At 64.4% G+C, this 56400-nt stretch carries 52 protein-coding genes (1 of these 52 only partly in view); 28 read left to right on the top strand and 24 right to left on the bottom strand.

Annotation, left to right across the window (positions count from 1 at the left end):
* The 8 genes from QUV25_RS15725 to QUV25_RS15690 all read right to left on the bottom strand — a co-directional run.
* On the bottom strand, positions 1-1427 hold the 5' portion of the coding sequence (locus QUV25_RS15725; RefSeq protein ID WP_300865340.1) for an aldehyde dehydrogenase. It extends 64 nt beyond the left edge of the window; 1427 of the gene's 1491 nt are visible here — the first part of the coding sequence; it begins with the start codon at positions 1425-1427; its stop codon lies off the left edge, out of view.
* A gap of 129 nt (positions 1428-1556) precedes the next feature.
* Positions 1557-2417, bottom strand: a complete 861-nt coding sequence (locus QUV25_RS15720; protein ID WP_300865338.1) for an ABC transporter permease — start codon at positions 2415-2417, stop codon at positions 1557-1559.
* A 129-nt stretch (positions 2418-2546) separates the two neighbouring features.
* Positions 2547-3461, bottom strand: coding sequence for an ABC transporter permease (locus QUV25_RS15715; protein WP_300865336.1), 915 nt, complete (start codon positions 3459-3461; stop codon positions 2547-2549).
* A gap of 131 nt (positions 3462-3592) precedes the next feature.
* Positions 3593-4690 (bottom strand): ABC transporter ATP-binding protein, encoded by a 1098-nt coding sequence (locus QUV25_RS15710; RefSeq protein ID WP_300865334.1) that lies wholly within the window; start codon positions 4688-4690, stop codon positions 3593-3595.
* A 113-nt stretch (positions 4691-4803) separates the two neighbouring features.
* The gene (locus QUV25_RS15705; RefSeq protein ID WP_300865332.1) at positions 4804-5976 is read right to left on the bottom strand and encodes an extracellular solute-binding protein; all 1173 of its coding nucleotides are present in this window, start codon (positions 5974-5976) and stop codon (positions 4804-4806) included.
* Between the two features lie 165 nt (positions 5977-6141).
* A complete protein-coding gene (locus tag QUV25_RS15700) occupies positions 6142-7581 on the bottom strand; it encodes an aspartate aminotransferase family protein (RefSeq protein ID WP_300865331.1) in 1440 nt (479 codons plus the stop codon).
* A gap of 22 nt (positions 7582-7603) precedes the next feature.
* Positions 7604-8971, bottom strand: a complete 1368-nt coding sequence (locus QUV25_RS15695; RefSeq protein WP_300865330.1) for a glutamine synthetase family protein — start codon at positions 8969-8971, stop codon at positions 7604-7606.
* A gap of 58 nt (positions 8972-9029) precedes the next feature.
* Positions 9030-9839, bottom strand: a complete 810-nt coding sequence (locus QUV25_RS15690; RefSeq protein ID WP_300865328.1) for a gamma-glutamyl-gamma-aminobutyrate hydrolase family protein — start codon at positions 9837-9839, stop codon at positions 9030-9032.
* A 198-nt stretch (positions 9840-10037) separates the two neighbouring features.
* On the opposite strand from QUV25_RS15690, the gene QUV25_RS15685 reads away from it, so the two are divergent.
* A complete protein-coding gene (locus QUV25_RS15685; RefSeq protein WP_300865326.1) occupies positions 10038-11522 on the top strand; it encodes a PLP-dependent aminotransferase family protein in 1485 nt (494 codons plus the stop codon).
* A gap of 208 nt (positions 11523-11730) precedes the next feature.
* Here the strand turns inward: QUV25_RS15685 and QUV25_RS15680 are convergent, their stop codons facing one another.
* From QUV25_RS15680 to QUV25_RS15650, 7 genes are all read right to left on the bottom strand, one after another.
* The gene (locus QUV25_RS15680) at positions 11731-13122 is read right to left on the bottom strand and encodes a sigma-54 dependent transcriptional regulator (protein WP_300865324.1); all 1392 of its coding nucleotides are present in this window, start codon (positions 13120-13122) and stop codon (positions 11731-11733) included.
* The gene (locus tag QUV25_RS15675; protein WP_300865322.1) at positions 13119-14501 is read right to left on the bottom strand and encodes an ATP-binding protein; all 1383 of its coding nucleotides are present in this window, start codon (positions 14499-14501) and stop codon (positions 13119-13121) included. Before QUV25_RS15675 ends, QUV25_RS15680 begins: the two co-directional genes overlap by 4 nt.
* A 148-nt stretch (positions 14502-14649) precedes the next feature.
* The gene (locus QUV25_RS15670) at positions 14650-15966 is read right to left on the bottom strand and encodes an FAD-binding oxidoreductase (protein ID WP_300865320.1); all 1317 of its coding nucleotides are present in this window, start codon (positions 15964-15966) and stop codon (positions 14650-14652) included.
* Between the two features lie 2 nt (positions 15967-15968).
* Positions 15969-16913, bottom strand: a complete 945-nt coding sequence (speB, locus tag QUV25_RS15665; protein WP_300865318.1) for an agmatinase — start codon at positions 16911-16913, stop codon at positions 15969-15971.
* Between the two features lie 121 nt (positions 16914-17034).
* A complete protein-coding gene (locus QUV25_RS15660; protein ID WP_300865317.1) occupies positions 17035-18273 on the bottom strand; it encodes a YbfB/YjiJ family MFS transporter in 1239 nt (412 codons plus the stop codon).
* Between the two features lie 92 nt (positions 18274-18365).
* Complete coding sequence (locus QUV25_RS15655; protein WP_300865316.1) at positions 18366-18959, bottom strand: hemerythrin domain-containing protein; 594 nt, start codon at positions 18957-18959, stop codon at positions 18366-18368.
* A gap of 100 nt (positions 18960-19059) precedes the next feature.
* Complete coding sequence (locus tag QUV25_RS15650; protein WP_300865518.1) at positions 19060-21393, bottom strand: cation-translocating P-type ATPase; 2334 nt, start codon at positions 21391-21393, stop codon at positions 19060-19062.
* A gap of 190 nt (positions 21394-21583) precedes the next feature.
* Here QUV25_RS15650 and QUV25_RS15645 point away from each other — a divergent pair, with 190 nt between their 5' ends.
* From QUV25_RS15645 to QUV25_RS15625, 5 genes are all read left to right on the top strand, one after another.
* On the top strand, positions 21584-21781 hold the full coding sequence (locus QUV25_RS15645) for a cation transporter (RefSeq protein WP_300865315.1): 198 nt from the start codon (positions 21584-21586) through the stop codon (positions 21779-21781).
* Positions 21782-21943: 162 nt separating this feature from the next.
* The gene (gene cueR / locus QUV25_RS15640) at positions 21944-22384 is read left to right on the top strand and encodes a Cu(I)-responsive transcriptional regulator (RefSeq protein WP_300865313.1); all 441 of its coding nucleotides are present in this window, start codon (positions 21944-21946) and stop codon (positions 22382-22384) included.
* A gap of 140 nt (positions 22385-22524) precedes the next feature.
* Positions 22525-23112: a Spy/CpxP family protein refolding chaperone gene (locus QUV25_RS15635; protein ID WP_300865312.1), complete on the top strand. Its 588-nt coding sequence runs from the start codon at positions 22525-22527 to the stop codon at positions 23110-23112.
* Positions 23113-23309: 197 nt separating this feature from the next.
* Complete coding sequence (locus QUV25_RS15630; protein ID WP_300865310.1) at positions 23310-24236, top strand: histone deacetylase family protein; 927 nt, start codon at positions 23310-23312, stop codon at positions 24234-24236.
* A 116-nt stretch (positions 24237-24352) separates the two neighbouring features.
* Positions 24353-27031, top strand: a complete 2679-nt coding sequence (locus tag QUV25_RS15625; protein WP_300865309.1) for a bifunctional acetate--CoA ligase family protein/GNAT family N-acetyltransferase — start codon at positions 24353-24355, stop codon at positions 27029-27031.
* Positions 27032-27300: 269 nt separating this feature from the next.
* Here the strand turns inward: QUV25_RS15625 and QUV25_RS15620 are convergent, their stop codons facing one another.
* Positions 27301-28260: a prenyltransferase gene (locus QUV25_RS15620; RefSeq protein ID WP_300865307.1), complete on the bottom strand. Its 960-nt coding sequence runs from the start codon at positions 28258-28260 to the stop codon at positions 27301-27303.
* A 94-nt stretch (positions 28261-28354) separates the two neighbouring features.
* Between QUV25_RS15620 and QUV25_RS15615 the strand changes: the two genes are divergently transcribed.
* From QUV25_RS15615 to infA, 3 genes are all read left to right on the top strand, one after another.
* Positions 28355-30058: an AarF/UbiB family protein gene (locus QUV25_RS15615; protein WP_300865305.1), complete on the top strand. Its 1704-nt coding sequence runs from the start codon at positions 28355-28357 to the stop codon at positions 30056-30058.
* Positions 30059-30617: 559 nt separating this feature from the next.
* Positions 30618-30893: a hypothetical protein gene (locus tag QUV25_RS15610; RefSeq protein ID WP_300865303.1), complete on the top strand. Its 276-nt coding sequence runs from the start codon at positions 30618-30620 to the stop codon at positions 30891-30893.
* A gap of 17 nt (positions 30894-30910) precedes the next feature.
* Positions 30911-31165: a translation initiation factor IF-1 gene (gene infA, locus QUV25_RS15605; protein WP_056265133.1), complete on the top strand. Its 255-nt coding sequence runs from the start codon at positions 30911-30913 to the stop codon at positions 31163-31165.
* Between the two features lie 23 nt (positions 31166-31188).
* Here the strand turns inward: infA and QUV25_RS15600 are convergent, their stop codons facing one another.
* The gene (locus tag QUV25_RS15600) at positions 31189-31992 is read right to left on the bottom strand and encodes an SDR family oxidoreductase (RefSeq protein WP_300865301.1); all 804 of its coding nucleotides are present in this window, start codon (positions 31990-31992) and stop codon (positions 31189-31191) included.
* Positions 31993-32101: 109 nt separating this feature from the next.
* Positions 32102-33199 carry a 3-deoxy-7-phosphoheptulonate synthase gene (locus QUV25_RS15595; protein ID WP_300865299.1) on the bottom strand — a complete coding sequence of 366 codons (1098 nt, stop codon included), beginning with the start codon at positions 33197-33199 and terminating at the stop codon, positions 32102-32104.
* 144 nt (positions 33200-33343) lie between these two features.
* Here QUV25_RS15595 and QUV25_RS15590 point away from each other — a divergent pair, with 144 nt between their 5' ends.
* A complete protein-coding gene (locus tag QUV25_RS15590; protein WP_300865298.1) occupies positions 33344-33859 on the top strand; it encodes a hypothetical protein in 516 nt (171 codons plus the stop codon).
* On the opposite strand, the gene QUV25_RS15585 is transcribed toward QUV25_RS15590, so the two are convergent.
* Positions 33840-34475, bottom strand: a complete 636-nt coding sequence (locus QUV25_RS15585; protein WP_300865297.1) for a 3'-5' exonuclease — start codon at positions 34473-34475, stop codon at positions 33840-33842. The two genes, QUV25_RS15590 and QUV25_RS15585, sit on opposite strands and share 20 nt — an antisense overlap.
* Before the next feature lie 53 nt (positions 34476-34528).
* Between QUV25_RS15585 and QUV25_RS15580 the strand changes: the two genes are divergently transcribed.
* On the top strand, positions 34529-35101 hold the full coding sequence (locus QUV25_RS15580; RefSeq protein WP_300865295.1) for an MOSC domain-containing protein: 573 nt from the start codon (positions 34529-34531) through the stop codon (positions 35099-35101).
* Positions 35102-35111: 10 nt separating this feature from the next.
* Complete coding sequence (locus tag QUV25_RS15575) at positions 35112-36620, top strand: YdiU family protein (protein WP_300865293.1); 1509 nt, start codon at positions 35112-35114, stop codon at positions 36618-36620.
* On the opposite strand, the gene QUV25_RS15570 is transcribed toward QUV25_RS15575, so the two are convergent.
* Positions 36596-38059, bottom strand: a complete 1464-nt coding sequence (locus QUV25_RS15570) for a DUF3179 domain-containing (seleno)protein (protein WP_300865291.1) — start codon at positions 38057-38059, stop codon at positions 36596-36598. The genes QUV25_RS15575 and QUV25_RS15570 overlap by 25 nt on opposite strands.
* A gap of 223 nt (positions 38060-38282) precedes the next feature.
* Between QUV25_RS15570 and QUV25_RS15565 the strand changes: the two genes are divergently transcribed.
* Complete coding sequence (locus tag QUV25_RS15565) at positions 38283-38594, top strand: hypothetical protein (protein WP_300865290.1); 312 nt, start codon at positions 38283-38285, stop codon at positions 38592-38594.
* Positions 38595-38618: 24 nt separating this feature from the next.
* On the opposite strand, the gene QUV25_RS15560 is transcribed toward QUV25_RS15565, so the two are convergent.
* Entirely contained in the window at positions 38619-38870 is a 252-nt protein-coding gene (locus QUV25_RS15560; protein ID WP_300865289.1) for a DUF3297 family protein, read from the bottom strand.
* Between the two features lie 191 nt (positions 38871-39061).
* Between QUV25_RS15560 and QUV25_RS15555 the strand changes: the two genes are divergently transcribed.
* From QUV25_RS15555 to QUV25_RS15525, 7 genes are all read left to right on the top strand, one after another.
* A complete protein-coding gene (locus QUV25_RS15555; protein WP_300865287.1) occupies positions 39062-39910 on the top strand; it encodes a DUF6502 family protein in 849 nt (282 codons plus the stop codon).
* On the top strand, positions 39907-41088 hold the full coding sequence (locus tag QUV25_RS15550; RefSeq protein WP_300865285.1) for a DUF4382 domain-containing protein: 1182 nt from the start codon (positions 39907-39909) through the stop codon (positions 41086-41088). The genes QUV25_RS15555 and QUV25_RS15550 overlap by 4 nt, the downstream gene beginning before the upstream one ends.
* A gap of 12 nt (positions 41089-41100) precedes the next feature.
* Positions 41101-41418, top strand: a complete 318-nt coding sequence (locus QUV25_RS15545) for an acylphosphatase (RefSeq protein ID WP_300865284.1) — start codon at positions 41101-41103, stop codon at positions 41416-41418.
* A gap of 215 nt (positions 41419-41633) precedes the next feature.
* Entirely contained in the window at positions 41634-42059 is a 426-nt protein-coding gene (locus QUV25_RS15540; RefSeq protein ID WP_300865283.1) for an FKBP-type peptidyl-prolyl cis-trans isomerase, read from the top strand.
* Between the two features lie 28 nt (positions 42060-42087).
* Positions 42088-42297, top strand: a complete 210-nt coding sequence (locus QUV25_RS15535) for a heavy metal-associated domain-containing protein (RefSeq protein ID WP_291014789.1) — start codon at positions 42088-42090, stop codon at positions 42295-42297.
* A complete protein-coding gene (locus tag QUV25_RS15530) occupies positions 42294-42593 on the top strand; it encodes an acylphosphatase (RefSeq protein WP_300865282.1) in 300 nt (99 codons plus the stop codon). The genes QUV25_RS15535 and QUV25_RS15530 overlap by 4 nt, the downstream gene beginning before the upstream one ends.
* 234 nt (positions 42594-42827) lie before the next feature.
* A complete protein-coding gene (locus QUV25_RS15525; protein WP_300865280.1) occupies positions 42828-43574 on the top strand; it encodes a hypothetical protein in 747 nt (248 codons plus the stop codon).
* A 475-nt stretch (positions 43575-44049) separates the two neighbouring features.
* On the opposite strand, the gene QUV25_RS15520 is transcribed toward QUV25_RS15525, so the two are convergent.
* The 3 genes from QUV25_RS15520 to QUV25_RS15510 form a co-directional block, all read right to left on the bottom strand.
* On the bottom strand, positions 44050-45015 hold the full coding sequence (locus QUV25_RS15520; protein WP_300865278.1) for an SEC-C metal-binding domain-containing protein: 966 nt from the start codon (positions 45013-45015) through the stop codon (positions 44050-44052).
* A gap of 315 nt (positions 45016-45330) precedes the next feature.
* Complete coding sequence (locus tag QUV25_RS15515; protein ID WP_300865277.1) at positions 45331-45822, bottom strand: hypothetical protein; 492 nt, start codon at positions 45820-45822, stop codon at positions 45331-45333.
* Between the two features lie 849 nt (positions 45823-46671).
* Positions 46672-47064, bottom strand: a complete 393-nt coding sequence (locus QUV25_RS15510; RefSeq protein ID WP_300865276.1) for a VOC family protein — start codon at positions 47062-47064, stop codon at positions 46672-46674.
* Positions 47065-47121: 57 nt separating this feature from the next.
* Here QUV25_RS15510 and QUV25_RS15505 point away from each other — a divergent pair, with 57 nt between their 5' ends.
* The 8 genes from QUV25_RS15505 to QUV25_RS15470 all read left to right on the top strand — a co-directional run bounded on the left by QUV25_RS15505 (position 47122) and on the right by QUV25_RS15470 (position 56039).
* A complete protein-coding gene (locus QUV25_RS15505; RefSeq protein ID WP_300865275.1) occupies positions 47122-47676 on the top strand; it encodes a winged helix-turn-helix transcriptional regulator in 555 nt (184 codons plus the stop codon).
* A gap of 199 nt (positions 47677-47875) precedes the next feature.
* Positions 47876-48481, top strand: coding sequence for a TetR/AcrR family transcriptional regulator (locus QUV25_RS15500; RefSeq protein ID WP_300865274.1), 606 nt, complete (start codon positions 47876-47878; stop codon positions 48479-48481).
* A 4-nt stretch (positions 48482-48485) separates the two neighbouring features.
* Entirely contained in the window at positions 48486-49391 is a 906-nt protein-coding gene (locus tag QUV25_RS15495) for an alpha/beta fold hydrolase (protein WP_300865272.1), read from the top strand.
* Positions 49378-49788 (top strand): PaaI family thioesterase, encoded by a 411-nt coding sequence (locus QUV25_RS15490; RefSeq protein ID WP_300865270.1) that lies wholly within the window; start codon positions 49378-49380, stop codon positions 49786-49788. The genes QUV25_RS15495 and QUV25_RS15490 overlap by 14 nt, the downstream gene beginning before the upstream one ends.
* A gap of 754 nt (positions 49789-50542) precedes the next feature.
* Positions 50543-50794 (top strand): hypothetical protein, encoded by a 252-nt coding sequence (locus QUV25_RS15485; RefSeq protein WP_300865268.1) that lies wholly within the window; start codon positions 50543-50545, stop codon positions 50792-50794.
* Positions 50795-51182: 388 nt separating this feature from the next.
* Entirely contained in the window at positions 51183-55094 is a 3912-nt protein-coding gene (locus QUV25_RS15480; RefSeq protein WP_300865266.1) for an RHS repeat-associated core domain-containing protein, read from the top strand.
* Between the two features lie 3 nt (positions 55095-55097).
* Complete coding sequence (locus QUV25_RS15475; protein ID WP_300865264.1) at positions 55098-55295, top strand: hypothetical protein; 198 nt, start codon at positions 55098-55100, stop codon at positions 55293-55295.
* Positions 55296-55517: 222 nt separating this feature from the next.
* The gene (locus tag QUV25_RS15470) at positions 55518-56039 is read left to right on the top strand and encodes a hypothetical protein (protein ID WP_300865262.1); all 522 of its coding nucleotides are present in this window, start codon (positions 55518-55520) and stop codon (positions 56037-56039) included.
* Positions 56040-56400 lie beyond the last annotated feature (361 nt).

The following is a 56400-nucleotide window of genomic DNA, read 5'->3' as shown; positions in this document are numbered from 1 at the left end:
ATCGATTTGTCTCGGCCCACGCCGCTCTGGCGGAAGCCGCCAAACGGCACGGTGATGTCGTCTTCGTCGTACGAATTCACATGCACCGTGCCGGCACGCAGGGCGCGCGCCACACCGTGCGCCTTGTTGATGTCGCTGGTCCAGACAGCGGCCTGCAGGCCGTAGACGCTGGCGTTGGCCTGTTTCACCACCTCGGCAGCGTCGGTGAAACTCAGCACAGAGAGCACCGGGCCAAAGATCTCTTCGCGCGCAATCGTCATTTCAGGCGTGACGCCGTCGAAGATCGTGGGCTGCACATAACAACCGCCCTGCACCGGCGTGGCCAGCGCACCGCCCGCGAGCAGCTTGGCTCCTTCGCTGGTGCCCAGACCGATGTAGCGCATCACGTTGTCGAGCTGCACCTGGTCAACGATGGCGCCCATCACCGTGCTCTTGTCCAGCGGGTTGCCCGGCTGATAGTTGGGCACGAGCTTGAGCGCTTTTTCCAGAAAGGCGTCCTTGATCGAGGCTTCGACAAACAGGCGCGAGGGCGCGTTGCAACTTTCGCCCTGGTTGAAGAAGATGCTGCCCACGGCGGCTTCCACCGCGCGGTCGAGGTTGGGGCAATCGGCGAACACGATGTTGGGCGACTTGCCACCCAGCTCGGTCCAGGCGCGCTTGAGGTTGCTCTGCCCAGCCATCACGTGGATCTGCTTGCCCACGCGGGTGGAGCCGGTGAAGGCGATGCAGTCCACGTCCATGTGCAGCGCCAGCGGGCTGCCCGCTTCCGGGCCATAACCCGGCACCACGTTGAACACGCCGGGCGGGATGCCGGCGGCCAGCGCCAGCTCGGCCAGCCGCAACGCGGTCAGCGGGCTTTTCTCGCTGGGTTTGAGCACCACCGAATTGCCCGCGGCCAGGGCCGGCGCGATCTTCCACGCGGCCATGATCATGGGGTAGTTCCAGGGCACGATCACGCCCACCACGCCCACGGCTTCGCGGGTGATCAGGGCCAGGGCGTTGGCTCCGGTGGGCGCGATCTCGTCGTACACCTTGTCCACTGCCTCGCCGTACCAGCGGATGCAGTTGGCCGCGCTGTTCACGTCCACCCCTTTCGCGTACTTCACCGGCTTGCCCATGTCCAGGGTTTCCATCAGCGCCAGTTCGTCGCCGTGGGCCGAGATGGCCTCTGCGAACTTGATCATGATGCGCTTGCGCTGCGCCGGCGCCATGCCGCTCCAGCGACGGCTCTCGAAGGCCGCGCGCGCTGCACGCACCGCAGCATCAATATCGGCCTCGCCACAGCGGGCCACCGCGGTCAGCAACCGGCCGTCCACTGGCGAGGTGCAATCGAAGGTCTGGCCGTCGAGCGCAGCGACTCGCTCGCCGTTGATCAGGGCGCGGCCGTCGTAGGTCTGGGTGGCGGTGGCGGGAGCAGCAGCGTTCATGGTCGCGGGTTTCCTCAGATGTGAATTGGCACCATGCTACGCGGAAACCTCCGCGATGGAAGCGTCCACTTTGGGTCGCCGCCAGCCGTCCAGTGGACCCCGTACGCCCCTGTGTCGGGCGTTCGCCGCTCAGGTCCCGGCCAGCGCTGCCGTCTCGGCCCGCGTCGCTGCCTGGATCTCTCGCTCACGTCTGCGCGTCGAGCGCGCCACCCAGACCGCGTAGCCGATGATGACGATGGTCACCGTCACGATCAGCAGCGTGGCGGCGGCGTAGATGGTCGGGTTGATGCCGCGGCGCGCGTAGCCGAAGATCACCTGCGGCAAGGTGCTCACGCCCGGGCCTGACAGGAACTCGGCGATCACCACATCGTCGAACGAGAGCGTGAACGCCAGCAGGAAGGCCGCCAGGATGGCCTGGAAGATGTTCGGCAGGGTGATCAGGAAAAACACCTGGTGTGGCCGCGCACCCAGGTCCATGGCCGCTTCCTCAATGCTGCGATTCATCTCCAGCAAGCGGCTCTGGATCACCACCATACCGTAGGCCATGCCCAGCAAGGTATGGCCCAGGATGATGGTCAGCAGGCCGCGCTCGGGCCAGCCAAACGCGTTTTGCGCGCCCACCGCCAGCAGCAGCAGCGACAGACCGATGATCACCTCGGGCATCACCAGCGGAGCGTTGACCATGCCCGAGAAGATGGTGCGACCGAGAAAGCGCCGGTAGCGCACAAGCACGAAGGCCGCGAACGTGGCCAGCACCGCCGACAGCGTACCGGTGATCGCCGCCACCTTCAGCGAAGTGAAGAAGCCCTCGACGATGCGGCTGTCGTTGGCCAGGGCCTCGTACCAGCGCAGGGAAAATCCAGTGAAACGCGCGTCCTGGCGTGTGCTGTTGAAGCTGAACACGATCATGAACATCAGCGGCAGGTACAGAAACGCAAACACGATCGCGAGCCAGAACTTGCCAAAGTGTTTTTCGAGCAGTTGTTTCATGGAAAGTCCTTCAAACAAACTCAACGCAGCCCAAGGGGCCATCACCCCGGAACGCCGCCGATCCGGCTTTGCCGGTCGGCCAGCGTTGCCCCCTGGGGGGTGACGACGCAAAGCGCCGGCGCGGGGGGGTTATTTCTTCTCCGCAGGGTCGCCGGTGTAGTGGTAGTAGATCGCCAGCGGCACGATGATGAGCGCGATCATGACCACCGCCAGGGCGGTGGCCTTGGGCCAGTCGTTGGCGGTGAACATCTCGTCCCACACCACACGACCGATCATCATGTTCTCCGGCCCACCCAGCAGCGAGGGAATCACGAACTCGCCGACGCAGGGGATGAACACCAGCATGAAGCCCGCCACCACGCCAGCCTTGGAGAGCGGCACCGTGATCAGCCAGAACGCCTTGAAAGGTGTGGTACCGAGATCGTAGGCGGCTTCCAGCAGACGAAAATCCATCTTCACCAGGGTGGCGTACAGCGGCAGGATCATGAACGGCAGGTACACATAGGTCATGCCCACCAGCATCGACACATTGGTGTAGAGCATGGCAATGGGCTCGCTGGTCAGACCCACCGACATCATGAAGCGGTTGATCACACCTTGATCGGCGAGCAGCCCCTTCCAGGCGTATACGCGCAGCAGGAACGAGGTCCAGAACGGCAGCATCACCATCAGCAACAAGGCCGGGCGCACCGCAGCCGGAGAGCGGGCAATGAAATAGGCAAACGGATAGCCGATCACCAAACACAGGATCGCGGTGAGCAGCGCGTACCAGATGGAACGCAGGTAGGCTTCGACATACAGCGTCTGGAAGAGTGGGGCCCCCTCTTCGGTGCGGAAGATGGACAGGTAGTTTTCGTACTTCAGTGACAAGACTCCGGTCTCAGGATCCCAGATCGGCTTGAACGGACTGATGTCACCGCCCATGTCCACGAAGCTGATGTAGAGCAGGATCAGGAACGGCAAAAAGAAGAATACGAACAGCCAGACGTAGGGCACGCCGATCACAAAGCGCTTGCCCGGAATGGGGAGGGAGGAGGCTGCCATCAAGAATCTCCTAGTCCAGAGAAAAGGCAAAAAACCAAGAAAGCGGTTTAGCCGGCTTTGCCGAGCCACTCGCATCGCCCCCAGCTGGGGAATGGTGCAAAGCGGCGAGAGAGGCGTTGTGTCGAGAGACGTCAGTCCCGGAGCACAACGCCAGCTGCATCCGACCACCAGAAAAACACCTCGTCTTCCCAGGTGATTCCCTGCAAGTCGTCGCGTGTGCTGTTGGCTTCGGTGATGCGCACCCGAGAACCATCGCTGGTGGTCAGGATGTAGTTGTTGTAGGAGCCGAGATAGCCGATTTCCTTGACGCGGCCCTGGAACAGATTGAGGTTCACATGAGCCGGCCGCGTCTTGCTGATGTTGATCTTCTCCGGCCGCACCGCGATCGACACCGGCATATTGAGCGTGCCGCTCACACCATGCCCCACCTGCACCTCGCCGATGGCGGTCGATACCGCGCAGCGATCGGCCTCATCTACGCTGAGCTTGCCGGGAAACAGGTTGACATTGCCAATGAAGTCCGCCACGAACTTGTTGCGCGGGTGTTCGTAAATCTCTTCGGGCGTGCCCACCTGCAGCACACGCCCTTTGCTCATGATGGCAATCCGGCTGGCCATGGTCATGGCCTCCTCCTGATCGTGCGTGACCATCACCACCGTCACACCCACCGTCTCGATGATGTTCACCAGCTCGAACTGCGTCTGCTCGCGCAGCTTCTTGTCCAGCGCGCCCAGCGGCTCGTCCAGCAACAGCAGCTTGGGTTTTTTGGCCAGGCTGCGAGCCAGCGCCACGCGCTGCTGCTGGCCGCCCGAGAGCTGGTGCGGCTTGCGCTGGGCGTAGGGCGTGAGCTGCACCAGGTTGAGCATTTCGTCGGTGCGCTGCTTCACTTCGGCAGAGGGCAGGCCTTCGCGCTTCAAGCCGAACGCCACGTTTTCCCACATGGTCAGGTGCGGAAACAGCGCATAGCTCTGGAACATCATGTTCACCGGGCGTTCGTAGGGCGGCATGCTGGCCACGTCCTGCCCGCCAAGCAGGATGCGCCCGGAGGTCGGCTTCTCGAAACCCGCCAGCATGCGCAGCAGGGTGGACTTGCCGCAACCCGAGCTGCCGAGCAGCGCAAAAATCTCGCCCTTGCCAATGGACAGCGACACCTCGTCCACCGCCACCGCTTCGTCAAAGCGCTTGACCAGTTTTTCGGTCACCAGGTACCCGCCAGTTTCAGTCGTCATGTGCCGCCTCTTGTTGTCTGCTGGTTGATCATCGACACAAAAAAGGCTGTTCGACCCGGTTGGGAAGAACAGCCTTTTGCTGGCTTTGAAGGCCTGCCGGGTCTCGTGTGGGTTTACTTGCCGCGCTTGAACGCGTTGTAGGTGTCGTTGAGCGTGCTGGCAATCTCGTTGGAGAAGCCGCCGGTGGGAATCAGGCGGGCGGTGTCCTCTGGACTGAGGAAGATGGTCGCATTGCCTTTGATCTCGTCCTTGATGTCGGCCAGCGCGGCTTTGTTTCCGGTGGGGTAGTTCATCTCGTTGGCCATCAGGGCGCCGTTGGAACCGCGCAGGTAGAAGTCGATGAAGGCATGGGCGTTGAGCACGTGCTTGGCATCCTTGGGAATGGCCATGGTGTCGATGAACACCAGACCACCGCCGGTGGGCAGCAGCGGCACGATCTCATCCTTGCCTCCCATCTCCTTCACCCGGTCGGCAGCGATGTTGATGTCACCCGACCAGCCAACGAAGGCGCAAGCCTTGCCGCTGGCGATGTCGTCGATCATGGTGCTGGAGAACAGACGCACGTCTTTGCGCACCTTGGCCAGCATCTCGCCTGCCAGCTTGAAGTCGGCCGGATCTTCGCTGTAGGCCGGCTTGCCGACGTAGTGCAGCGCCACCGGCAGGATTTCGCTCGGCGAATCCAGGTAGGCGATGCCGCAGGACCGGAGCTTGCTGGAGTACTCGGGTTTGAATACCAGATCCCAGGCGTTTTCCGGCATCGGCATGCCACCCAGCGCTTTCTCAACCTTTTGCTTGTTGATACCGACTGTGGTGAAGCCCCAGGCCCAGGGCACAAGGTGCTTGTTTTCCGGGTCCACGCCAGCGATCTTGGCCATGAAATCGGGGTCGAGATTGCCGTAATTGGCGATTTTGCTCTTGTCGATCGGCTGATAGAGCCCACCATCGATTTGCTTCTTGGCGAAGCCAGCCGTGGGGATCACGATGTCGTAACCCGAGTTGCCAGCCACCAGCTTGGCGTGCAAGGCCTCGTTGTTCTCGAAGGTGTTGTAGTTCACCTTGATGCCGAATTCCTGCTCGAAGGCCGCGATCATGCCCTCGGGTATGTAATCGGGCCAGTTGTAGATATTGAGCGTTTTCTCGTCATCGAGCATCGGACCAGCCGGTGCTGCAGGTGCCGCAGGCGCTGCTGCCACCGGCGTGGCCGGTGCCGGCGCGGGCTCTTCCTTCTTGCCACAGGCCGCAAGGAAAACTGCGGCGATGGCCAGGGCCAGTACTTGTTTCTTCATGATGAGGCGTTCTCCAGAATGGTGGGACAAAACCCGACGATGCACAGAAATAGTGCGACGAACTCGGAGGTACATCGCACTAGCAATTTACAGACCCAACTGATCCCCCAAAGGGATGACGGAAATACTTTAACAAATAATTGGCACGCAACCGGTCGATTTCCCTCAGGCCAACGCCCCCTGGGCGCGCAGATCGGCAAGTGTGGCGTCGAGGCAGCGGCGGATCAGCGCCATCATTTCGTCGATCTGGGCACGCGTCATGACCAGCGGCGGCGAGATGATCATGCGATCGCCCACGGCGCGCATGATCAACCCGTTGTTGAAGCAGTGGGCGCGGCAGATCATGCCAACGCCCAGGTCGGGGTCGAAAGCGGCCTGGGTCGGCTTGTGCCTGACCAGGGACATCCCGGCCACGAAGCCACAGCTCTGGGCCTCACCCACCAGCGGGTGGGCGTTAAGCGATTCGAAGCACTCGGCCAGGTAGGGACCGGTGTCGGTGCGCACCCGCTGCACCAGGCCTTCGCGCTCGATCAGCTCGATATTGGCCAGCGCCACGGCACAAGCCACCGGGTGGCCGCTGTAGGTGTAGCCGTGGTTGAACTCACCGCCTTTGTCGATCAGCACCTCGGCCACGCGGTTGCCCACCATCACGCCGCCGAGCGGGATGTAGCCGCTGGTCACGCCCTTGGCGAAGGTGACCAGATCGGGCTTGTAGCCGAACTTCTCGTAGGCAAACCAGTGCCCGAGCCGGCCAAAGGCGCAGATCACTTCGTCAGAGATCAGCAAGATGCCGTACTTGTCGACGATGCGCTGGATCTCGGGCCAATAGGTCTCAGGCGGGATGATCACGCCACCGGCGCCCTGCACTGGCTCGGCGATGAAGGCCGCGACCTTCTCGGCGCCGATGGCCAGGATCTTCTCTTCCAGCCAGCGCGCGGCGCGCACTCCGAAGTCGGCCCGGCTCTCACCCGCCTTGCCGTTCTCGGCGAAATAGGGCTGATGGATGTGGGTGATGTTGGGAATCGGCAGGTCGCCCTGGGCATGCATGCCGCTCATGCCGCCCAGCGAAGCGCCGGCCATGGTGGAGCCATGGTAAGCGTTCTCGCGGCTGATGATGACCTTGCGCGCGGGCTGGCCCAGCAGGTCCCAGTAGCGGCGCACCATGCGCACATTGGTGTCGTTGCTCTCGCTGCCGCTGCTGGAGAAGAACACGTGCTTGAAGCTGCGCTCACCCACCTTCGGCGCCAGCGTCGCCAGCTTGGCCGCCAGTTGCACTGCAGGCACGTTGGTGGTGTTGAAGAAGCTGTTGTAGAACGGCAGCGTCATCATCTGCTGGTAGGCCGCGTCGGCCAGTTCCTTGCGACCGTAGCCCGCGTTCACACACCACAGACCGCTCATGGCGTCCAGGATCTTCTTGCCCTCGGAATCCCACACATAGATGTTGTCCGCGTGCGTGATCACGCGCGCGCCACGCGAGGCCAGGCCAGCGTGGTCGGTGAACGGGTGGATGTAGTGCGCGCTGTCCAGCGCCTGGATGGCTTGCGTGTCTTGCTGCTCGGCGCGGCGGACCAGGGCGGGCGGGGCGATGAGGGTAGAAGTGTTCATGGTCGGTCCTTGAATGGCGTGTTCAGACGTGAAGCAGCAGGTGCTCGCGCTCCCACGGGGAAATGACCTTCATGAACTCGTCGAACTCCAGTTCCTTGATCTCGGTGTAGATGGTGATGAATTCCTTGCCCAGGATGTCGTGCAGGTCGGTTTCGCGGCGCAACCAGTCCAGCGCCTCACCCAGGCTTCGCGGCAGCGAGTACGGCGCCAGATAAGCATCGCCCTTCATCTCAGCCTTGGGGGCAATCTTGTTCTTCATGCCCAGATAACCGCAGGCCAGCGTCATTGCCATGGCAATGTAGGGGTTGGCGTCGGCGCCGATCACGCGGTTTTCCACCCGGCGCGCGGCGGGGCTGGAGATTGGCGATCGGATACCCACGGTGCGGTTGTCATGGCCCCACTCGATGTTGATGGGCGCAGCGGTGTTTCGCGACAGGCGACGGTAGCTGTTCACGTACGGCGCCACCAGCACCATGGCCGCCGGGATGTAGCGCTGCAGACCGCCGATGTAGTGGTGGAACGCATCGGTCGGGCCGCCGTCTTTGTTGCTGAAGATGTTCTGCCCAGTCTGCTTGTCCACGATGCTCTGGTGCACGTGCATGGCGCTGCCGGGCTCACCGGCGATCGGCTTGGCCATGAAGGTGGCGTACATGTCGTGGCGCATCGCGGCCTCGCGCACGGTGCGCTTGAAGAAGAAAACCTCGTCGGCCAGGCCGAGCGGATGAGCGTGGAAGAAGTTGATCTCCATCTGGCCAGCACCCACTTCGTGGATCAGCGTGTCCACGTTCAGATGCATCTGTTCGCAGTAGGCGTAGATGTCCTCGAACAGCGGGTCAAATTCGTTGACCGCGTCGATGCTGTACGCCTGGCGCGAGGTCTCGGCGCGGCCGCTGCGACCGATGGGCGACTTCAGCGGCGTGTTGGGGTCGGTGTTGCGCGCGGTCAGGTAAAACTCCAGCTCCGGCGCCACCACCGGTTCCCAGCCTTCGGCTTCGTACAGGTTGCAGATCTTGCGCAGCACGCTGCGCGGTGCGAAGGGAACGAGGTTGCCCTCATGGTCGAAACAGTCGTGGATCACCTGCGCTGTCGGATCGGTGGCCCAGGGCACGATGCGCACCGAGTTCGGATCGGGGCGCAGCTGCATGTCTTTGTCGGTCGGATCGACCACGTCGTAGTACGGGCCGCTCTCGGGAAACTCACCCGTCACGCCCATGCCCACGATGGCTTGCGGCAGCCGCATGCCGCGGTCTTCGGTGAACTTCTCTCGCGGCAGAATCTTGCCGCGCGCCACACCGGTCAGGTCAGGCACCAGGCACTCGACCTCGGTCACTCGGCGCTCGTTGAGCCAGTTTTCGAGATCGTTGAAGGTCATTTTCTTGGGGGCTGTCATGGGCCGGTTCCTCGGGGTGGTCTGTCGGGAGAGATCAAAAAAACTGAAAAAGATGGGGTCAGGCTATGGTGGCACGGCTGCGAGCCAGGTCCTGAGCCTGCAGGCGAAGGCTTCTTCGCTGCCGGCAGGCCACACCGAAGGCCTCGAAAATGGCGCTGTAAAACGGGTTCTCCCAGCAACGCCACTCGGGGTGGAACTGCACCGCATAGGCAAAGTTGCGCGCGCCCTTGACCGCCACCGCTTCGACGACGCCGTCGGGAGCACGGCCCATGACTTCCAGACCATCGGCCAGGCGGTTGATGCCCTGGCCGTGCAGCGAATTGACCATCACCTCAGGCCCGCCGGCCCAGGTCTCGAAGACGCTGCCTGGCACCAGCGCAATCGGGTGGCTGGGCGCGTATTGTTCGTCAAACGGCGCGCTCTTGGCTTCGCGGTGGTCCATCAGGCCGGGTACGTCGTGCACCCGCTGGTGCAAGGTTCCACCCAGGGCCACATTGATTTCCTGGAAGCCGCGGCACACGCCGAGCAGCGGCACGCCTTCGCGCACACAGGCCTTGACCAGCGCCAGCGTGAGCTCGTCGCGCACCGGGTCCAGCGGCAGGGCCGGGTCCGCCACGTCTTCGTTGAAATGCGTGGGGTGCACGTTGGACGGCGAACCGGTCAGCATCACCCCGTCGACCAGTGCCAGCAATTCACCAATGTGCTCGGCATCGGCCAGCGGAAACATGATGGGCTGCGCCTGCGCGCCGACCTTGACGGCCCGGGCGTACTTGTCGCCGAGCATCAGAAAGGGCATCTGGTGGCCGTGGTCACCGAGAAGGCGGTGGTCGGCAGGCAGCCAGACCATGCAGGGTGGCGACGGGTTCATGGTGTCTCCAGAGAGTGCTTGATTGTGGTGCCGCAATTGGATCACAATCAGAGCCATTTGGCGGCCAGCAAAGGGGCCAATTCCTGCGCGCCCTCTGCACTTCCTGGGTTCTTCGCGCCCGAGGGGAGCACGCTCCTTTGGCCTGACAAGGCCAGATCCAAGGTGCATGCTGAACCAGACACCTCTTCCAAATCACCCATGTTGTCCGAATTCCTGCAAGCCGAGATGCACCGGCTGGGCTCGCAAGACCCGCTGCCACTGCACCGCCAGCTTTACGAGGCGCTGCGTCGCGCCATGCTGGACGGCAAACTGGCAACCAGCGATCGCCTGCCTTCCAGCCGCGATCTGGCGCAAGACCTGAACCTGTCGCGCAACACCGTGGTGGCCGCCATCAACCAGCTCAGCGTCGAGGGCTACCTGACCAGCCGGGTCGGCAGCGGCACCTATGTGAGCGACAGTGTGCCCCGGGCGCGCAACCGCGGCGCCGCCCCGCTGCGCCAGACCGGTCTGGCGCCGGTGCCAGCGGGCCGGCTGTCGGCACGAGGCGAAGTGCTGGCCACGCAGTTTTCGGCCAGCGCGCTGGAGGTGCAGCCCTTCACGCCGGGCATTGCCGACTTCAGCGCCTTTCCGCTCTCGTTGTGGCAGCGGCTGCAAAACAAGCACTGGCGCATGACCTACCCGGACATGCTGGACTACAACGCCTCGGGCGGCTATGCGCCGCTGCGCCGCGCCATCGCCGACTACCTGCGGGTCTCGCGCAGCGTGCAGCTCGATGCCGACCAGGTCATCGTGACCACCAGCACGCAGCAGTCGCTCGAACTGTGCGCACGCCTGCTGGCGGATCACGGCGACACCGTCTGGATCGAAGACCCGGCCTACTGGGGCGCGGCCAAGGCCTTCATGGCCACCGGCCTCATCGCCTCGCCGGTACCGGTGGACCAGGCAGGCATTCGCCCCGAAGACGCCAACCCGGCGCAGCCGCCCCGGCTGATCTACGTCACACCCTCGCACCAGTACCCGACGGGTGCGGTGATGTCGCTGCCGCGCCGCCAGCAACTGCTCAACGCCGCGCGCCGCCACAGCGCCTGGGTACTGGAGGACGACTACGACAGCGAATACCGCTTCAGCGGCCCGCCCCTGTCCTCGCTCGAAGGCCTGGACACCGATGGCCGGGTGCTCTACATGGGCACCTTCTCCAAGGTGCTCTACCCCGGCATCAAGCTCGCCTACCTGGTGGTCCCCAAGCCGCTGGTGGAGTCCTTCAGGCAGGCGCACTACGACCTCAACCGACCGGGCAATATGCCCATGCAGGCGGCACTGGCCGAGTTCATCGACATGGGGCACTTCAGCAGCGCACTGCGCAGCGCCCGAAAAAGCTATGCAGAACGGCGCGCCGCTTTGCTGGAAGCCCTCAGGCCGGTGCTGGGCAAAGACACCTACATCAGCGGCGCAGAACAAGGCCTGCACCTGTGCCTGCGACTGCCCACGGGCACCGACGACCGCGCCCTGGCGCACCGCCTAGCGCAACAGGGTCTCACCGTGCGGCCGCTGTCGGCCTATTGCCTGACACGCCAGGATCTGCGCGGCCTGATCATTGGGTACGGCTACGCACCTCTGAGCGAAATCGAGCGCTGCGGGCCGATGCTGGCCGCGGCGGTGCGCGGCCAGCCCTCCCGGCGCTAAAACCCGGGCACGCGCGGATCAGGTGCGTTTGGCGCCATCGTCCTTGCCACGTCCGCGGCCTCCACGGTCATCACCGGTCGCGTCATCGGCACCCCGCTTGGCGAGATCGACAGAGACGCCGACCGCAGCAGAGGACGGCGTCGGGGAGATGGCGGCCTGGGCGGTTCGGCCCAGCTTCAGCGGGAAGCGCGGCACCCGGCGGCCGCGCTCACCTCAGCCCGAACTTGTCAATCCGGTAGCGCAAGGTGTCGCGCGAGATTCCGAGGGCACGCGCGGCCTGGGTCACGTTCCAGCGGTTTCGCTCCAGCGCACTGAGCAACCAGCGCCGCTCAGCCTCGGGCAGGCTGCTGGGCGCAGCCTGCAGGTTGACCGCATCCAGGGCAGGAATGTCCGGGTCCAGCGGCACCGGCAGGGACAGATCGTCCAACTCGATCACATCATCGGTGGCGAGCATCACGCACTGCTCCACCACATTGGAGAGCTCGCGCACGTTGCCCGGCCAGGCATGGTCCATCAGGCGTTGCAGGGCTTCCGGTGAAAAACGAAGACCCGCCTTGCCATAGCGCCTGACCGATCTGGCCAGAAACGCCTCGGCCAGCACCACCGCGTCGCCAGCGCGCTCGCGCAAGACGGGCAAGTCCACACGCAAGGCGCCCAGCCTGAAAAACAGGTCCCTGCGAAACCGCCCTTCTTTCACCATGTCCTCCAACGGACGGTTGGTGGCCGCCAGCACGCGCACATCCACCGACTGCATGCGCACACTTCCCAGCCGGCGGACCTCGTGGTCCTCCAGCAACTTCAACAGCTTGGCCTGGGTGGGCAGCTCCAGTTCACCCACCTCGTCCAGAAACAGCGTACCGCCGTGCGCAGCTTCCACCAGCCCGAGGCGCCGTTCACGCGCATCGGTGAAAGCGCCACGTTCATGGCCAAACAGTTCGCTCTCCACCAGGTGGGCCGGCAGACTCGCGCAATTGATTTCCACAAAAGGCCCGGCCCGGCGAGGACCTTCAAAATGCAGCGCCCTGGCCACCAACTCCTTGCCGGTACCCGTCTCGCCACAGATCAGCACGGCCGGCGAGTGCCCCTCCGTGAGACGTGCGTCAGCGTCCACGATCTGCTTCAGACGAGCCACCAGCTTTTGCATCGGGGCCGACTGCCCCACCAGCGCCGCCAGACCCTGCGCCGCCGGCAAAGCCCCGGAACCCTCGCGCAAGTGACGCAATTCCTGACTCTGCCGCTGTTGCTGCACCGAGCGGTCCAGCACCTGCTTGAGCTGATGCAGCGACACAGGCTTGATCAAATAATCAAACGCGCCTGCGTGCATCGCATCCACCGCCAGCTGCTCGCTGCCGTGGCCAGTGACCATCACAACGCTGAGCTTGGGCTCGCGGGTCAGCATGATGCCCAGCACCTCCAGACCCGTCTTGCCCGGCAGGTTGTGATCCAGCACCACCACGTCGGGCCTGACCGCCTCCAGCAAAGACAGGCCCTCCTCCCCGCTGTCTGCCAGCTGGCAGGACACACCATGGCGCTCCAGGTAAGCCTGCATGTTGCGCGCAAGCACCGGCTCGTCTTCAACAATCAGAACGCTGTAGCTCATGAGGGGTTATCCATCAACTTGGCCCTGCGTTCGTCCAGCAAAGGCAATTGCACAATGGCCAGCGTTCCCACACCCTGTGCGCTCTCCAGGTGCAGCGTGCCGCCCACGCGCTCCACGCTGCGCCGAGCCAACGGCAGGCCAACGCCCAGGCCTTTGCGCTTGGTGGTGTGAAAGGGTGTGAAAACGCTGCCCAGATCCTGCGGCGCGATACCCACGCCGGTGTCGGCCACGGTCACGGTCAGGCCTTTGGCGTCAGCACGAATGGTCAGCCGCAGCGAGCCGCCGTTGGGCATGGCATCCAGCGCATTGCTCACCAGGTTCTCCAGCGCCTGCTCCAACGCTGGCGCATCGGCCCAGATGGTGGGCAGATCCTCAGGCCAGTCCCGCAGCAGCTGGACCTGCTGACGCTCCATGCGCGGAAGATGATCGCGCGCGAGCTGTTCCACCAGGCGCTCCACCCTCACCTCGCCGAGCGAGCGCCCTCCCTGCTGGGCATAGGCCAGCAACTTGGCGATCCAGGTCTGCAGCCGGTCCACCTCCGACATGATGTCGTTCGCCTGCGACCGTTCCGGGCCCATGGCAATCAGCTCGGCGCTGGAGCGGATGGACGCCAGCGGATTGCGCAAGCCGTGCGCCACCGCCGAAGCCATGTCACCCACCGCCACCAGCGACTCGTTGGCCACGATGGTGCGCTGCTGCCGCGCGATCTGCCGATCGGCCTGCATCACCAGCCAGACCAGTGCCAGGTAAATCACCAGCCCACTGATCACACAGGCGGTCCAGACGAAGCGCGTCATTTCATGAACGGAGTCGATCAGGTGATCGGGCAGCATGTACAGCTCCACCACCCCGACCACCCTCTGGTCCGGACCCTTGACCGGGATGTACACCTCAATCGCATCGCGCGCATCGCTGCGCAGAAAGGCATGCTCGGGCTTGATGAAGCTGGCGGTATCCAACAGCTCACTCTCCACTTCGAGCCGCCCCGACAAGGCGCCGTCGAGCTCCTCGTTGGCGCCAACCTCCTGCCCGATTGCCGCCGGGTTCGTGGACCAGAACACCTGGCGGTTCGGCCCAAACACATTGGCATGCCCCAGCCCCGGCATGCGCGCCAATTCGTCAAAAATCAGCACCATGCTGCGGGTGTCCGTGCTGTTGAGGAAAAAATCCTCGCCACGGTGCATGCGCATGAGACTGCCCACAAAGTCCTGAGCCAGCTCTGCGTTGTGCCGAATCATGCGTTCGGCCACCGACTTGGACAGCAAGGTCGCACTGACCAGGGCGGTCAGCACCACGCACAGCGCACTCAACACCGCAAAGCGCCGTGTCCAGATGGACGCGGTCCCGGTCAGCAGGGTTCGTACTTTGCGCAATGCCATCGCATCAATGGGATGGGAAGATGAGCACCATGGCTGTGCATTCTAGGGAAGCTCTGCGCGAGTTGCGCCGTGCGCGGTTTGGCTTTCGCGGACTGAGGTGCGAGGCACGAATGCCAAGGTGCGCCCGGCCGGCTCACCCTGGCAAGCCCTACTTGCCCAATGCGTCCTTCACCTGATGCCAAAGCATGCCAAGCGCCAGACTGGGCGTGCGCAGCATCGGCCCGCCCGGAAACCGGCGGTGCTGGAGCGCGGCAAACAGATCAAAACGCTCGGCCTGACCGGCCACCGCCTCGGCCACCAGCTGTCCGGCCAGCCCGGTGAGCGCAACGCCGTGGCCACTGAAGCCCTGCAGGTAGTACAGGTTGCTGCCCAGCCGGCCAAAGTCAGGCGCGCGATTCATGCTGATGTCGACAAAGCCGCCCCAGACAAACTCCACCGGGGTGGTCTTGAGCTCGGGAAACACCTCGGCCATGCGCCGGGCCATCACATCTTTCAGATTGCGCGGCGTGCGCGTCGTGTAGCTCACCCGGCCACCAAACAGCAGGCGGTGGTCGGCGCTGCAGCGGAAGTAGTCGAGCACGAAGTTGTTGTCGCAAACGGCCGCATGGTGCGGAATCAGGCGCACGCACAGATCTGGGTCCAGCGGCGCTGTGCCCACGATGTAGGTGCCCACCGGCATGATGCGCGGCGCGATGTCGGGCGCCACCTGCGCGCCATACTCGGGCAGCATGCAGTTGCCCGCGAGCACGCCAAACTTCGCCGTCACCTGGCCGCCGGCCGTCACGGCTACCAGCGGATCGCCCCGGCGCAGCCCGAGCACCGGCGAGCCTTCAAATATACGCACCCCCGCTGCCTGCGCCGCTTTCGCCAGCCCCAGCGCGTACTTCAGCGGGTGCAGGTGGCCCGATCGCTTTTCGTGGAATGCCGCCGCGTAGCGCTCGCTGCCGATGTGGCGCGACACGTCGGCGCCCTCGGCCCAGTCGCAGTCGATACCGCGTCTGCTGTGGTCGTCAAACTCCTCGCGCAGCACGTCCGCCTTGTGGCGCGAATCGGCCACGTAGGTGTAGCCGCGCTGCCAGTCGCATGCGATGCCGTGCTCGGCGATGCGCTGCTCAATCAGGTCCACTGCCTGCACCGACATGTCCCACGCTTGCTGCGAACGTTCTGCGCCCAGCTGGGCTTCAAATGGGCCCTGACCGCTGGCGTAGCCCACGATGGCCTGGCCGCCATTGCGTCCACTGGCGCCGCTGCCGATGCGGTCGGCCTCCAGCAGCACCACGCTCATGCCGCGCCGGGCCAGCTCCAGCGCCGCCGAGAGACCGGCAAAACCGCCACCGATCACGACCGCGTCGGCCTGCACAGCGCCCTGCACCGAAGGCTGGGGAGCGGGCCGGCTCACGCTGGCCTCGTAGTAGCTCTTCTGATTGAGCTGGGTGTCCGATCCGATGAGTGAAGTCCCCCACATGCTCAGGCTCCCTTCAGGCGGTCGAGTCGTTTGGCGACCTGACCGCTGAGGTAGGTCCAGACAAAGGCAGAAGCCGCGTTGGTGGTGAGCTCGGCGTGGTCGTAAGCGGGCGCCACCTCCACGCAGTCCATGCCGATCCAATTCAGGTCGGCCAGCTCTTCGATGAAGGTCAGCACCTGCGAACTCGTCATGCCGCCGGGCTCTGGCGTGCCGGTGCCAGGCGCAAAGGCCGGATCCAGGCAGTCGATGTCCAGCGTGAGGTAACAAGGCCGCTGGCCGATGCGCGCGCGAATGGCCTCGATCGCCGGTCGCAGCCCCGCACCGTCAAGGCCGCGCAGCGAGCGAGCGGTGAAAATCTGTCCGCCCTGGTCGGCCACGTACTCGCGCGCGGCGCGCTCGCCACTGGAGCGGATGCCGATCTGTACCGTGTGCGCCGCGCTCACCAGCCCTTCCTGCAAGGCCTCGTAGGTCCAGGTGCCGTGGCCCGAGGGCTCGCCGAAGTGATCGCTCCAGGTGTCGCAGTGCGCATCAAAATGCACCAGCGCCAGCGGCTCGCCACCGCCATGCTGCGCCTGCGCAGCGCGCAGCAGCGACAGCGTGACCGAATGGTCACCGCCAAGAAACACCGCGTGGTGTTTCGCCATCAGCGCTGCCGCCTGGGCCTCGATGTGCCGGCGCACCTCGGGCAGAGGCGAGGCGTTGGGCAAGCGCATGTCCAGCGCATCGCCCAGCTGGTCCAGCGGCGAGACGTCGAACACCGGGTGAATGCCGTCGCACAGCATCAGGCTGGCGGCACGGATCGCCGCCGGACCAAAGCGCGCGCCGGGCCGATTGGTCACCACCCCGTCGAACGGGATGCCGCAGACCGCGAACGGCTGATCGGCCAGCGGCTCGCAGGCGAGAAACCGGTTGCTGTTGTTGGCGTAGGCGAACTGTCCGAGGGCCATGGCTGTTGCTGTTTGGATGTTGAAAGCGCAGGCCCTCGACGATACCGGGTTTGCGCGCGTCGCCTGAGTCCAATCTCAGTGGCCAGCACGCGTCCAGATCGATCCGAATGTCCTCGAATCCCTAGAGCGCTCTTTGCCGCCACGCCAGCGCCGCCCCCACCCATAGCGCCAGCGCCGAGTAGACCAGCCCACGCGCCAGACCACCGGGTCCGTCGGCGATGAGGCCCACCACGGTGGGGCCGACGATCTGGCCAGCGGCGAACACGATGGTGAAGGCGGAAATGCCGGCCGCCCATTGTGAGGGCGGCAGGTTGTGCCGCACCAGCGCAGTGGTGGACGCCACCACCGAGAGGAAAACGGCGCCAAACAACAGGCCCGAGGCCAGCACCAGCGGCCAGGCGCTGGTGAGCGCTGGCAGCAGGGTCGCGACCCCGAGCAGGGCGTTGAGGCGCGCAAGTGGCTGGCCATCGCGGTGGCGGTCAAGCAGCCCGGCCCACAGGCGCGACGAAGCCATCACAGCCAAACCCAGCAGCGCATAAAAGGCGGTGATGGCGCCGGGGCTGCTGCCCTGGTCGCGCAACAACGCGATCACAAACGTCATGTAGCCGATGTAACCCACGCCAAAGCCGGCGTATCCCGCCAGTCCGAACGCAAAATCGCGCGGCCGAAACACGCGCACGGCAAGCCGGTCTGCATCTGGGGACGCGCTCGGCGTGATCGAGGTGCGCACGGCAACACTGCACGCGATCCAGCGCGCCGGCCAGGTCAGCAGCGCGGTGGCCGCCGCACAGACCGCGGCCAGCCCCCACCACGCCCAGGCCCAGGCGTGCGCCTGCCCCGCCGCCACCTCCAGCGCCCACGGCACGCCGAGCGCCGAAACCACAATGCCCAGCCCCGTCCCACCGTAGTACAGGCCCAGCAGCAGGCCCATTCGATCAGGCCGGCGCGCGCCCAGTTGTGCGGCCAGCAGGCCGCCGGCAATGAACACCAGCGCGCTCGCCACACCCGCCAAGGCCCGTTGCAGCAACAGCGGGCCCGCTTCGGTGAAGAAGCCGCTCAACGCCATGAACAGCGTGGCCAGCGCAGACCCGCCCACCAGCAGCGTGGTGGGCGGGTAACGGCGCATCAGCCAGGGGGAGGTGAGCGCGCCGATCAGGTAGCCCGCTGCGTTGGCGGTGTTCATCGCGCCAGCCAGGGTGTAGCTCCAGCCCAGGTCGTCTCGCATGGGTGGCAACAGCAAGCCATAGGCAAAACGCGTGATGCCCAGCGACACCGCAGCACCCAGCGAAAGTGCCAGCGCCAGCCAGAGGGTGTTGCGCGAATCGGAGGCGGGTGAAGGGTCGGCGGGACTCGGAGGCATCACCCGCGATTGTGATCCTGTCCAGGTTTGGTCGGGGCAGCGGGCACCGGCCTGCTCGCCGCTGCGGGCTGCGGCGAAAAGGCCCTGGAAGATCAGCTGCCCACGCCCACCGGCGACGGCGCCAGCATCACGATGCGGGTGAACAGGCGGTCGAACTGCGGGTTGCGCGGCAGGCGCGCGTTCAGCGGGTCCTGGTTGGTGGCAAACGCCGCGTTGAGTGCGTGCCAGTCGGCATCGCCGAGCGCGCGCTCGGCCACCGGCAACACCTGCGTTTCTTCAACCCGCATGTGGTCCAGGTAAAACGCCACATAGCGCCGGGCAGCATCCTCAAACGCCGCGCGCCGCCCATCACCCAGGTACTCCCAGGCCATCAGCAGGTACATCAGGTCGCGCACCCGATGCTCGCCCGCTTCGTGGTCCCGGTCCAGTTGGGCGATGGCCTCAGCGGTCTCGGGCGCGGCCCTGACCACGCGCGGAAAGAGCAACTCGGTTTCCTTGGGGTGGTGCAGCTTCTCAGGAAATTCATCGATGTAGAACAGCATCGCGCGCACCACCTCGAAAAAGCGGTCGTGTTCACCGCGGCCTTCGGGATCGGGCCCGCGCTGGATCATCTGCAGCAACGACTTCAGCATCGCAGCCAGGCTGGCGTGTTCGTCGCGGATCACGCGCAAGGCTTCGTGGGACATGGTGGGGTCTCCTGATCGTTCGGGTCACTTGGAGGCGCCAGCATCCCAGAGCCGCGCCATGCGGGCCTTGACCCACATCAAACGCGGTGTCCTGCACCACTCAGAGCGGTGGCTTCCAGCGCTTGAGCAGCAACGCGTTGCTCACCACGCTCACCGAGCTCAGTGCCATGGCCGCACCGGCGACCACCGGGCTCAGAAAGCCCAGCGCAGCCAGCGGGATGCCGGCCACGTTGTAGGCAAATGCCCAGAACAGGTTCTGCCGGATCTTGCGCACCGTGCGACGCGAGATGTCCAGCGCCGCGGCGATCAGCGCCGGGTCACCGCGCATGAGCGTGATGCCGGCGGCGTGCATGGCCACATCGGAGCCGCCACCCTGGCTGTGACTCATGGCGATGCCCACGTCGGCCGCAGCCAGCGCTGGCGCGTCGTTCACGCCATCGCCCACCATTGCCACCACATGGCGCCTGGCGGCCCTCTCCCGCTGGACAGGTACGCCCGACGGGGTGGAGTCCGCGCTCGCCGACTGTGTGGTGGTCAGCTTGTCGGTGCCCGCCTGGAGCCGCCGGATCACCGCGGCCTTCTCACCCGGCAACACCTCGGCAATCACCTCTCCCAGCGTGGCATTCAGCCCCAGGTTGGCCGCCATGGCATTGGCCGCGCCGCGGTTGTCGCCAGAAACCATCACCACCCGCAAACCCAAGTCGCGCAGTCTGGCAATGGCCGCCCGCGCCCCGGCCTTGGGCTCATCACCAAATGCCAGCAAGGCCAGTGGCGTCCAGCCAGCGTCGTGGGACGCGCGGCTGGCCAGGATCGACACGCTTGCGCCTCTGAGCTGCTGCGCCTGCGCCTGGGCCACACCCGCCAACGGCCCGAGAGGCACCCCCAGCTCGCCCATCCAGCGCAGGCTGCCCAGCACCATCTCGGCGCCCTGCACGCGGCCGCGGCTGCCGCGCCCGACCACCGCCTGCACATCCTGCGCGGCGGGCAGCTGACGCAAATCCAGCCCCGTGCCTCTGGCCGCCTCCATGACCGCCAGCGCCAGCGGGTGCGAGCTTTGCGCCTGCAGCAAAGCCGCCGCGGTGAGCGCCGCGGTTTCATCCACACCCGGCAAGGTGTCGATCAGCAGCAGGCGGGGCCGGCCCTCGGTCAGCGTGCCGGTCTTGTCCAGCGCCACGGTGTCCACCCGGTGCGCGATCTCCAGCGCCTGCGCGTCCTTGATCAGAATGCCGTGTTGCGCCGCCACGCCGGTGCCCGCCATGATGGCCGCGGGGGTGGCCAGTCCGAGCGCACAGGGGCAGGCGATCACCAGCACCGATACCGCGTGCAGCACGGCCTGCTCCGTCGGCGCACCGACCCACAGCCAGCCCAGCAACGTGATCAGCGCGATCACCAGCACCGCCGGCACAAACACCGCCGCCACCTGATCCACCAGCCGCTGCACCGGGGCCTTGGCGGCCTGGGCATCCTGCACCAGCGAAATGATGCGCGCCAGCACACTTTGTGCGCCCACCGCCAGCACCTTGACTTCAACCGAGCCCTCACCATTGAGCGAGCCGCCCGTAACGCGATCGCCAGGCTGCTTGACCACTGGCATGGCCTCGCCGGTGAGCATGGATTCGTCCGCGTGCGTCTCGCCCAGCACCACCTCACCGTCGGCGGCAAAGCGCTCACCCGGCAACACGCGCACCCGATCACCCGGCAGCAGTTCATCGACCGGCACGTCGGCCAGCTCAGTGCGGCGCACGCCATCGGGCAGCAAATGGGCTTTGTCGGGGCGCAGCGCATGCAACGCGCGAATGGCGCTGGTGGTCTGGCGCTTGGCCCGTGCCTCCAGCCACTTGCCCAGCAGCACCAGCGTGATCACCACCGCCGAGCCCTCGTAATACAGGTGCACCATCTCGCCTGGTTCTGCGCGCCACCACAACCAAGTGGACAGCGCCCAGCCCGCGGTGGTGCCAATGGCCACCAGCAACTCCATGTTGCCGGCGCGGGCCTTCAGGGCATGCCAGCCAGCGCGGTAGAACCTCGCACCGAGCCAGAATTGCACCGGTGTCGCCAGCAAAAACTGAATCCACGCCGGCAGCATCCAGTGTTTGCCAAACAGATCCCCCACCATGGGCAAGGCCAGCGGCGCCGACAGCACCACACCGATCAGCACCGGCAGCAGGTCCTTCGGAATGCCGTGCCAGCGTTCGGCGATCTCCTCATCCATCGCTTCCAGGGTGCGTGGCTCATAGCCAGCGTCGCGCACCGCGCGCTTGACCCGCGCCAGCGCCTGAGCGGCATCAACCTCCGACAGGCTCACCCGCGCCGATTCGGTCGCCAGGTTCACCGTGGCCTGGCTCGCGCCCGGCAACTTGTTCAACGCCCGCTCCACGCGCGAGACACACGAAGCGCAGGTCATGCCGCCCACACCGACGTCCACCTGATGCATTTCAACCAACGGCGGTGTGTTGGTGACAGCCGCGTCGAGGGTCGACGCTGGAGGGGAAGACAGGTTCATGCGCCGAGCATAAGCTTTGCCCCCATGGGAAGGTCAAGCCACAAGGTGTATCGTGGGGAAGGCTTGACCTTGACACCATGTCAAGGCACAGCATGATGGCCTTTCTTCACCGGAGTCTCACATGAACCAATCTTTCAACGTCCAGGGCATGACCTGCGGCCACTGCGAGAAAGCCGTCATCGCCGCCGTCCGGCAGCTTGATCCCGCTGCCGAAGTGCAGATCGACCGCAGCCAGAACCGGGTCGAGGTGCGAACCGAGCTGCCGCGGGACGCTGTGGCGAACGCCATACGCGAAGAGGGCTACACGGTAGCGGCATGAACGTGCCCCCACGCTCCGCCGCTTCGCGGGTCGCTGCCCCCCAAGGGGGCTGGGCCTGCCTTGGGGCGGCCCGGCGGCTGGCCCTTTTGTCCACGCAACCCCCATGCTCCACAGCGTCACGGGTCGCTGGCCTCCAAGGGAGCTGATGCAGCAGGAAATCTCATGAGCACGACTCTCGACACCGCGATCCTGGACGTTGGCCTTAACTGGCCGGTCAACATCGGTCGTGCCGCGAGCCTGAGCGGCATTTCGCCCAAGATGCTGCGCCATTACGAATCGCTCGGCCTGCTGGGTGCGGTCCGTCGCACCGAAAGCAACTACCGCCAGTACAGCCTGGCCGACGTGCACACGCTTCGCTTCATCCGTCGGGCGCGCGACATGGGCTTTGGCCTGGAGGCCATCGCCGAGCTGGTCGGTCTGTGGCACAACCGCCGGCGCAGCAGCGCCAGCGTCAAGCGCATCGCCCAGAAACACCAGCAGGAACTGAGTGGGCGCATCGAAGCGCTGCAGGCCATGCAGCGCAGCCTGGCCGAACTGGTGTGCCTGTGCCCGGGAGACGGCCGACCCGACTGCCCGATCCTCGACGACCTGGCCCACCCCTGAGTGGTCACCAGACTGCGCACAGCGCCACAAATCTTTACATCCCAGCCGCACAGCGGCACACAAGCGATACACGGGGCCTGGAGACTGCATCCATGGCGTCAAAGGTGACGTCTGTTCCAAACCCATACCAAGGAGTGAGCATGAAACCCTCGACCCAACGCACCCTGATCGCCGCCACCCTGGCCACCGCCTTCGCAGGCTTCACCGCCCTGAGCTTTGCCCAGCATGCCGAAGCACCGCCCGCCCAGCTGGTGGCCCAGCACATGGCACAACGCGCCGACATGAAGCCCATGGCCCCCGGCGAGCGCATGGCCAAGATGCAGCAACGCATGGCCGATCGCCAGACCCAGCTCAAAGAGGCCCTGAAGCTCACGCCCGAGCAGGAGCCCGCCTGGAACGCCTTTCTTGCCCGAACCGCACCCGAACCGCGCATGGGCAAAACCGGTGAGCGCGAGGACTGGTCGAAACTGACCACGCCTCAACGGCTGGACAAGATGCAAGCCCACCAGACCGAGCGCACCGCCAAGATGACACAGCGCTTCGACGCCACCCGCAGCTTTTACGCGGCCCTGACACCTGACCAGCAGAAGGTCTTTGACACCCACCAGGGTCACGGCTTCATGCGCGCCAGCATGGGCGGCAAACACCGCCACGGGCATGGTCACCACCACCAGGGTGGCCATCGCGGCGGCATGGGGCAGGATGCGCCGATGCAGCCTCGCAGCTGATTTCCGGCTCCCACTGACCAACGCCCCGGCCTGCCGGGGCTTTTTTTCGTCTTGTTTTTACAAGCTCCCCGCGCCGCCCGACCATGGCAGCGGTTTGCCGCAGATCAAGGTGGCCGTCAGCATTCCGGTCTAGATTGATCACCGACGACCCTGGGGTCACACCAGAAGAATCCAGAAACTGCCGGAGACAACCGACCATGCTGTCCGCCTACATCACCCACGCCGACTGCGCACGCCACGAAATGGGCGCTGACCACCCCGAGTGCCCCGAGCGCCTGGGAGCCATCAATGACCACCTGCTGGTCAAGGGACTACTGGACTACATGGTGCCTTACGACGCGCCGCTGGCCACACTGGCTCAGCTGGGCCGCGCACACGCCTCCAACTACGTCAACGAGCTCATCGATGCCGCGCCCAAAGAGGGCCTGCGCGCCATCGACCCCGATACCTACATGAACCCGCACACGCTCAATGCAGCCTTGCGCGCAGCCGGCGCCGCCGTGGAAGCAACCGATCTCGTGCTGGGTGGTCAGGCAGGCACCGCCTTCTGCAGTGTGCGTCCACCCGGCCATCATGCCGAACGCAGTGCCGCCATGGGTTTCTGCTTTTTCAACAACGTCGCTGTCGGCATCCGCCATGCGCTGGATGTGCATGGTCTGCAGCGCGTGGCGTTGATCGATTTCGACGTGCACCATGGCAACGGAAGCGAAGACATCCTGCGCGGCGACGAGCGGGTGCTCATGTGCTCGATCTTTGAAAAGGGCCTGTACCCGTTCAACGGCGAATCGGCGGTGGGTGACAACATGGTCAACATCGGACTGCCCAGTCGCAGCGGCAGCGATGCCTTTCGCGAGGCCGTGACGCAGCACTGGCTGCCCGCCCTCGATGCGTTTGCGCCTCAGCTGATCTACATCTCGGCTGGCTTCGATGCGCACCGCGAAGACGACATGGGCAACCTGGGCCTGGTCGAGGCCGACTACGAATGGGTCACCCGCCAGCTCATGCAGATCGCCAACCGGCACTGCCAGGGCCGCGTGGTCTCCTGCCTGGAAGGCGGCTATGTGCTCAGCCCCCTGGCCCGCAGCGTGGCCGCACACGTGCGTGTGCTGATAGGCGCCGATTGATCGCCAAAAGCTTCACGCTGCGATCCTCCGGCTGCGATCAGGTACCACCGTCAGGCACACCCTGACCACGCCAAGCTGCGACACTGGGGCCTACACCGGTTTCTGATCCTCCCCCGATGGACCAACACTACCTCACCCCCCTCTTCCAGCCCGAGACCATCGCCGTTTTTGCGGGCAAGTCCCAGGACCCGGCGCAGCAGACCAGCCAGGCCAAGGCCCTGGTCGAGGCCCTTACCGCCCAGCGTTACCAGGGTGTGCTGGTGTTCCTCGACATTCACACCACCGGTACCCTGGCCGATCTGGCTCAGACCCGAGCCGACCTGGCCATCATCGCCCTGCCCTCGGCCGAGGCGATCGAAGCGCTCGAGGTGGCGGGGCGCATCAAGTGCCGCGCCGCGCTGGTGGTCAGCAGCGGCATCCCTGTCGATGTGGCAGCGGAAATGCACCGCGTGGCTCGGCGCCACGGCATGCAGCTGCTGGGCCCCAACAGCATGGGTTTCCAGCGCCCTCGACTGGGCCTCAACGCCAGCGTCACCGGTCCCCTCGCTGCTCCCGGGCCGCTGGCCCTGGTATCGCAATCGGGTGCGCTCACCTCATCCATCCTGGACTGGGCGAAGCAGAACTCGGTAGGTTTTTCCACCGTGGTCTCACTCGGCCCCAACACCGCGGTCGACCTGGCGCAGGTGCTGGACTTCCTGGCCTCGGATGCCCAGACCCACAGCATCGTGGTCTACATGGAGGGCATTTCCAACGCGCGCCGCTTCATGAGCGCGCTGCGCGCCGCTGCCAACGCCAAACCGGTGGTGGTACTCAAGGCGGGCCGCAAGCAGGCTGGCAATGAAGCTGCACAAACACACAGCGGGGCCATCGTGGGCAGCGACGAGGTGTTCGAAGCCGCTCTTCGACGAGCCGGTGCGGTGCGGGTGCGTTCGTTTGTCGAGCTGTTCTCGGCCGCCAAATGCCTGGCCTCGCGCTACCGGCCTGTGGGCAAGCGCCTGGCCATCATCACCAACGGAGGTGGTCCAGGTGTACTGGCGGCCGACTGGGTAAGCGAAATCGGGTTGCAGCTGGCCAAGCTCTCGGCCACCAGAGCCGCCGAACTGCGCGCCCAGCTGCCGCCACTGGCATCGCTCAGTGATCTCATCGATCTTTCGGAAGAAGCCAACGCCGAACATTACCGCTGCGCCATCGATGCCGCGGGCCATGATCCGCAGATCGACGGCATTTTGGTGGTGCATTCACCCAAGGCTGGCGTGGACGCCGCCGGCATCGCTCGCGCGATTGGCGACATCAATGGCCACCTGAGCAAACCACTGCTGTGTTGCTGGATGGGTGATGCATCGGTAGGCGAAGCGCGCGAAGTCCTGTTCCAGGCCAATATCCCGAGCTTTCGTACCCCGGAGGCTGCGGTTGGTGCATTCGGCAACATCGCCAGCTTCTACCAGAACCAGCAGCTGCTGCAGCAGACACCACCACCGCTGTCCACGCTGGCCAAGCCCGATCTGGAAGGCGCACGTCTGCTGATTGAAAACGTACTGGCCGAGCGGCGCAAGGTGCTGACGGAAATGGAGTCCAAGGCCTTGTTATCGGCCTTTCACATACCGGTCACCCACACCATTCTGGCGCGCAGCGCCAACGAGGCGATGATGATCGCCACCCAGCTGGGTTATCCCGTCGCACTCAAAATCGACTCGCCCGACATCAGCCACAAGAGCGACGTCAATGGTGTGGCGCTCAATGTGATGAATGCCGTTGGTGTTCGTGATGTCTACAACACCATGATCCAGGCTGTGAGCAAGCTGCAGCCCGATGCCCGCATCAACGGCGTGACGATCCAGAAGATGGCCAGCAACAAGCGCGGACGCGAGCTCTACATCGGTCTGGTGACCGATGACCCGTTTGGCCCAGTGATCGCCTTCGGTGCCGGAGGCACCATGATCGAACTCATCAATGACCGGGCCATGGGCCTGCCGCCTTTCAACCAGTTCCTGGCGCGCCGCCTGATCGAGCGCTCACGCGTCAACGAGACGCTAGACAACTGGAGAGGTGCCACAGCGGTCGATCGCGATGCGCTGGAGCATGTGCTGCTGCGCGTGTCGGAAATGGCCTGTGAGCTGCCTCAGTTGCGCGAGATGGACATCAACCCCATCATCGTTGACGAGTCTGGTGCGGTTGCGGTCGATGCGCGCATCGTGATCGACAACGCGCCGGCCTCCGCACACAACTACGCCCACCTCGCCATCCTGCCGTACCCGGCGCGCTATGAGCAGATATGGCCCATGCGCGGTGGCGGCGAATACACCATCCGACCCATCCACCCGGACGATGCTCAGATGCTGCAGGAGCTCGTACAGAACCTCTCGGCCGAGAGCCGCTATTTCCGCTTCGTGTCCTCGCTCAAGGAGCTGCCTCCAGCCCTGCTGTCGCGCCTGACCCTGATCGACTATGACCGCGAGATGGCACTGGTGGCCATCCACCGCGAAACCAAGACCGGCGAGCAGGGCGAGACGCGAGAGGTTGAGCGCATTGTGGGCGTGTCCCGCTACATCACCAACCCAGATCTCGCCAGCTGCGAGTTCTCGCTGGTGGTGGCCGACGACTTCAACGGCAAGGGCCTGGGCTCGCGACTGATGATGAGCATCATGGAAGAGGCCCGAGACAAAGGCCTGGATGAAATCGAAGGCCTGGTGCTGGCCAACAATCCGGGCATGCTCAAGTTGATGAAAGGCCTGGGGTTTGTGATCAAGCCTTATCCCGACGATCCCGATTTCAAGCTGGTCAGTCACGCTTTGTGACGGGATTTTTTGGGTTTCTCTGTTTTGCTCTCTTATCTTCTTATTTCTTTAATACAGATTAGTAGTAGCAGTAGAGGGGCCCTTCGGCTGTGGACAAACCGCTTTTTTTGATGACTGACAGCAACTTGCGTTTCGGCCAACCCTGTTCAAAGTACCCATTTGCCTGTTCCCGCGATTGGGGATAAATCCGGTGATTTCGCCGCGCCTGTGGATAACCCTCTGCTTGTTCAAAAGTTACACACAGCTTTTTGCCGCTGAGCGTGTTGTCCTCAGCGGTACCAGCTCAGCGAGACAAAGCCTGCCGTCATGGCCAGGCCATGCACCAGTACAGCCGTTACCGACAACTGGAGCGCCAGCCGCAGGCGTTGGGGTTGGTACCGGTTTTGGCGGAGCAAGGCTGCTGCGAACAGCGACAGTGGCGCTGAAACCAGGCCCCAGAGTGCTTCGGCTGGTGGAATCAGCCACATCACGCTGATCCAAAGCCACAAGTGGCTGCTCACGACCAGTGCCAGGTACACGAGACTGGCTCGGTCGGGTCCCAGCAAGACCACCAGCGTGCGTTTGCCCACCCGGGCGTCGGCTTTGGCATCAACGAAGCCATTGATCAGCAACAGCGCAGCCACCAGCCCCGAGAAGTTCAGCGCCACACTTGCCGGGATCAGAAACCACTGCTGGCGCTGCACCAGGTCAGCACCGATGACGACCAGAAACCAGACCAGTGCCACGGTCAGTTCACCCAGGCCGCGCGACATCAGGCGCAACGGTGGCGCGGAATAGGCCCAGGCCAGCGCGACACCGGCTGCACCGAGCAGCAGCACCTTGCCGCTGCCAATGTGTGCGGCCAGCCACAAACCAGCCGGCACCAGAAGAATCAGCAATCCCTTAGCCAGTTCGTCGGTCTCCCGCTCCGTCACCTGCCCGGTTTGAATCAGGCGTGAGCCGCCCGTGAATGGCGAGATGCCTTGGGTGTTGGTTGCGTCGGCACCGTTGCGTGCGTCGTGCAGGTCGTTGAACACATTGCCGGTCGCATGGACCAGTACCGCCAGCACTGTGGAGGCAGCGGCCAGAGGAAGACTCAGCCCGCATCCGCAGGCGGCGGCAGTTGCCGTACCCAGGGCGCAGGCCACCACCGTGAGCAACAAGAAACCTGGCCGTGTCATGCGCCACCAGAGCCAGGCCTGTGCCCAACCGGTGCGTCGTACCGAATCGACGTTGTGCAGTGCATTCATGGCCTGGATAGTGTGGCCAAGCTGTCTGGCCAGTGCCTTGCGAAATCGCAAGCCGCCGCAAGATCGTTGCCTGCAGCGGGCCTATCATTCGGTCATGTTGATCGAAACGCTGGGTGCGGCCCGCGACTTGGGCAGGCTCAACACCATCCTGGGTGTGCTCATTCGCCATGGCTTTGGTGATACGGTGCGCCGACTCGGCCTTGCCGACAGCCTGGAGCGTGCTGGCCACGCCTTGCGCTGGGATCATGCTGCAGAACTGGCGCGGCTGGAGCCGCCGGTGCAGGTGCGGCTGGCGATTGAAGAACTGGGTCCCACTTTCGTCAAACTCGGTCAGATCCTCGCTGGCCGGGCAGACCTGTTCGGTCCTGAATGGATCGCTGAATTCGAAAAGCTGCACAGCCATGTGCCCGCAGTGCCGCTGGAAACCCTGCGACCTCAACTGCGTGAGGATCTGGGCGGTGAGCCGGAAACTGTTTTTGCACGCTTCGATGCAGAGCCGCTGGCAGCGGCTTCCATCGCGCAGGTGCATCGAGCGCAGCTGCACGACGGCACCGAAGTGGTGGTGAAAATTCGGCGGCCCGGCGTGGGCGACATCATCGAAGCCGATCTTCGATTGCTCGGCCGTCTGGCAGTGCTGGCAGACGCCGAGCTGCCCCACCTGAGGCCCTACCGCCTGCAGCAAATCGTGCGCGAGTTGTCGCGTTCGCTGCGCCGCGAACTGGATCTGGCCAGCGAGTGCCGCAGCGCTGAGCGCATCGCGGCCAACCTGGCCAGCCTGCCCTGGATCGTGGTACCCCGCGTGCATTGGTCGCTGACACACGAACGGGTCAATGTGCAGGACTTCGTCGGTGGTGTGCCAGGCCATGCGCTGGCCGAACTGGATGCACGTGGTCTAAACCGCTCATTGCTGGCCCAGCGCGGCAGCCAGGCGGTGCTCAAAATGATCGTCGAAGACGGCTTTTTCCACGCCGACCCCCACCCGGGCAATGTGTTCTATCTGGAAGGCAACCGCATCGCCTTTATTGATTTCGGCATGGTCGGCCGGCTCTCGGAGCGCCGGCGCGAAGAACTCCTCAATCTTCTGCTCGGACTGGTCGAGCGCCATGCCCAGGCGGTGGCCGATGTTCTGTTGGACTGGACCGGCGACGAGCACGGCATCAACCTGGTGCTGCTGGAAAACGAGATAGAAATCTTTGTCGACCAGTACCACGGCGTGCCGCTGGCTCAGCTCAATCTGGGCCAGATGCTGGCCGACGTGACCGCACTGCTGCGCGACCATCACTTGGCCCTGCCTTCGGACATGGCCTTGCTCATCAAAGCTTTCATCACCCTGGAAGGCATGGGCCGCGGGCTGGACCCGGGCTTTCACATGACAACCGAGGCCCTGCCCATGCTCCAGCGCGTGGTGCGCGCCCGCTATCGGCCGCGCGCAGTGGCAGCTCGCGGCTGGAAAACCCTGCGCCGTACCCTGGCCGTGGCCGAGCAGCTGCCTCACGATATCTCGCGCCTGTTGCGCAACGCCCGCCGCGGTAGGGTGCAGGTCGGCATCGAACTCGCCCACCTGAAACGAGTGGGCGATCAGATCGACCGCGCGGCCAACCGCCTGACCATGGCGTTGGTGATTGCCGCACTCATCATCGGCTCCAGCATCGTCATGACGGTGCAGGGTGGCCCCACTCTGTTTGGACTGCCGGCGTTTGGCCTGCTGGGTTTTGCCAGCGCCTTTGTGGGTGGGCTGTGGCTGGTGCGCGCGATCTGGCGCAGCAGCCGGGGGCGGGACGTGGGGCCGGGCGCCTGACAAGGCCAGGATTCTGCGCGGCAGAAGGCGCATTGCTGCAACTGACGAGAAATCGGTTTCGCACGCTTCTACCTCCCGAGCCCAGGCGGACACACGGGGCTTCACGGTATCACCTCGCAATCACCGGTTTTGTTCAGTTTCGCTTCGATGCCTTAAGCCGCGCAGGCTCCTAGCCAATTTTTCCACATGGTGGTACATTAAATGGTTCGCCTTGGGCGATTGGCCGTGTCCCTGCCTTTTGGCAACGGCGCGCCGCCCCTGGCAGAGGGGTCGCCGATCCAGCCCCACCATGGCGCGAGTCACCTGCTCTCTCACAGCGAGGTGGCTGTTTTCCCTGCTGTTGTCCGGACCGCTGCCATGGTCTGGTCACCGCGCGATGTCTGGCCATGATCGGTCTGGCTTCGTTCGGCCAAGTCAGTCGGGTACCCGGCACCCAGGGGCTGCCCATGTGTTTTTTTTAAGGCTGTAGCGCCAGCCAGCGTCCAACGCTGCAGCGCCCAGCCATCCGATGTTTTTGATGATTCAACCGATTTCCGTTTCTGTTTCTGCTTCCTCGCATTTGTCTTCCCTGTCTCTGGGCAAGTACCGCATTGCCGCCTGCCCTCGCGCCCTGCCCGGTGGGCGTTTCGCCTCCCAGGTGTCCATCGCCAGTGGCTCGGGCAGCGCCTGTACCGACCGCGTGATGCGTTTCGTGGATGATTTCCCCACCTTTGAAGCCGCTGCCCGCTACGCGGTCGCGCAAGGCGTCGACTGGGTGAACGCTGCGCAACGTGCGCGCGGCCAGCAACCCTACCCCAGTGCGGCACTTTCGCCGTCCCACCCTATCCGTTTCTGAACCTGAAGGAGCCTCATATGGCCAAAGAAGAACTGATCGACATGATGGGCATCGTCAACGAGGTGCTGCCCGACACGCGTTTTCGCGTGACGCTGGACAACGGTCACCAGCTGATTGCTTATTCCGCCGGCAAGATGAAGAAGAACCACATCCGCATCCTTGCGGGTGACCGGGTTTCGCTCGAACTCTCGCCCTACGACCTCACCAAAGGCCGCATCAACTTCCGCCACATCGAGGGCCGCGGCCCGATGGTGCCGCGCAAGCCGCGCTGAGTTGAGCCTGGCGGCCCAGGCGATTACATGCCCATGCCGCCATCCACCGGCAAGCCCGCGCCGGTGATGAAGCGCGAGGCGTCCGAACACAGGAACACCACCGCGTCGGCCATGTCGTCGACTGTCCCCAGGCGTCCCAGCGGCGTCTGGCTGACGATGGCTTGCACCGCCGCTTGCGCCGAAGGGAACAGGCCAGCGGTCACCACATCGTTGGCCAGCTTCATCCCCATGTCGGTCGGTACCAGCCCTGGGTAGACGCAGTTCACCCGCACACCGAAGCCCAGCTTGCCCGATTCCATGGCGGCAACCCGCGTGAGCCGGTCCACAGCCGATTTGGTGGCCGAGTAGCCAGCGATTGCCGGGAACGCGATCGTGGCGGCCACAGAAGCCACGTTGACCACCGCGCCACCCTGGCCCGCTGCGCCACCTGGACGCATCGTTCGAAATGCGTACTTCAGTCCCAGCGCAGTGCCCACGACGTTCACGTCCAGCATGTTGCGCAACCCGGCGATATCGACTTCACTTACCAAGGCCGTGACTTCGATACCGGCATTGTTGACCAGGATGTCGAAGCCGCCAAAGCTCGCCAGTGTGTGGTCGATGGCGATCAGCCATTGCGCTTCGTCGCGCACATCCAGCGGCACAAACCCTGCCCGCGCGCCGCTGTCGATCAGCGCTTGCGCAGTGGCCCGTCCTTCGACCTCCAGCACATCGCTCACCATGACCGCCGCGCCCGCCTTCGCCAGTGCGCGCGCCATCCCAGCGCCGAGCCCACGGGCTGCACCCGTCACCAGCGCGGTGCGCCCTTTGAGATCGATTGGCCCCATGTCCGTCCCTTGTGTGTGCGATCTCCCGTCGAGACCGCTTGAGCACGCCATTGAACGCCTATCGCGCGCGCGAATCGGCCGCGCACCTGCCAGAACTGACAGTCAGCGCTCAGCCGGCGCGGCGCTGGCGAACCGCTTCGGCCAGTCCTTGCAGCACGGGCTGCGTCTGCTCCCAGCCAATGCAGGCGTCGGTGACACTCACGCCTGGCTTGAGCACCTCACCCGGCACGATGTCCTGTCGACCTTCCTGCAGGTGACTCTCCACCATGACGCCCACGATGCGCGTGTCACCTGCGGCGATTTGCTGCGCCACGGCACCGGCTACCTCGATCTGGCGGCGGTGTTGTTTGCTGCTGTTGGCGTGCGACACATCCACCATCACCTGCTCGCGCAGGCCTGTTGTCCTGAGCAGAGCGCAGGCCTCGTTCACATCAGCCGCGCTGTAGTTGGGTTTTGGCCCACCGCGCAGGATGATGTGGCAGTCGGCATTGCCACGCGTTTCGAAAATGGCGGCCTGGCCCATCTTGGTCATGCCCATGAAGGCGTGTTGTGCGCCTGCGGCCTGGATCGCGTCGCTTGCGACCTTCACGCCGCCGTCGGTTCCGTTCTTGAAACCCACCGGGCACGAAAGGCCGCTGGCGAGCTGTCGGTGGCTCTGGCTCTCCGTGGTGCGAGCGCCGATCGCGCCCCAGCTCACCAGATCGCTGATGAACTGCGGTGAGAGCAGGTCAAGAAACTCAGTGCCCACCGGCAGTCCGATGCTCAGCACATCCAGCAACAGTCGGCGCGCCAGTTCCAGCCCTTCGTTGATCGCGAAGCTGCCATCCAGGTGCGGGTCGTTGATGTAGCCCTTCCAGCCCACGGTGGTCCTCGGCTTCTCGAAGTACACGCGCATCACCACGATCAAGTCCTCAGCCAGGGTGTCGGCTGTCTGCTTGAGCCGCTTTGCGTAGTCGATCGCCTGGTCGTGGTCGTGGATGGAGCAAGGCCCGACCACCACCACCAGCCGGTCATCGCGCCCGTGCAGCACGGCGGAAATGGCCGAGCGGCTTTGTTCCACCAGCGCCTGCGCGGCGTCGGGTGCTGGCAGCCACTCCTGCAGCAAGGCCGGCGTGATCAGCGGGCGCACTGCGCCGATGCGGGTGTCGTCGATGCGGGTGGTGTCGTGGGTGGACAAAGGCTTGGTGCTGGCAACGTGGGGGCTCATGCAGACATCTCGTGACAAATCCAGGGATTGTCTGACAAATGACCGCTTAGGCGCCCCGCCACTGCCGCCGATCCCCAGACAGGACATTGCAATGTCGGTCGGATCCACCATCGTCATCCGGTGTTTCCAAAGAGGGAGGTGATCATGCAGGCAGGCGTTTTCAAGGCAGCAGCGATGCTGTCCATGCTGCTCACTTGCGCACCGGGTGTGCAGGCGCTGGAGCCGAGCGGGGCCGCTTCCGGTCTGCGCCCTTCCAACACAGATGCGTTGCAGCTCTCGGCCCCGGCCTCGCTGCCGTTTCGCGGCCGCGGTGAATGGGTCTGGACGCGGATCACAGCCTTGCCCGCCACCCCCGTCTGGAGTTGGCGCCTGAGCCCGCCTGACTTTTCGTTGCGGTTTGGGGGCGAGGCGTTCAACCTGTCGCACACCGGTGAACGCCCCAGCCTGAGCTGGCAACCACTCTCGCTGGGCGCCTGGCACCTGGGGGCTTCGCTGGGCTTGATGACGGATCTGCCTGGCTCGCCTGCGGGCACCACCTGGGCCACATTCCCGACCGCGTCCTATGAGGGCGAGCTGGTCCGGGTGAATCTCGGCTTGTTGCCTCCGCGCGGTGCACGCGACTCCATGCTGCTGATGCGCTTCACGGTGCCTCTGCACTGAGCGCATCGGCAACCGCCTGGCGCGCCAGCCAGCGAGGCATCGCTGCCCGGCTGCAGGCTTGTAGCCTCATCAGAAACCGGTGGTCGGGTTCGGCCACCCTATGGCGCACGCGCAGATCGTGTTGTATCTGCGTGAGCAGGGCCGCCGCCATTTCTGCATCAACCATTGCACGGTGCGCCGCCCCGGTCTGCGGCAGCCGCAGCCGCTGCACCAGCGCGCCCAGCTTGTGGCTGGGTGCCTCGGGGTAGAGGCGGCGCGAGAGCATCACGGTGCAGGCAAAAGCCTGAGGCGCGGCCAGCCCGGCCAGCGCCAGCTCGGCTTGCCAGTAGCGGCGGTCGAATGCCGCGTTGTGCGCCACCATCGGCGCGTCGCCCACGAAGCGCGCCGCTTCGCTCATCACGCTCTGCGCGCGAGGCGCCGAAGCCACCATGGCGTTGCTGATGCCGGTGAGCTGGGTGATGAAGGCCGGGATGTGCACGCCCGCGTTCATCAGGCTCTGAAACCGGTCCACCACCTCCCCGCGCTCCAGCAGGACAATGGCGATTTCGGTGGCGCGGTCGCCCAGCGCGGGCGACATGCCAGTGGTTTCAAAGTCGATGACAGCGATGCGGCTCATGCTGGCCGGCATTGTGTCAGACGCGGTGAGGCGCCCTGAGCGACACTGCGCGAATGACACCGCCCTTGCGCGAACTCACCGACAGCCACCCACGGGTGGGTCGTATCGCATCGATCTGGTTGCGCGTTGAGCGCGCTGGCGCCCTGCGCCAGGTGCCGCAGGCCCTGGCCACACCGGGCCAGGGCCTGGCGGGCGACCGCTATGGCCAGCGTGAGCGCAGCCCAGGTGCCAACCACAAACGGGAGATCACGCTGTTTCAGGCCGAGCACCTCGCCACCCTCGCCGCCTGGACGGGCCACGACAAGATCGATCCCGCGCTGCTGCGCCGCAACCTCGTGGTCAGCGGCATCAACCTGCTGGCCCTGCGTTCGCCGTTTGCCGATGCTCGTTGTGTCTGGCACATCGGGGATGAAGTGCTGATCGACGTCACCGACCCTTGCGACCCCTGCTCGCGCATGGAAGCGGCGTTGGGTGCTGGCGGCTACAACGCGATGCGTGGTCTGGGCGGTCTCACTGCGCGCATCCTGCGCGGCGGGCTGATCCGCGTGGGTGACACGCTGCGTCCAGGGCCCCTGCTCAGCGAGGTTCTCAACCCTGCCAGCGCCTCCGACAAGGCAAATGGCTGACACTGTGGGCATGAGCACCGACACGACTGAACTCACCGCCACCGCGGGATTCCGCTTTGACAACAGCTACGCCCGCGCGCTCGACGGTTTCTACGCGCCGTGGCAGGCCGCCCAGGTGCCTGCGCCGGTGTTGCTGAAGTTCAATCGCGCGCTGGCCACCGAGCTTGCCCTCGATGTCGATGCGCTCGAAGGCCCACTGGGAGCGGCGGTGTTCTCGGGCAACCAGTTGCCCCAGGGTGCCACGCCCATCGCCCAGGCTTACGCCGGTCACCAGTTCGGCGGCTTCTCGCCGCAGCTGGGTGACGGCCGCGCGCTGCTGCTCGGTGAAGTCATCGACATCCATGGCCAGCGGCGAGATATCGCGTTCAAAGGCTCGGGCCGCACCCCCTTTTCGCGCGGCGGCGACGGCAAGGCCGTGCTCGGTCCGGTGCTGCGCGAGTACCTGATGGGCGAGGCCATGCACGCCCTGGGCATTCCCACCACCCGCGCACTGGCCGCGGTGGCCACCGGCGAGCACGTGTTGCGCGAAGCCGGCCCGCTTCCGGGCGCCGTGCTCACCCGTGTGGCCGCCAGCCACCTGCGCGTGGGCACGTTCCAGTTTTTCGCCACCCGGGGCACACCCGAACAGCTCAAGACCTTGGCCGATTACGCGATCGCGCGCCACGACCCAGCGCTGGTGGGCAGTGAGCAGCCTTACCTGGCTCTGCTGCGCGCGGTGAGCGAACGGCAGGCCGCGCTGATCGCGCGCTGGATAGGTGTGGGTTTCATCCATGGCGTGATGAACACCGACAACATGACGATCTCGGGCGAGACCATCGACTACGGTCCGTGCGCCTTCATGGACGCCTACGATCCCGCCACTGTCTTCAGCTCCATCGACCGCCAGGGTCGCTACGCTTACGGCAACCAGCCCGGCATTGCGCAGTGGAATCTGGCCCGCCTGGCCGAAACCTTGCTGCCGATGCTGTCCGAAGACGCCGACACCGCCGTCGCCTTGGCCACTGAGGTCGTCAACGCCTTCCCCGAGCGCTACCAGCACCACTGGCAAGCCGAGCTGCGCCGCAAGCTGGGGCTTCAGGGCGAAGAGCCGCAAGACGAAGCGCTGATGAACGGCTGGCTGGACCTGCTGCAGACCCAGCGCGCCGACTTCACGCTCGCGTTTCGCCACCTGTCTGATGCGGCGGTGGGCGGCGATCGCGCGGCGCTGCGCGGCCTGTTCAGCGAACCCGAGCCCTTGGACGCCTGGCTTGCCCGGTGGCAAGCGCGTTGCGCACCGACTGGTGACGCAGCGCCCGAACTGGTCGAGCAAATGCGCCTGGCCAACCCGCTCTACATTCCGCGCAACCACCTGGTGGAAGCTGCGCTCGCCGCTGCCGTGGAGCAGGGCGATCAGGCACCGTTCGAGCGCCTGATCACCGTGCTGCAGCGGCCGTTCGACGCCCGCAGCGGGCTTGACGCTTTCGCGTCGCCCGCACCGGCTGGCGCCATGGCCGGCTACCGCACCTTCTGCGGCACCTGAGCGCCCGCGCTGGTGTCAGCGCCGCGCGCCCAGATCTGGGTACCCGGCTTGAACTGGCTCCAGGCAAACCAGAACGCCTGCTGACTGGTCGCCTCGCGCTGGCCCACGTAGGCGCGAAGCCCGCCGCCTTCGCTGCGTACCGTCACGCCATCCAGCATCACCTGTTCGCCGGCCGCCAGTGCGAGCTGCACCGTCGCGCGCGGAAACGCCAGCGCCTGGCCCCGGGGGCTGGTCACGCCGATCACCACCTCGTGCACCGGCAGCCGCGGATCGACGTCGCCCACCGGAAAGATCGGCCCCTGGTCGTCGCGCCCACCCAGCGGGTTGAGCGGGTAGCTGCGGCCGATGCCGCCGTCTTGTGCGATCAGGGTGGTGCGCGGATGAGCCTCGCGCCAGGCCGCCCAGGTGGTGACGACCACCGTGGTCTGCGGCAGCGTCAGGCCAGCCTGGCGCATCGGCCCGGACAGCGCACGCCCAGTGAAGGTGTCCACCACCGAACCACTCTTCACGTCGTACATCAGTTTGTTGGAGCGAGACAGCAGTCCCGAGGTGCGCAGCAGCGGCGAAAAGCCCGGCACTCGGTCGGTGAAGTACGCCTGGGCTGAAAGGCACAGCGTGCAGTAGGGGATCCCTATCCGCCGCCCACCCAGCGTGTCGTTCACCATTTCATGCACTTCCATGATGTGCTTCGGGTAGGCGCGCGCCTCGCCGTTGATGACGATGCCGAACACGGTGCCGCCGGCGGGATACCAGTCGCCTTCGCTGGCCGGGGTCACCCTCGGCTGGTCCAGCGCCGGGATGCAGCCGCGCGGGCAGCTCTGACCGCGGGTCGCATCGGGCCGGTCGTCGATGTAAACGCCGCCCCAGCCCACCTGGCGCCAGTCGATCAGCGAGTCGGCATCAGCGAAGAAGGGCGCCCAGCGCGGCTCGATCAGCAAAAACAGATCGCGTTTGATGTCGCGGTAGGCGGGCGGAGCGGGAAGGTCCCAGGCCAGCAGGCGGTCGCCCATGGCGGTGTAGGCGTCTGGTGGCAGCGCGGCGCCGGTCAGCGTTTCGAAGGCCGTCACCAGCTCGGGCAGGTGCTGGCGGTTGGCAAAGCGCAGCAGGTCGTGCAGCACCCAGGCCAGGCGGGCGTCGCCCGAGGCGCCCAGTGTCTTGACTGCCGCGGAGGGAAACCGCGTCTGGCGCAGCTCGCTGACGGTCTGGTCCAGCGCTTGCAGCGCTGTGGGCGCCAGCGCACCGTTGCCAACGGTGGGTCTGGCCGGGAAGGTCTGGCCTTTCTTGTCCAGCGGTGCAGAGGCACCGGGTTTTTGCGCTGCCGCATCACAGGGTATCAACCAGCTTGACACCAGCAGTGTCAACCCAATCAGCCAGAACCGCCGGTGGCGTCGAAACGCTGCTCCTGGCGTCGTGAACACCGGTTCGGGAAAAGCAACCATAAGAGTCTCCTGGGGTCAATTCGAAAGTGACCGCTAACGCAGGAGTCGCTTGGGAGGCTCAGGTCTTACGTGTCATTTGGACTTTGTCGCGGCGATTTCGCCTGCTGGACCTGCGTCTGGACCTCAGAAAACCCTGTTTTTAGACTGAACCGTCCATCAGAAAGTCTTGACAGCCGTCCAGGGCTGGAGAGAGACTGTGCTGCACTGCAACATGGAGCCCGCAATGATGAACAGTCAATGGGGTCTGGACGATTTGCTCGCCGACCTGCACCACGCCCGCAAACGCGGCGATCTGGGGCGGCTGGCGTTCGTGGCTTATTGCGATGTGCGCCGCTGGGCGCGCGAAGCTGGCCGACACGTGCTGGCCGAACAGGCGTCGAGGCTGATCACCGAAAGCCCGCACCAAAGCCGCGAGGTCTTTTTGGTGCAGATCGATCTGCTCATCGCCGAACTCGAAGCGCTGCAGCAGCCCGCGCCCGCCAGCAAGCGGCGCAGCGACCCTTCGGGCTGGTCCTCCGCGCCGGCCACCGCCTGACCGAGCGCATCAGCGCCCGCGCCTTCAGCGGTAAAACGCCTCCACCGTTCCACTCAGCTTGATCAGCAGGGGGTTGCCCTTGCGGTCCAGCGTCTTGCCCGCCGGGACCCGCACCCAGCCTTCACTGACGCAGTACTCCACCACGTCCAGTCGGTCTTTTCCGTTGAAGCGAATGCCCACATCGTGCTCAAACACCGCCGCCACATGGTGAGGGCTGCGCTCGTCGATGGACAGGCGATCGGGCAAGGCGGGGCGGTCGGGGATGGTGTCGGTCATGGTCGGACGAGGGGTCGGCGAGCGGATGCTGAAGCTGCGGGTCAGGTCGAGGGTCGGTCAGCGCAGCGGGAAATGCCAACCAGTGTCGCCGAAATGCGGTCTGTGTTTCCAGTCCAGCTGAACGCGATGGGTGTGTCCCGTGTTACGACTACTTACAGACTTGGCCGAGATTTGGGAATATGGTCCCAAAAATGGATTCAACCAATCTGTTGGAACGCGCGATCGACCGGGCCGTGGTCCGTCTTCTGCGCCCGCTGTTTCGGGTGTTGCTGCGCCACGGCAAGTCCTACCGGGCGTTCGAAGACGTGGCCAAACGCACTTATGTGGATGTTGCGTTGCGCGATTTCGGCATTCCGGGGAAGAAGCCTTCGGTCTCGCGCGCCTCCATCCTATCCGGCCTGACGCGCAAGGAAGTCCAGCGTCTGGTGCAGGCCCCGGCGCCTGAGGACGACGGCACCGCCGAGCGCCGCAACCGCGCCGCGCGGGTGCTCACCGGCTGGCTGCGTGATGCCGATTTCCACGACGCTCAAGGCCAACCCCGCCCGCTGGCGGTGGAAGGTGACCAGGGTTTTGCTGCCCTGGTCAAGCGCCACAGCGGCGACATGCCGACCCGCGCAGTGCTGGACGAGCTGGTGCGCGTCGGTGCGGTGCAGCAACAGGCCGACGGCCTGATCGCCTTGCTTGCCCGCGGCTATGTGCCGCGCCAGGGCGCACGCGAAATGGTGGACATGCTGGGTTCTGACGTGGCCGACCTGATTGAGACCATCGACCACAACCTGCACCAGTCCGGTCAGGCTCCGCGTTTCCAGCGCAAGGTCATGTACCGCGGCGTGCCGGCGCATGCCCTGCCCGCCTTTCGTGCGCTGAGCGCCGAGCAGGCGCAGGCGGTGCTGGAAAAACTGGACCAATGGCTCAGCGATGTCGATGGCGCACCCGCACCCGGCGACGCCAGCCCGGCCGGCGCTCGCGTCGGCCTGGGCATCTATTACTTTGAAGAATCCCCGTCAGACCCGATCCGACACACAGGAGAACCGTCATGAAGATCAAGACCATTCACACGGCGCTCGCCGCTACAGCGGCGGCCCTGCTCATCGGGCTGGTGGGTTGTGGCGGTGGCGGCGACGGCGGCATCAGCGGTACCGGCGTGATGCGCCTGTCGCTCACCGACGCGCCAGCCTGCGGTTACGACGAGGTCAACATCACGATCGAGAAAGTGCGGGTGAACCAGTCGTCCGATGCAAACGAAGGGGATGGCGGGTGGTCCGAAGTGGTGCTCAACCCAGCCAAGCGGGTCGATCTGCTCACCTTGACCAACGGCATTCTGGAGGAGCTGGGCGAGACCTCGCTGCCCGCTGGCAAGTACACCCAGATGCGCCTGGTGCTCGCCGCCAACAGCGGCGCAACGCCCTTTGCCAACTCCGTCATCCCTACCGGTGGCGTCGAAACACCGCTCGCCACCCCAAGCGGACAACAAAGCGGCCTCAAGCTGAACGTGAACATGGACGTGGCTGCCGGGGAACTGGCCGACTTCGTCATCGACTTCGACGCCTGCAAATCGGTGGTCAGGCGCGGCAATTCGGGCCAGTACAACCTGAAGCCGGTCATCAGCGTGATTCCGCGGCTTTCAGACGCTGGTCTGCGTGTGGTGGGCTATGTAGACACCGCGATTGCCAATGGGTCCACCACTGTCTCGGTGCAACAGGGCGGCGTGCCGATCAAGGCCACCGTGCCCGATGCCAGTGGCACGTTCGTGTTGTATCCCGTGCCAGTCGGCACCTACGACCTGGTGATCCGCGCAGCCGAACGCGTCACTGCGGTGATGACCGGGGTGCCGGTTGTGGCCACCTCGATCACCACGGTGAACTCCACCAGCTTCGCCTTCCTGCCGCAGCCGTCCACCTCGACCACGGTCACAGGTACCGTCACCCCCACCACCGCAACCGTCCGCGCGCTGCAGAGCCTGACCGGTGGCCCCACCGTCGAAGTGGCCTGGGCCTCGGTGGATGCCGACACGGGCCTGTTCGAGACAGTGCTGCCCGACGCGGCGCCGGCGAGCACGGCGTATGTCGCCAACGCCACCACGGCCTACGCCTTTACCCCGGATGCGGCCATCGCCGGCCTGTACACACTGCAGGCGTCGCTGGACGGCTCACCACCCCAGTCGCAGTCCATCGATACAGGCGCCCTGCCGCCCAGCATCCTGTTCAGCTTTCCCTGAGCGAGAAGCGCCATGACCATCGCCACACCGATCGAAGCGGCCACCCTGACCTGCCATCTGCAGATCACCGGTGATCTGCAGGGCGTGGGCTACCGCTGGAGCATGGCCCAGCTCGCTCGCTCGCTGGGTCTGAGCGGCTGGGTGCGAAAGCAGATTGGCGGAAACGTGCAGGCCGTCGTCAGCGGCCCCACCGACTCGGTGCAAGCGCTGATCGAATGGGCGCACAGGGGACCCTCCGGTGCCAAGGTGCAGTCGGTGTCGGTCACACCGGCTGAAGGCAGCTTCCGAGGCTTTGAGCAGCGCGAAACCGGCTGGAACCTTCCGTTCTGAGCGAGCCCCACCCGCCCGCGCCGTGGCAATGGCCGTGCGAGCACGCCGGGTCCCTGCCCCCGGCCAAAGCCCAGATCGGCCATCGGTCTGCCCACACGGCCCGCCGCGAAGCCTGCGCTGCAAGCCGCACCAACCGTTTCGCCCTGCTCCGGGTGCGGGACAATGGTGCGCTGGCGACCCGCCAGCCCATCGTCATTCCCCAAAGAGCCCCTTCCATGAACACCCTGCATCGCAGCGCCACCCTGGTGGCCTCTCTGGTCGCCGCCATCTCCGTCCACGCCCAGACAACCCCCCTGCCAACGCCTAAAACACTGCCTTCCGGCGTTGCCCTCACCTGGACCGCCGCCGGCGCTGGCGCCAAGCCGCTGGCGACCGACACGGTGCAGGTGCACTACCGCGGTACCTTGCCCGACGGCAAAGAGTTCGACAGCTCCTACAAGCGCGGCGAGCCCACCAGCTTTCCGCTCAACCGCGTCGTGCCCTGCTGGACGCAGGCCTTGCAGGAAATGAAGGTGGGCGACACGGCCGACATCACCTGTCCACCCGCCACCGCCTACGGCGAGCGCGGCATTCCCAACGTGATTCCGGGCAACACCGTGTTGAAGTTCCAGGTGCAGCTGCTCGCCGTTAAGGGCAAGTGAGCCGCTGAACCCAAAGAGTGGTACCAACATGATCGAAACCCGCCTGCGCATCCCCGCTTTGCAAACGGAGGAAGACGCCAGCGCCGTCATGTTCGAGTTGCAAGACCTGCCCTGCGTGCATCAGGCCGGTGTGGACCTGCCCGCTCACACCGCCTGGGTAGAACACACCGCCATGATCGCGCCGGAGGACATCGCGGCCAAGCTGCTGGAAGCTGGTTTCGAGGCCGAGGTGTTGTGAGCGACCAGCCTTCTGCCGGCGCCATCACCCGCTGCCTGCGCATCACCGGCCGCGTGCAAGGCGTGGGCTACCGCTGGAGCATGGCGCAGGTCGCGCAAAGCCTGGGCGTGCAAGGGTGGGTACGCAACCGGCCAGACGGCTCGGTGCAAGCGCTGGTGCACGGCCTCGATGCCCCGGTGCAAGCGCTCATCGCCTGGACGCAGCATGGGCCCGCTCTGGCGAAGGTGGATGGCGTGGCTGTCACGGAGCTGGTTGGCGAGGCCGTGCCCGACGGGTTCGAGCAGCGCGACACCTGAGGCGGCGTTCGAGCGGCCCGGGCAGCCCCGACCATTTCCAGCTTGCCGCCAGCCCCACGCCGCAGCCCGGCGTTGGCGGAGAGCCAGTTAGACCCAAGACTCTAGGGAAAACCCTCAAATTGAGGTGTCGCCCCTAGCGCTTTTCGACACACTGCGCCCATGCCTGTCTGAACGTGGTGAGCCAAAAGCCCGCCCGCCAGCCGAGTTCATCAGATCAACCTTCTGGAGTTCACCATGTCGAACAAAAACCTGTCCACCGTCGCCACCCAAGTCATCGAAGCATCTGGCATGGCTGCCACCAACGTCATCAACACCACCCGCTTCGGTGGTGAGCGCGTCATCGGCTACTTCGACGAGCGCTTTGCGTCTGCCGTGACCCGCGGCGCATCGTCGCTGGGCAAGAGCACCCGCTCCACCCTGATCGACAACCAGCAGCGCGTGAGCGGCTTGTATGTCAAAGGCCTGCGCCTGAGCACCGACCGCGCACAGAGCGCCGTGGGCGTGGCTGTGGACCTCGCCACCAAAGGCGTGAGCCTCGTGGCCACCAACGCCAAGCGCCTCGACAGCCGCGTCAACCTGAACGCACTGGACAAGCTGACCCGCGTCGCCATGCCCGCCGCCACCTTGCTGAGCAGCGTGGCTGAGCGCCTTGAAGAAGGCACCACCGAGCTCGTCAAGCGCGTGGCTGGCAAGTCCATGCCTGCCAAGGCGGTGGCCACCCGCAAGCTCAACGCAGCCAAGCGCAAGGCCGCGGCTACCCGCCGCCAGGTCACCAAGGCCGCCAGCCAGCAAGTGGACCAGGCCGTGGCCGCTCGCAAGAAGATCACCAGGACCGCTACCCAGCAGGTGAACAAGGCCGTGGCCACACGCAAGCAGATCACCAAGCGAGTGAGCAAGGCAGTGGCCAACACCGCCACCCAGACCTCCAATGCCGCGCGCCGCGTGGCACGCAAGGCCGAGAGCGCCGCCAGCGCCGCCTGATTCGCGCCCAGGGCGGCGGCTTCTCGCCGTCGCTGAACCCTGAAACGCCCCGGTGCTCATGAGCCCGGGGCGTTTCACATTCCGCGGTCGGCATCGGGGGAAAGAGCGGGCACGGGCGAGTGACACGAGCGCTGACCTATGCGCTTGCGCACCCCCGTCTTGTTGTGATGGGCACCCCGTTGAAGACAACGTGGCGCGCGGCGTGCGATGGGGACTCGGATCTTCCTCAATCCTGGCCGGCACTAAGTTCACGCGGCGGGCTCGCTTCGACCCCGAGTGGGGACCAAAATCAAAACTTCAAACCAGACATGTTGGCACCGATGCCGATTTGAGCCACTTGCCGACCATGAACTGGGCCAGCGCAAGCGTGCCCGATTCGGCTTCGGCCCCGACTTTCAAAGCGAACAAGCCGGCTCACTTCCAGCCTGGCGCATGGCTCAAATCGGCGTCGGCGGCAACATAGGCAGTCTTGTAGCTATTTCAGGCAGCACTTCTTGTGCTTGAGCCCACTTCCGCAGGGGCATGGGTCATTGCGGCCGACCTTGATGCGGCGAGCCTCTTTGAGGTATTGAGGAAGGACATCGCGCACCTGGGAGGCCGGCTTCATGTCGGCCGTCAATTGGTCTAGCTCCTTTGATGGTTCCCACGGGAAGTCGAGCGTGACGCCAAACTGAACCTGGCCATCTGCGCCCACGGACACTCCGAACCATTGCGCCGCGTGTCCCAGATACTTGCGCTTGGCGCAGTGAGTCTCCAGAACATCCACCGCCTCGGGAGAGGGAGCCGGGTTGCAATGAAAACAGACCCCTACGGGCAGCTTGCTCGACGCGAGAGTCACATCGTGTCTCTTGCCATCCAGCTGCGCCTTGCGCGTGATTGCCTCCAGCAAACGATGAACGTTCTTGCAGGAGTCTTCGTCCATGGAGAGCAAGTGGAACCCAAGTTCGAGAGTTGCGGGGTCCGCCCGATTCTCAATCTCCGTGATGACGCTCTCATAGCGAGTTCCACGCATTTTGGTAAGGATTCCCACGGGAGTGTCGTCGCCAGGCTGGTTATCCCTCCGAACCATCATCGCTGTGTCCAGGTCCTGCGCGATTGAGTCGTCAAGCATCACCAGCTGATGCTTTTCGTCGAGCCAGAGGTTCTGTTTCAAATGATATGCAAGCACCGTTAGCTCGTGACCAGTCATCAGTTTGTCTGTGACAGTCACGCGCAACTTTACGTAGCTGAGAAGTCGCAGGGGCGTCGCCAGCATCTCGGTCAACGTGTCAAGAAGGAACACGTCCATGACGAACGGAGCCTGGATGACGTCTGTTGTTTGGAACTTCAACGACTGGCTCGCTTGAAATGCCAAGGCCGGATAGTGCTCCGACACCAGGCTGACCAAGAAAATCTCCTTGATGTGAGCTGGAAGCTTGAGCTCTTTCTCGTCGTCGTCCACCAGGCGGCACCCCCCGGCAAGCATCTCATTCGCGCACGCCCAGGGGCTTCAACGAACTGGGCGAAGCGCTCGGTGCGTTGGTAGCAAATTTGGTCAAATGCGGCTTTCCTTCGAGCTGCCATCCCCTGAGGAAAGAGCGGATTGGTGCCCACGGCGGTGAAGCTGGTGAGCTGGCCCAGGCTGTTGTAGAGGTCGTTGAAGGGCACGTCTTCGCTGAGCCAGCCGCCCGTGCCGTTGGCGCGCACAAGCTTTTGCATCACCGAGCCGATGCGGCCGAAGTATTCTGGAGTGCGGGTTGTTTCAGCTGTGAGTGGATCAACGGTCTCGATTCAATGCTTCGATCATCATTTGTTTCGTCACCCGATCAAACCCCTTTAGCCAGAGGATTTCCGTGTCGTCCTCAACTGGTTGGAGGTAAGCCCGGCACCGTTCGTCTTCGTGCAACTGGTAGCTCGCTAGAGCTGCAAGCAACCTGCTTGAACCAAGGTAGTAGGGGTCTCCACCAGAAGCCCGTTCGATCACCTGATCGAAATATCGACGAGCAGCAACGAAGTCACCGGCCTGCAGCGCGTATTCACCCGAGAAGTAGAGGTCGCCAATTGTCTGCTGGCCGCAGTCGATGATGGCCTGTCTATCTTGTACGGCCTCATCAAAGAGTTCCAATTCCGCAAAGACCAAGGACCGCTTTCTATACAAGTGATCCCGTTGATCGGGGTAGGTGGCGAGCAGCGAGGAGAAAAGTTGCTCGCTCTCTTCTTTGCCGTCCTGGCGCAAACGCTTGAGCGCAACGTCGAGTTCGTCCTTCATTTGCGACCTTTCTTGTTGCCGCCGCATATCTCCGGGAGACAGCCACGGATGCATCTTTCGATACTACCTCCCCAGATGTTCCGAAAGTCTGTATAAGTAAACCACGAAACCCGGCATCCACATCCACCCAGTGACCGCTTCACTTTGGGTCCTTGTATTACCGCAAAGGGTCGCGAAGAGCCAGTCGCCTTGGCGGGAAGCAGTTGCTTGGCACCTTCGCAGCGCACATCACAGGGAGACACCCACTGGCCCAACCTGTCTCCCAATGTTCAGGTCGATATGCGCGACCCACGTTTTGGGAAAGTGATCTCTGATCAGTCAGCCCGAATGGGTGGCATCTTGTCGGCCACTTCCCGAACCTTGGTGGCTTCCACGTGATGCGCCCAATCACCCAGCTCCCGCCCACCGCGTCCGCTGCGCACCGCGCCCATTCGCGACTCGTTGCGTAGACGGCCGCTCCTGCCTTGGAGTCTTGCTCGGCAAACGACTGGTTGCATCGCTCGAGAAAATTCAGTCGTCAAGTTCGATAGTCCAGGCCCAGCCTGGAACCGACTTTGCACAACAGGAGGGCGGCAGTGCAGCGATAGGAGCCGGTGGGTGCTGCCAGGCAGGTTCACGTTGATTGCCACGAAGCACCTGTTCAGTTCGGCGATCAATATTGGCCCGAGTGGCGGTTGTGTAAGGTACTGCGGTCATGGGGCTTCTGCGACCTGGCAGGCGCCGTACCAATGACCGCTTCCCCGTCACTCGGACTGGCGGTTTCGACCCAAAGCTGACATCAAGCACCGCATCGCAAAGCTGCCATTTCGCGGGAGGTGTGAGGTCACCATCGAAGCGTCCAAGGCGATCTCAGCCTCCTTCTGAAAGTGACTGAGCAAACATCATTGCATTGCCATCGGGATCGTAGAAGGTGATCAGCTTCACCATATCTGGAACGATCTGAATATCGCCGTCCTGCTTGACGCGATGGGCGTCGAGTTGAGCCTTGGCCTCCACAATATCTTTGACACCCCAGACGTTGGTGGCACCTCCGCCCTGTGTCACGTTCTCGCTCTGAGCAAGTCCCACGGTTACGCCGGGGACGCCCGTCGACAGCTCGCACCAGCCGAGGTCATCGTCGCGGAACAGCAAGTCGAACCCAAGCACCTTCTGGTACCAATCGATCGACGCATCCATGTCGGAAACACTCATCGATGCGCTCAACTCAGGCACGTAGGTGATCCCCATTTGCTTCTTCTCCATTTGCTTCTCCCACAGGTTGGTTGTTGATGTGAGTCTGGAATGTATACTAGGTTGAATATGCAGTCAACACTGTCTCTTGCTGACCTCATTGCCCTCGGCCGCAGCCGGTGGGCAGTGCCTTTGCTCGCCGATCTGGCGGCGAATCGAGGAGCCCGCTTCGTCGAGTTGCTGCACCGATTGGCGCTGCCGCGCGACAGCCTCGTGCGGACGCTGCATGCCCTTGTTGAGCTCGGCTGGGTTATGCGCAACCCCGGGCATGGCCATCCATTGCGGCCGGAATATTTGCTCACGCCGGAGGGCGCTCGGATCGCAGCCGGTGCGACGGCGATTTCAGCAACACAAACGCAACTGGGGCTTGCGCCGGGCTCGCTCACCCGCTGGGGCATGCCGCTGGTTCGCACGATCGGTTCGAGTCAGGCGCGATTCAACGAACTCGCCAGAGCGCTGGCGGCGGCAACGCCGCGTGCGATCTCTCAAGGTCTACAGACGCTCGCTGTGAACGACTTGGTTGCCCGTGAAGTCTTAGATGGCTACCCCCCCGCGACCCAATATCGCCTCACACCAGGCGGATTTCTACTGGCGAACGCGGGCGGCCTGACGAGCACGGCCTAGTAATGATTTGATGCACCCCAAACAGCGTTTGTCCGCGCCTGAACGGACGAACGTCTGCCCTCTCGACCGATCGACGACCGCAAATGGCCGACATCGGTCTTCGCGGTCGAAGCCCAGGCCATCGGGCCAGATCCGCGCTGGCACCAAATGGCAAGCTCGCTCGATTGACACTAGACCGACCGGTCTATAGAGTTACGTCATGCGAACCGATGCGACACCACCAGCCACCCGCGATCGCCTGATCCATGCGATGACCGAAGCATTGCAGCGGCGGGGGCTGCACGGCATTGGTTTGTCAGAGTTGCTGCAGGCAGCGCAAGCACCGAAGGGAGTCCTGTACCACCACTTCCCGGGCGGCAAGACCGAACTGGCAGTTGCGGCCATCGACGCCGCTGTCGTCGCGCTGGAGGCGCGCATGGACGCGCTGCTGCGGCGCGAAGCTAACCCCGTGGCTGCGCTGCGCGCTTGGTTGACTGGTGCGCAACGCCAACTCGAGCGCACCGAGTTTGCGGCCGGCTGTCCGCTTGCCACTGTCGCACTGGAGTCGACGCCCGACGACACGGCGCTGCGCGGCGCGCTGGCACGGGGATTCGCCGCACTCCGCGAGCGCTTGGCCGGAGAGCTATTGCGAGCCGGCATGCCTGCGGCGCGCGCCCCGGCGCTGGCCACGCTGCTCTTTGCAGCCTACGAAGGGGCGCTAATGCAGGCCCGTGTAGCAGGCAATGCACGAGCCCTCAGCGAAACCACCGACATCCTGCTTGACATCGTGGCGCGCGAACTTCGCGAAGCCCCGGCCAACCCCTGACGCCATGAACCTGAGAATGCACGAACCGGAGCCTCTGATCCTGACCGCCGCCGATGGCTATCGCCTGTCGGCCACGTACTACCCGGCATCCGGCCCACTGCGGGGCCGCATTGTCGTCGCCGGTGCGACCGGTGTGCCCCAGCGCTTTTACCGCCGCTTCGCACTATATGCCGCGTCGCGTGGCCACGCGACATGGACGTTGGACTACCGTGGGATAGGCCAGTCGGGCCCGCCCAGCCTGAAGGGCTTTCGCATGGACTACCGTGACTGGGCTCGGCTCGACTTGGCGGCCGCGGTCGATCGCGCTGCGCAGCAGCCCGGGACGCCGGGTTCGGTCTTCATCGTCGGCCACTCGTACGGTGGACACGCCTATGGTCTGTTGCCCCAACCCGATCGGGTGGCGGGCTTGTACACCTTCGCCACCGGCGCCGGGTGGCACGGCTGGATGCCACCGCTGGAACGCCTGCGGGTGCTGGCAATGTGGCGGCTGCTTGGCCCGCTGCTCACACGGTGGAAGGGCTACCTGCCGTGGAGCTTGCTGGGCATGGGCGAGGACCTGCCACTGGACGTCTACCGCCAATGGCGCGAATGGTGCAGCCGCCCTCGCTACTTCTTCGACGATCCCGCAGTTGCTGACGAGGTCGCGGCGAGTTTCGATCGCGTGCGCACACCCATCGTTGCGGCTAACGCGCTGGACGATCACTGGGCCCCGCCCGCCTCGCGCGACGCCTTCATGGCAGGGTACCGGCATGCTGAATGGCGCGGATTGGACATCGACCCGGCAAGCATGGGCCTGGGTCCGATCGGCCACATGGGCTATTTCCGCTCTCAAGCCGAACCCTTGTGGCGCAACGCGCTGGACTGGTTCGAATCCCTCCCGCATACAGGAGTTCACTGTGCGCACGCCTGAAGAATTCAATCGTCTCGGGCAGCAGCACTTGCCAGCCCACCTGGGCATCGTGATCACCCGCAGCGATCCCGACCTTTTGCAGGCCGAGTTGCAGGTGCGTGCGGAGCTCATGGCCCCCAATGGGTTCCTACACGCCGGCAGCGTGGTGACTCTGGCGGACACGCTGGCCGGCTATGGCTGCGTGCGCAACCTGCCCGACGGCGCCAGCGGCTTCACCACCGTCGAGCTGAAGTCCAACCATCTCGGTACGGTGCGCGAAGGCACCGTGGTCTGCGAAGCGCGGCCGGCGCATCTGGGGCGGACCACGCAGGTATGGGATGCAACCGTCAGCTCGCGCGAAACGGGCCGCACACTGGCACTCTTCCGTTGCACGCAGCTGCTGCTGTACCCGAAGTAAGTCCAACCCGGTCAGCAGCCGCGAAGCTGCCGTTCGCCTATCACCGGAAGTGGCCGACAGCGCCAGTTCGAGGACCTTGTCTATGACTGTCCTTGGACGACACTGGCTAGTGAATCGAAAGTCAGCTTCCTGACAAGCCCTTGCACTCACACTGTCGGCCAGGAGCGGTCTTCGATCAATCGTGGAAGCGGTCACTCAAGGTTGGCGCTGAGGCAACTGCCAGGGCTGCTGCGGGCTGGCGCAGGATGGCGATGATGTGTTCCAGCGTGGCTTCGTTTCCTACTGAAGTCGTTCAACATCGATCAGTTGGCCCCAAAGTGCATTTTTTGATCGAGCACATGGCCTTCATTCTGAAATCAACATAGCCCTGTGTTGGATTCCGATCGCTTCAAATCGCACCTGGCCAATGCCTGGATTTTGTTGCCCAAGCGATACGACCGCCACTGCATGCCCACCTTGTGGTAACCGCGCAGCGTGAAGCAGCTCAGCTTCGCTGCAAGGCCCTGTGGCCTGCATGAACACCTGCGTCAATGATGCAAGGCCGCAGCCTCGATGGTTGGGCCAAACAATCGGCGCCCCTATGGAAAAACGGGTGGGTGGTTCACAGACCAATGCAGTGGCCATTGAACCCATTCGTTGCGAAGGAGAGCGAGCACGCATTGGTATGGAAGTGCTCCTTGGGAGCCAGTAACTCTCGCACTGCATCGCAAAACTGCAACAAAGGAGACCACTCATGGCGTCATAAAAGGACCTTATGATCGATCGAAAAATCAGTTCGAAAAGGGAGGAATATGAAGTCCGAAATCACCAAGCGCAGGGTGTTAATGGCGCTTGGCGTCGTCTCATGCGGTCTGGCGACAGGAGCGCTTCAGGCGCAGACCGCCAGCCAGCACAGCGGCATAACGCCCAATTGGATCGCGACACCCGCGTCGGCGCCGAAGTCTGCAAACCCAACGACGTCATTGGCGAGATCAACTTCGGCGTTGGCTTCCGCCGCGCCCGCTGAGTCGGTGTACTACGACACAAGCCTCACCGCGTGCCCGACAGGTTCGACATTGAACTATTTTTGGTACTACCAGGACACGCCCGATTTTCGGGGAAGCAGCTGGTGTGGGGCAGCTCAAGCCAACATCGCCTGGTCAAACGCAAACGATCCCAGCCGGGCTCCATACGCCCTTGAGCAATGTGTGGCAGGTAGTTACTGGAACTACTCCCACGCGTACCCGGACGGCTCGCGCTGGTACAGCGGCCTTTACCGCGGTATCAACATGGTCTGCACCACCCAGCCGGCGGATCCCCTGCCGCCACCAGAACCGCCGGAGCCACCAGAACCGCCACAGCCGGAGCCACTGGGGGGACCGCCACAGCCGCCAGGACCGACGCCACCAGGGCCGGTGTGTGAACGCCAAGACGGCGTGAGCGCCGGGAATCCCATCATCCCGGCCACAGGCGACAAGGTGCAGATGGAGCTAGACCACAAGGACGACAGTGTCCACGGAACCCACTGGCTGCGCACCTACCGCAGCAGCTGGGTCACTGGCTCTGCCTCGCCATCCAACACCCTTGGGGCAGGTTGGCGACACAGCCACGAGGTCAATTTGACGCTGCGCACTGCAGGCAATGGGGCCACCACTGCCCGCATCACCTTTGGCGACGGGCGCGTGCGCCTGTTCACACAGGCGCAAGGTGCCACCACATGGACACCCGACAACAGCATCGACAGACTCAGCCAGGCCGGAAGCGGTCACACCTATCGGCGCGCCGACGATGACAGTCTGTGGACATTCGATGCATCGGGGCGCCTGCAAACACATGCGCAACGCAATGGCTGGTCCATGGTGTACGGCTACGACACCTCGGGTCGATTGACACAAGTCACCAACCACTTCGGGCGAAGCCTGACGTTGGCTTACAACGCCGCTGGTTTGCTTCAGACGGTGACCTTGCCCGATGGACAAGCCATTGTCTACAGCTTTGACGATGTGTCCCGGCTGACGGGCGTGCTTTACGCGGACAGTTCCACCAGAACATACCTCTATGAAAATCCTGGCTTCCCTGCCGCCTTGACTGGCATCCAGCAAGGCACCCAGCGCTTTGCCAGCTTCGCCTACGACAGCCAGGGCCGCGCCACCAGCACAGAGCACGCTGGCGCGGTGCAGCGGCATGTCGTTGCATATGGCACCAACGGAGCAGCCACGGTGACCGATCCGCTGGGTACAGCACGGACCTATAACTACAGCACTCAAGTGGGCAAACTGGCCGTCACCAGTGCCAATCTGCCGTCGGCAACAGGGGCGCCCTCTGTCGCCAACCGAGTGCAAAACCCATTGGGCCTGATCGACAGGGAGACCGACTTCCTGGGTATCAATACCTTGTACAGCTGGGATACAGCGCGCCGTGTGGCCACAGGAGTGACCAGGGCAAACGGCCTTCCTGAGGCGCAGACCACACAGACCCAATGGCATCCCACCTTGCGCCTGCCCACCCAGATCGACGAGACCGGGGGCAAGCGCACGACCTTTGCCTACGATACCAACGGCAACCTGCTGCGCAAGAACATCACCGCGACCACGGGCACGGCCGTCAACGAAGTCTGGGCCTGGACCTACAACGCACAGGGGCTGATGGCCACGGAGACCGACCCGCGTGGCGCCACCACGACCTATGCGTACAACACCTTCGGTCAGCTCACCCGCAAGACCAATCCGCTGGGGCACGTCACCACCTATGCCTACAGTCCTGCTGGTCTGGTGTCGCAGATCAATGAACCCACAGGGTTGATCCGGCGCATGTCTTACACGCCGCGCGGCTGGTTGGCCACCTCGACCCTGTCCGTGGGCAATGTCCATCTCGCCACCGCCTACACCTACACCGCCGACGGCCAGATCCTGAGCGCAGCCCTGCCCAACGGCCACACCATCGCCTACCAGTACGACGCCGCGCTGCGCAACACCGGCTGGACCGACAACCGCGGCCAGAGCGCGGTCTTCACCCTCGACCCCGCCGGCAACGCCACCGACGAACAGGTGCGCAACAACGGTGGCGCCCTGGCGCTGCAAATCCGGCGCACCATCAGCGCGCTCAACCGCGTGCAGAGCGAAACCGTGGGCGCGGGCATCAGTGAGACCTACACGCAGGATGCCAACGGTCGCCTGGCCTCGGCAACCGATGCCCTGGGCCGAACCACCAACTATGGCCGTGACGGACTGGACCGCATCAACCGCATCACCGACGCCACCAGCCGCGTCGCCACCATCGCCTACAACGCACAGGACGCGGTCACGCAGGTGGTCGACTTCAACTACGTCACCACCGCCTACACACGCGATGTGCAAGGCAACGCCCGCAGCGAGGCCACGCCCGACGCGGGCACCACCGCCTCGACCTACGACGCCCTGGGCCTGCCCAGCCGCATCGTCGACGCCATCGCCCGCGCCACCGACATCACGCGCGACGCCATGGGCCGCCCGACGCTGATCACCCACAGCCCAGCCGCTGGCACACCTGCCACGACCCCTGCCGGCAAGATCCACACCACCGAACTTCGCTACGACCTGACGGGCACCACCTGCAACGCCGCCAATCAGCCCAACGCGAGCAAAGGGCGCCTGTGCGAGATCGTGGACCAAGGTGAAGGCACCAACGGTCTGTTCACCCACGCCACCACCCAGTTCCAGTGGGACGCCTTCGGCCGCCTGACCCGCCAGACGCAGATCATCTCCAGCGCCATCGCCAGCCACAGCATCGTGCAGACCACCGCCTACACCTACCGCACCAGCGGCGGCGGCAAAGGCGATCTGGCCACGCTCACCTACCCCAGCGGGTCCGTGCTCACCCACCAGTACAACGCCGCCGGGCGCCTCTCGGGCATGCGCTGGAACGGCCAGCCCCTGCTGCAGGCCATCACCTGGAACGCACTGGACCAGCCCCTGTCCTGGCGCTGGGAGTTCGCCGATGCCAGCACCACCACGCGCATCTCCGCCACGCGCCAGTACAACACCGCCGGCCAGTTGACCTCCAGCGAGTTCGCCACCTTCGCCCCAGATTCCACCGGGCGCATTGGCTCGGTGTCCCAGAAACTCGTGCGCGCCAACGGCGCAGGCGGCTGGGTCAGCGAAGACGTGCCCTTCAACGCCCTCTACAACAGCCTGGGCCAGCTCACCAGCTTCACCGCCGTGGGCGCCTCGCCGGTGTTCCAGTGGGGCCACACCTACAGCTACGGCCCCAACGGCAACCGCACCAGCGGCACCATCACCGCCAACGGCGCTTCGATGAGCTTCACCAACGGCATGCAACCCGGCACCAACCGCCAGAGCACCGCCGCTGGCGTGACCGTCACCACCAACGCCGCTGGCGACATCACCAGCCTGCTGGGCAAGACGCTGGCCTATGACGCGGCCGGGCGCCTCTCGGAAGCGACCGCTGTGCCGCCGTGCCCGTCGGGCAGCAACTGCGCCGGACAGCAGACCACGCTCAGCCGCTTCAACGGCTGGGGTCAGCGGTACCTGCGGGAAACCCCGACTGCGCAAACCGTTTTCAGCTACGGCACCGATGGCCACAACCTGCTCTCGGAGACCACGCGCAACGCAGGAGCCTCGGCGCCCTCGACCACCGAACACATCTGGCTGCCCACCGCCTCGGGGCCGATGCCGGTGGCGGCGGTGATCGACGGTGTGCATTACGCGGTGCATGCGGATCACCTGAACACGCCAAGGCGCCTGACCGACGCCAGCAAGGCGGCGAAGTGGCAGTGGCCCTACAGCGGGTTCGGGGAGATCAACCCACAGAGCACGCCTGCGGCCGGGCAGGCCCCGCTGAACTACAGCCTGCGCTACCCTGGGCAGATTGACGACGGCAACGGGCTGTTCTACAACTGGCACCGGTTCTACGATCCGAGGGTGGGGCGGTATACGAAGGCCGATCCGATTGGGCTGGAGGGCGGGTGGAACCGGTTTGGGTATGTGGGGGGGAATGCGTTGTCGGATACGGATCCAGAGGGCCTACGCGGTTTAAGGGATACCCTTCGGGGCCCTGCGTCGTTTGTCATGCCGGGCTCTGGCCGCCCCGATAGCGTTGGACGAATGGCTCGTCGATTTGAAAAGGACGAGCAAAAGAAGGATGGCTACGATATGTTCAATGGTCCTGAGCTTCCGTTAATTCCTCAGCCCGGTAAGCCAGACTGCAGGTTGGTTTGCCCGAATGAAGGGAATCAATGCAAGCCTGTACCGGAGGGCGCATTACCGAGCTTCCCTATGGCGGGGTGTTATCAGGTGTGCTCCCCAATTGTTATGAAACCTTGGGAGTAATCAATGAAGATCTTCTTCCCAATTTCTTTATTAATCGGAATGCTATTTTTACAATCTAGCATTTCTTCTGGTATTCCATGGATCATCAGGTCATTCTTGGGCGTAGTTTGTTTTTTCGCTTTAATAGTTTGGTTTTTTTATTCAAAGAAAAAGAAGGGTTCAGACCCAGCCCTGATGCTGAATGACATGGATGATGAATGATCGATATTGAGTCATCTTCGAACAGTGTTGGGTCAAGTCTTGTCTCTTGCCAAAAATGCGTAATCGATAAGCCAATCCGTCTCTAATCGAGCATGCAAATAAGGCGAAAACCCCGCTGCAAAAACATGGAGAGAACGGGTCATTCCCATTCCAACAACCGTTGAATGGGGAAATGGGGTCAGATTCCAATTAAAGTACAACGCCGCCGGGCGCCTCTCGGGCATGCGCTGGAACGGCCAGCCGCTGCTGCAGGCCATCACCTGGAACGCGCTGGACCAGCCCCTGTCCTGGCGCTGGGAGTTTGCCGACGCCAGCACCACCACGCGCATCTCCGCCACGCGCCGGTACAACACCGCCGGGCAGCTGACCTCCAGCGAGTTTGGCACCTTCGCGCCTGACGCCACCGGTCGCATCGGCTCGGTGATGCAAAAGCTCCTGCGCGCCAACGGCGCAGGCGGCTGGGTCAGCGAAGACGTGCCCTTCAACGCCCTCTACAACAGCCTGGGCCAGCTCACCAGCTTCACCGCCGTGGGCGCCTCGCCGGTGTTCCAGTGGGGCCACACCTACAGCTACGGCCCCAACGGCAACCGCACCAGCGGCACCATCACCGCCAACGGCGCTTCGATGAGCTTCACCAACGGCATGCAACCCGGCACCAACCGCCAGAGCACCGCCGCTGGCGTGACCGTCACCACCAACGCCGCTGGCGACATCACCAGCCTGCTGGGCAAGACGCTGACCTAGCGTCTCGGAAGCAACCTCCGTGCCGCCCTGTCCCACGGGCAGCAAAAGCTTGAACACTGCAACCCGAATGACGGCTTTGCTACAAACACTCCAAAGACCGCATCGGGTCGAGAGCGTGAGTTCGACCCTTCGTGCAGCGGACATTCGACCGCGAGTTGGCACTGCAACCGGTGGCCGATCAAGCTGGATGACTGCAGCCCTCTCGATACCTGTCATAGATTCCGCCGCGCTGCCGGGTGAGCCGATGACCGCTTCGTGCTAGGCACCGTGAACCCAGCTCCCGGGCGCGACTGACTGCTATCGCTGTATTCCGTTGAAAAACTCGGTTTTGGCCGTGATCCAGATACCGCGCTGAACTTGT

The organism is Hydrogenophaga sp., assembly GCF_030373245.1.
GTDB lineage: Bacteria > Pseudomonadota > Gammaproteobacteria > Burkholderiales > Burkholderiaceae_C > Hydrogenophaga.
Note: the sequence above shows the minus strand (reverse complement) of the source record. Positions and strands in the feature narration are given on the sequence as shown.

Excerpts from the sequence above, each read along its gene's own strand:
- QUV25_RS15495 (WP_300865272.1), top strand. The coding sequence starts at position 48,486 with ATGAACCTGAGAATGCACGAACCGGAGCCTCTGATCCTGACCGCCGCC.
- QUV25_RS15510 (WP_300865276.1), bottom strand. The coding sequence starts at position 47,064 with ATGGAGAAGAAGCAAATGGGGATCACCTACGTGCCTGAGTTGAGCGCA.
- QUV25_RS15580 (WP_300865295.1), top strand. The coding sequence starts at position 34,529 with ATGACACCGCCCTTGCGCGAACTCACCGACAGCCACCCACGGGTGGGT.
- QUV25_RS15705 (WP_300865332.1), bottom strand. The coding sequence starts at position 5,976 with ATGAAGAAACAAGTACTGGCCCTGGCCATCGCCGCAGTTTTCCTTGCG.
- QUV25_RS15565 (WP_300865290.1), top strand. The coding sequence starts at position 38,283 with ATGATGAACAGTCAATGGGGTCTGGACGATTTGCTCGCCGACCTGCAC.
- QUV25_RS15680 (WP_300865324.1), bottom strand. The coding sequence starts at position 13,122 with ATGAGCTACAGCGTTCTGATTGTTGAAGACGAGCCGGTGCTTGCGCGC.
- QUV25_RS15630 (WP_300865310.1), top strand. The coding sequence starts at position 23,310 with ATGCTGTCCGCCTACATCACCCACGCCGACTGCGCACGCCACGAAATG.
- QUV25_RS15485 (WP_300865268.1), top strand. The coding sequence starts at position 50,543 with ATGATCGATCGAAAAATCAGTTCGAAAAGGGAGGAATATGAAGTCCGA.
- QUV25_RS15635 (WP_300865312.1), top strand. The coding sequence starts at position 22,525 with ATGAAACCCTCGACCCAACGCACCCTGATCGCCGCCACCCTGGCCACC.
- QUV25_RS15650 (WP_300865518.1), bottom strand. The coding sequence starts at position 21,393 with ATGCATCAGGTGGACGTCGGTGTGGGCGGCATGACCTGCGCTTCGTGT.
- QUV25_RS15700 (WP_300865331.1), bottom strand. The coding sequence starts at position 7,581 with ATGAACACTTCTACCCTCATCGCCCCGCCCGCCCTGGTCCGCCGCGCC.
- QUV25_RS15555 (WP_300865287.1), top strand. The coding sequence starts at position 39,062 with ATGGATTCAACCAATCTGTTGGAACGCGCGATCGACCGGGCCGTGGTC.
- QUV25_RS15620 (WP_300865307.1), bottom strand. The coding sequence starts at position 28,260 with ATGAATGCACTGCACAACGTCGATTCGGTACGACGCACCGGTTGGGCA.
- speB (WP_300865318.1), bottom strand. The coding sequence starts at position 16,913 with ATGGCCCTCGGACAGTTCGCCTACGCCAACAACAGCAACCGGTTTCTC.
- QUV25_RS15675 (WP_300865322.1), bottom strand. The coding sequence starts at position 14,501 with ATGGCATTGCGCAAAGTACGAACCCTGCTGACCGGGACCGCGTCCATC.
- cueR (WP_300865313.1), top strand. The coding sequence starts at position 21,944 with ATGAGCACGACTCTCGACACCGCGATCCTGGACGTTGGCCTTAACTGG.
- QUV25_RS15550 (WP_300865285.1), top strand. The coding sequence starts at position 39,907 with ATGAAGATCAAGACCATTCACACGGCGCTCGCCGCTACAGCGGCGGCC.
- QUV25_RS15625 (WP_300865309.1), top strand. The coding sequence starts at position 24,353 with ATGGACCAACACTACCTCACCCCCCTCTTCCAGCCCGAGACCATCGCC.
- QUV25_RS15500 (WP_300865274.1), top strand. The coding sequence starts at position 47,876 with ATGCGAACCGATGCGACACCACCAGCCACCCGCGATCGCCTGATCCAT.
- QUV25_RS15670 (WP_300865320.1), bottom strand. The coding sequence starts at position 15,966 with ATGTGGGGGACTTCACTCATCGGATCGGACACCCAGCTCAATCAGAAG.
- QUV25_RS15600 (WP_300865301.1), bottom strand. The coding sequence starts at position 31,992 with ATGGGGCCAATCGATCTCAAAGGGCGCACCGCGCTGGTGACGGGTGCA.
- QUV25_RS15715 (WP_300865336.1), bottom strand. The coding sequence starts at position 3,461 with ATGGCAGCCTCCTCCCTCCCCATTCCGGGCAAGCGCTTTGTGATCGGC.
- QUV25_RS15690 (WP_300865328.1), bottom strand. The coding sequence starts at position 9,839 with ATGAACCCGTCGCCACCCTGCATGGTCTGGCTGCCTGCCGACCACCGC.
- QUV25_RS15685 (WP_300865326.1), top strand. The coding sequence starts at position 10,038 with ATGTTGTCCGAATTCCTGCAAGCCGAGATGCACCGGCTGGGCTCGCAA.
- QUV25_RS15505 (WP_300865275.1), top strand. The coding sequence starts at position 47,122 with ATGCAGTCAACACTGTCTCTTGCTGACCTCATTGCCCTCGGCCGCAGC.
- QUV25_RS15645 (WP_300865315.1), top strand. The coding sequence starts at position 21,584 with ATGAACCAATCTTTCAACGTCCAGGGCATGACCTGCGGCCACTGCGAG.
- QUV25_RS15560 (WP_300865289.1), bottom strand. The coding sequence starts at position 38,870 with ATGACCGACACCATCCCCGACCGCCCCGCCTTGCCCGATCGCCTGTCC.
- QUV25_RS15525 (WP_300865280.1), top strand. The coding sequence starts at position 42,828 with ATGTCGAACAAAAACCTGTCCACCGTCGCCACCCAAGTCATCGAAGCA.
- QUV25_RS15710 (WP_300865334.1), bottom strand. The coding sequence starts at position 4,690 with ATGACGACTGAAACTGGCGGGTACCTGGTGACCGAAAAACTGGTCAAG.
- QUV25_RS15515 (WP_300865277.1), bottom strand. The coding sequence starts at position 45,822 with ATGAAGGACGAACTCGACGTTGCGCTCAAGCGTTTGCGCCAGGACGGC.
- QUV25_RS15695 (WP_300865330.1), bottom strand. The coding sequence starts at position 8,971 with ATGACAGCCCCCAAGAAAATGACCTTCAACGATCTCGAAAACTGGCTC.
- infA (WP_056265133.1), top strand. The coding sequence starts at position 30,911 with ATGGCCAAAGAAGAACTGATCGACATGATGGGCATCGTCAACGAGGTG.
- QUV25_RS15660 (WP_300865317.1), bottom strand. The coding sequence starts at position 18,273 with ATGCCTCCGAGTCCCGCCGACCCTTCACCCGCCTCCGATTCGCGCAAC.
- QUV25_RS15535 (WP_291014789.1), top strand. The coding sequence starts at position 42,088 with ATGATCGAAACCCGCCTGCGCATCCCCGCTTTGCAAACGGAGGAAGAC.
- QUV25_RS15545 (WP_300865284.1), top strand. The coding sequence starts at position 41,101 with ATGACCATCGCCACACCGATCGAAGCGGCCACCCTGACCTGCCATCTG.
- QUV25_RS15570 (WP_300865291.1), bottom strand. The coding sequence starts at position 38,059 with ATGGTTGCTTTTCCCGAACCGGTGTTCACGACGCCAGGAGCAGCGTTT.
- QUV25_RS15475 (WP_300865264.1), top strand. The coding sequence starts at position 55,098 with ATGAAGATCTTCTTCCCAATTTCTTTATTAATCGGAATGCTATTTTTA.
- QUV25_RS15595 (WP_300865299.1), bottom strand. The coding sequence starts at position 33,199 with ATGAGCCCCCACGTTGCCAGCACCAAGCCTTTGTCCACCCACGACACC.
- QUV25_RS15585 (WP_300865297.1), bottom strand. The coding sequence starts at position 34,475 with ATGAGCCGCATCGCTGTCATCGACTTTGAAACCACTGGCATGTCGCCC.
- QUV25_RS15720 (WP_300865338.1), bottom strand. The coding sequence starts at position 2,417 with ATGAAACAACTGCTCGAAAAACACTTTGGCAAGTTCTGGCTCGCGATC.
- QUV25_RS15540 (WP_300865283.1), top strand. The coding sequence starts at position 41,634 with ATGAACACCCTGCATCGCAGCGCCACCCTGGTGGCCTCTCTGGTCGCC.
- QUV25_RS15615 (WP_300865305.1), top strand. The coding sequence starts at position 28,355 with ATGTTGATCGAAACGCTGGGTGCGGCCCGCGACTTGGGCAGGCTCAAC.
- QUV25_RS15575 (WP_300865293.1), top strand. The coding sequence starts at position 35,112 with ATGAGCACCGACACGACTGAACTCACCGCCACCGCGGGATTCCGCTTT.
- QUV25_RS15655 (WP_300865316.1), bottom strand. The coding sequence starts at position 18,959 with ATGTCCCACGAAGCCTTGCGCGTGATCCGCGACGAACACGCCAGCCTG.
- QUV25_RS15470 (WP_300865262.1), top strand. The coding sequence starts at position 55,518 with ATGCGCTGGAACGGCCAGCCGCTGCTGCAGGCCATCACCTGGAACGCG.
- QUV25_RS15590 (WP_300865298.1), top strand. The coding sequence starts at position 33,344 with ATGCAGGCAGGCGTTTTCAAGGCAGCAGCGATGCTGTCCATGCTGCTC.